The 43,589-nt window shown below is 42.2% G+C and carries 39 protein-coding genes and 1 pseudogene; 27 read left to right on the top strand and 13 right to left on the bottom strand.

Annotation, left to right across the window (positions count from 1 at the left end; genetic code table 11):
* The 3 genes and pseudogenes from CKO50_RS24255 to CKO50_RS11985 all read right to left on the bottom strand — a co-directional run.
* Nucleotides 1-182, bottom strand: a pseudogene (locus CKO50_RS24255) (hypothetical protein); the annotation flags it as partial.
* Nucleotides 183-1,141: 959 nt separating this feature from the next.
* On the bottom strand, nt 1,142-1,822 hold the full coding sequence (locus CKO50_RS11990) for a GAD-like domain-containing protein (protein ID WP_095728338.1): 681 nt from the start codon (nt 1,820-1,822) through the stop codon (nt 1,142-1,144).
* 239 nt (nt 1,823-2,061) lie between these two features.
* Nucleotides 2,062-2,523, bottom strand: a complete 462-nt coding sequence (locus CKO50_RS11985) for an SMI1/KNR4 family protein (protein ID WP_095728337.1) — start codon at nt 2,521-2,523, stop codon at nt 2,062-2,064.
* 365 nt (nt 2,524-2,888) lie between these two features.
* Here CKO50_RS11985 and CKO50_RS11975 point away from each other — a divergent pair, with 365 nt between their 5' ends.
* Nucleotides 2,889-3,689 carry a Rossmann-like fold-containing protein gene (locus tag CKO50_RS11975; protein ID WP_095728335.1) on the top strand — a complete coding sequence of 267 codons (801 nt, stop codon included), beginning with the start codon at nt 2,889-2,891 and terminating at the stop codon, nt 3,687-3,689.
* Nucleotides 3,690-3,856: 167 nt separating this feature from the next.
* Nucleotides 3,857-4,705, top strand: coding sequence for a DMT family transporter (locus CKO50_RS11970; protein ID WP_095728334.1), 849 nt, complete (start codon nt 3,857-3,859; stop codon nt 4,703-4,705).
* Nucleotides 4,706-4,784: 79 nt separating this feature from the next.
* Here CKO50_RS11970 and CKO50_RS11965 read toward each other — a convergent pair whose 3' ends face one another.
* A complete protein-coding gene (locus CKO50_RS11965; RefSeq protein WP_095728333.1) occupies nt 4,785-7,268 on the bottom strand; it encodes a prolyl oligopeptidase family serine peptidase in 2,484 nt (827 codons plus the stop codon).
* A gap of 137 nt (nt 7,269-7,405) precedes the next feature.
* Between CKO50_RS11965 and CKO50_RS11960 the strand changes: the two genes are divergently transcribed.
* The 4 genes from CKO50_RS11960 to CKO50_RS11940 all read left to right on the top strand — a co-directional run bounded on the left by CKO50_RS11960 (nt 7,406) and on the right by CKO50_RS11940 (nt 14,583).
* Entirely contained in the window at nt 7,406-8,416 is a 1,011-nt protein-coding gene (locus CKO50_RS11960) for a LacI family DNA-binding transcriptional regulator (RefSeq protein WP_095728332.1), read from the top strand.
* 332 nt (nt 8,417-8,748) lie between these two features.
* Complete coding sequence (locus tag CKO50_RS11955; protein ID WP_095728331.1) at nt 8,749-9,975, top strand: threonine/serine exporter ThrE family protein; 1,227 nt, start codon at nt 8,749-8,751, stop codon at nt 9,973-9,975.
* Between the two features lie 443 nt (nt 9,976-10,418).
* On the top strand, nt 10,419-12,995 hold the full coding sequence (locus CKO50_RS11945) for a TonB-dependent receptor (protein ID WP_095728330.1): 2,577 nt from the start codon (nt 10,419-10,421) through the stop codon (nt 12,993-12,995).
* Between the two features lie 259 nt (nt 12,996-13,254).
* Nucleotides 13,255-14,583, top strand: coding sequence for a TonB family protein (locus CKO50_RS11940; RefSeq protein WP_095728329.1), 1,329 nt, complete (start codon nt 13,255-13,257; stop codon nt 14,581-14,583).
* A gap of 37 nt (nt 14,584-14,620) precedes the next feature.
* On the opposite strand, the gene CKO50_RS11935 is transcribed toward CKO50_RS11940, so the two are convergent.
* Nucleotides 14,621-16,726 (bottom strand): winged helix-turn-helix domain-containing protein, encoded by a 2,106-nt coding sequence (locus CKO50_RS11935; protein ID WP_095728328.1) that lies wholly within the window; start codon nt 16,724-16,726, stop codon nt 14,621-14,623.
* Nucleotides 16,727-16,825: 99 nt separating this feature from the next.
* On the opposite strand from CKO50_RS11935, the gene CKO50_RS11930 reads away from it, so the two are divergent.
* Entirely contained in the window at nt 16,826-19,426 is a 2,601-nt protein-coding gene (locus tag CKO50_RS11930) for a TonB-dependent receptor (RefSeq protein WP_095728327.1), read from the top strand.
* Here the strand turns inward: CKO50_RS11930 and CKO50_RS11925 are convergent.
* On the bottom strand, nt 19,409-20,314 hold the full coding sequence (locus CKO50_RS11925; RefSeq protein WP_095728326.1) for a LysR family transcriptional regulator: 906 nt from the start codon (nt 20,312-20,314) through the stop codon (nt 19,409-19,411). The two genes, CKO50_RS11930 and CKO50_RS11925, sit on opposite strands and share 18 nt — an antisense overlap.
* A 96-nt stretch (nt 20,315-20,410) precedes the next feature.
* Here CKO50_RS11925 and CKO50_RS11920 point away from each other — a divergent pair, with 96 nt between their 5' ends.
* The 3 genes from CKO50_RS11920 to CKO50_RS11910 all read left to right on the top strand — a co-directional run bounded on the left by CKO50_RS11920 (nt 20,411) and on the right by CKO50_RS11910 (nt 23,513).
* Complete coding sequence (locus tag CKO50_RS11920) at nt 20,411-20,716, top strand: hypothetical protein (protein ID WP_095728325.1); 306 nt, start codon at nt 20,411-20,413, stop codon at nt 20,714-20,716.
* A 134-nt stretch (nt 20,717-20,850) separates the two neighbouring features.
* Nucleotides 20,851-22,905, top strand: coding sequence for a S9 family peptidase (locus CKO50_RS11915; RefSeq protein WP_095728324.1), 2,055 nt, complete (start codon nt 20,851-20,853; stop codon nt 22,903-22,905).
* Nucleotides 22,906-22,967: 62 nt separating this feature from the next.
* The gene (locus tag CKO50_RS11910) at nt 22,968-23,513 is read left to right on the top strand and encodes a GNAT family N-acetyltransferase (RefSeq protein WP_095728323.1); all 546 of its coding nucleotides are present in this window, start codon (nt 22,968-22,970) and stop codon (nt 23,511-23,513) included.
* 35 nt (nt 23,514-23,548) lie between these two features.
* Here the strand turns inward: CKO50_RS11910 and CKO50_RS11905 are convergent, their stop codons facing one another.
* Nucleotides 23,549-23,800 (bottom strand): TIGR03643 family protein, encoded by a 252-nt coding sequence (locus CKO50_RS11905; RefSeq protein ID WP_095728322.1) that lies wholly within the window; start codon nt 23,798-23,800, stop codon nt 23,549-23,551.
* A gap of 56 nt (nt 23,801-23,856) precedes the next feature.
* Nucleotides 23,857-24,759 (bottom strand): LysR family transcriptional regulator, encoded by a 903-nt coding sequence (locus tag CKO50_RS11900; RefSeq protein ID WP_141240138.1) that lies wholly within the window; start codon nt 24,757-24,759, stop codon nt 23,857-23,859.
* A gap of 124 nt (nt 24,760-24,883) precedes the next feature.
* Between CKO50_RS11900 and CKO50_RS11895 the strand changes: the two genes are divergently transcribed.
* The 4 genes from CKO50_RS11895 to CKO50_RS11880 all read left to right on the top strand — a co-directional run bounded on the left by CKO50_RS11895 (nt 24,884) and on the right by CKO50_RS11880 (nt 26,800).
* Nucleotides 24,884-25,498, top strand: coding sequence for a glutathione S-transferase family protein (locus tag CKO50_RS11895; RefSeq protein WP_095728321.1), 615 nt, complete (start codon nt 24,884-24,886; stop codon nt 25,496-25,498).
* A 7-nt stretch (nt 25,499-25,505) separates the two neighbouring features.
* Nucleotides 25,506-25,874, top strand: coding sequence for a nuclear transport factor 2 family protein (locus CKO50_RS11890; RefSeq protein ID WP_095728320.1), 369 nt, complete (start codon nt 25,506-25,508; stop codon nt 25,872-25,874).
* A 10-nt stretch (nt 25,875-25,884) separates the two neighbouring features.
* Complete coding sequence (locus CKO50_RS11885; protein WP_095728319.1) at nt 25,885-26,097, top strand: 4-oxalocrotonate tautomerase family protein; 213 nt, start codon at nt 25,885-25,887, stop codon at nt 26,095-26,097.
* A 256-nt stretch (nt 26,098-26,353) separates the two neighbouring features.
* Nucleotides 26,354-26,800, top strand: coding sequence for an Hsp20 family protein (locus tag CKO50_RS11880; protein WP_095728318.1), 447 nt, complete (start codon nt 26,354-26,356; stop codon nt 26,798-26,800).
* A gap of 1,070 nt (nt 26,801-27,870) precedes the next feature.
* On the opposite strand, the gene CKO50_RS11875 is transcribed toward CKO50_RS11880, so the two are convergent.
* The 4 genes from CKO50_RS11875 to CKO50_RS11860 form a co-directional block, all read right to left on the bottom strand.
* Nucleotides 27,871-28,092 (bottom strand): EF-hand domain-containing protein, encoded by a 222-nt coding sequence (locus CKO50_RS11875; RefSeq protein WP_095728317.1) that lies wholly within the window; start codon nt 28,090-28,092, stop codon nt 27,871-27,873.
* Nucleotides 28,093-28,150: 58 nt separating this feature from the next.
* Entirely contained in the window at nt 28,151-28,372 is a 222-nt protein-coding gene (locus CKO50_RS11870; protein ID WP_095728316.1) for a calmodulin, read from the bottom strand.
* A 65-nt stretch (nt 28,373-28,437) separates the two neighbouring features.
* Nucleotides 28,438-28,659, bottom strand: a complete 222-nt coding sequence (locus tag CKO50_RS11865; protein ID WP_095728315.1) for a calmodulin — start codon at nt 28,657-28,659, stop codon at nt 28,438-28,440.
* Between the two features lie 43 nt (nt 28,660-28,702).
* The gene (locus CKO50_RS11860) at nt 28,703-28,924 is read right to left on the bottom strand and encodes an EF-hand domain-containing protein (RefSeq protein WP_095728314.1); all 222 of its coding nucleotides are present in this window, start codon (nt 28,922-28,924) and stop codon (nt 28,703-28,705) included.
* 374 nt (nt 28,925-29,298) lie between these two features.
* Here CKO50_RS11860 and CKO50_RS11855 point away from each other — a divergent pair, with 374 nt between their 5' ends.
* The 7 genes from CKO50_RS11855 (at nt 29,299) to CKO50_RS11825 (ending at nt 39,727) form a co-directional block, all read left to right on the top strand.
* Entirely contained in the window at nt 29,299-30,669 is a 1,371-nt protein-coding gene (locus tag CKO50_RS11855; protein WP_095728313.1) for a sensor histidine kinase KdpD, read from the top strand.
* Complete coding sequence (locus CKO50_RS11850) at nt 30,666-31,202, top strand: hypothetical protein (protein ID WP_095728312.1); 537 nt, start codon at nt 30,666-30,668, stop codon at nt 31,200-31,202. The genes CKO50_RS11855 and CKO50_RS11850 overlap by 4 nt, the downstream gene beginning before the upstream one ends.
* Nucleotides 31,199-32,527: a sigma-54 dependent transcriptional regulator gene (locus tag CKO50_RS11845; RefSeq protein WP_017217572.1), complete on the top strand. Its 1,329-nt coding sequence runs from the start codon at nt 31,199-31,201 to the stop codon at nt 32,525-32,527. Before CKO50_RS11850 ends, CKO50_RS11845 begins: the two co-directional genes overlap by 4 nt.
* A 183-nt stretch (nt 32,528-32,710) precedes the next feature.
* On the top strand, nt 32,711-34,663 hold the full coding sequence (locus CKO50_RS11840; protein ID WP_095728311.1) for a methyl-accepting chemotaxis protein: 1,953 nt from the start codon (nt 32,711-32,713) through the stop codon (nt 34,661-34,663).
* Nucleotides 34,664-34,790: 127 nt separating this feature from the next.
* Nucleotides 34,791-36,959, top strand: a complete 2,169-nt coding sequence (locus CKO50_RS11835) for a S9 family peptidase (protein ID WP_095728310.1) — start codon at nt 34,791-34,793, stop codon at nt 36,957-36,959.
* 155 nt (nt 36,960-37,114) lie between these two features.
* Nucleotides 37,115-38,800, top strand: coding sequence for a DUF4153 domain-containing protein (locus CKO50_RS11830; RefSeq protein ID WP_095728309.1), 1,686 nt, complete (start codon nt 37,115-37,117; stop codon nt 38,798-38,800).
* A 132-nt stretch (nt 38,801-38,932) separates the two neighbouring features.
* Nucleotides 38,933-39,727 carry an ABC transporter substrate-binding protein gene (locus CKO50_RS11825; RefSeq protein WP_095728308.1) on the top strand — a complete coding sequence of 265 codons (795 nt, stop codon included), beginning with the start codon at nt 38,933-38,935 and terminating at the stop codon, nt 39,725-39,727.
* Nucleotides 39,728-40,037: 310 nt separating this feature from the next.
* Here CKO50_RS11825 and CKO50_RS11815 read toward each other — a convergent pair whose 3' ends face one another.
* Nucleotides 40,038-40,271 (bottom strand): hypothetical protein, encoded by a 234-nt coding sequence (locus tag CKO50_RS11815; RefSeq protein WP_010604282.1) that lies wholly within the window; start codon nt 40,269-40,271, stop codon nt 40,038-40,040.
* Nucleotides 40,272-40,555: 284 nt separating this feature from the next.
* Here CKO50_RS11815 and CKO50_RS11810 point away from each other — a divergent pair, with 284 nt between their 5' ends.
* From CKO50_RS11810 to CKO50_RS11785, 6 genes are all read left to right on the top strand, one after another.
* Nucleotides 40,556-40,864 carry a helix-turn-helix transcriptional regulator gene (locus CKO50_RS11810; protein ID WP_095728307.1) on the top strand — a complete coding sequence of 103 codons (309 nt, stop codon included), beginning with the start codon at nt 40,556-40,558 and terminating at the stop codon, nt 40,862-40,864.
* A gap of 141 nt (nt 40,865-41,005) precedes the next feature.
* Nucleotides 41,006-41,344 (top strand): hypothetical protein, encoded by a 339-nt coding sequence (locus tag CKO50_RS11805; RefSeq protein WP_095728306.1) that lies wholly within the window; start codon nt 41,006-41,008, stop codon nt 41,342-41,344.
* Between the two features lie 312 nt (nt 41,345-41,656).
* Nucleotides 41,657-42,139: a hypothetical protein gene (locus tag CKO50_RS11800; RefSeq protein ID WP_141240137.1), complete on the top strand. Its 483-nt coding sequence runs from the start codon at nt 41,657-41,659 to the stop codon at nt 42,137-42,139.
* A 128-nt stretch (nt 42,140-42,267) separates the two neighbouring features.
* Nucleotides 42,268-42,585, top strand: a complete 318-nt coding sequence (locus CKO50_RS11795; protein ID WP_095728304.1) for a hypothetical protein — start codon at nt 42,268-42,270, stop codon at nt 42,583-42,585.
* Nucleotides 42,586-42,587: 2 nt separating this feature from the next.
* Nucleotides 42,588-43,127 carry a hypothetical protein gene (locus CKO50_RS24620; protein ID WP_255229651.1) on the top strand — a complete coding sequence of 180 codons (540 nt, stop codon included), beginning with the start codon at nt 42,588-42,590 and terminating at the stop codon, nt 43,125-43,127.
* A gap of 59 nt (nt 43,128-43,186) precedes the next feature.
* Nucleotides 43,187-43,519, top strand: a complete 333-nt coding sequence (locus CKO50_RS11785) for a hypothetical protein (protein WP_255229649.1) — start codon at nt 43,187-43,189, stop codon at nt 43,517-43,519.
* The last annotated feature ends 70 nt before the right edge of the window (nt 43,520-43,589 follow it).

Below are 43,589 nucleotides of genomic sequence, written 5' to 3'. Positions count from 1 at the left end.
GGACGTTGCTCTGGACTTCCTTCAACTACTTTGTAAAGTTTACCGAAACGTTTTTTGAACAGAGTATCCGCTGCTATTTCACGATTAGTGTCACCTAGCGCAATCGCAATTTTATCAAATAGTGCATCTTGTCCTTGATTTCCAATAAGCTCTAATAATTGTAAGTAGTAATCTTTTCCCATGNTTTAAGCAGTAGGCGAAGCTAAATAACTTTAAATAGTTCCGTAAATCGCTTTGGTGCAACTCTTCTAAGTCAATGCGCTCAGCTTGTGCTTCTAGAGGTAGTTCATCGGCAAACTTCTTTTGAGCTCGGCGATAAGTTATCGCATCGTTCAAAAGGGGTTTGAACTCTATTACGCTGNTCACCACGAGAGTATTTTACATGCATCAAACTGATTATATTATTTATCAGGTCAAAGCATGTTCTCATCTTAATTTCTATCGTGAGATCACTGGAGTCGAGTTCGGCGACATCCTCGAATATAATTTCTTCATAGCACTCTACAGCTTCGTCGAAATAGGGTTTATCCCGAAAGGTATCACGGACCATTGCAACTCCTTTAAAGTCTTCCTCTAGAACATAGATGATGTGAGTTTCTTGACGTCCATGTCCAGTGATGACTTATCTATTTTTAGATGAATAATTACCTTACTCAACAGCGCTTTTATAACTAAAAGTAAAGGCTTGGCAAAGCGTTAATTGCGGTCCAATCATGAGACTATGGTTCTAACTTATTTAACCGCCATTTTTATTAGACTAATTTGGATTTATATCTCTCTTCAATTAAGCAATGTTTGAACTGCTCAAGTAGTCCATTTTAAAGTCTCTCGTCAGCCATTTGAAAAGACTGTTCTGAGTTACCTGAGATATAATCACGATGATAAAAGCTTTTAATATTAAAGTCTGCTTCTCCATACTCTCGCGCATTCATGCTGCGACTAACTATAAGATCTTCACCCTCTATTGTCTCTTTGACGACGTATTTGTCTTTGGCTAAACCACTTTTGTAAGGAGATCGCCAATACTGAATTGCATGAGGATAGAAAATTGACGCCGGTGAGTGCTATATCTCCGATGTTTCGATAGTACCAAATTTGTTTTAAATCACTATAGATAGCATAGTGATAGGACCTAAAAATATTATTGGTTATGGGGCAAGTTTTTAGCCAATGTGACTATATCCGTCATAACACGCTTCTCTCCAAGCTCAGCCAAAAAGGCCAAATGCTCTGTGGCTTTTACTTTTTGAAGATTTTCAAGCTGAGGCTCACCACCAAGCGCAATAGCTGGTACAAAGCCATAAATCTCACCATTTTCAAGTGGGCCTAACCTCTCTACCGCACGTTCGAAAAGAGGCTGTTCATTGACATCGTCCAAATCCAAGTTTTCTTTATTGAGCACTGCGTAATAAAGATCAATCATCCTTTCTTCTCCGCGCTCTGCTAACTTATCAGTATTATCTGAAGGAAAAATCATTCCGTAAACTGAGTTGATATCTATACTATTTCCTGACTCTTTACCCCATACAATAATTTCTCCAAAAGCGCTTAAGCCTATAACATTGTAGTTTTCATCCCTTTCTTTCTTATCAAAGTCTACACCTTCTAACCATGCTTTCAGTACATCACTATATTCAGACGGGTTTACCGTCCAAAAGATGCCGCTCCCCCAACCACAAAAACCATACTGCCGCCAATACTCCAGCAACCTTTCAGGTAACTGGTGTTTATATTCACATAATATTTCTTCTGTTGGTGTTATCGCTTTAATAGCTGGCCCAAAACCCTTGTAATTATAAAAATTATCAAAAAACTTGTTCATTATTTGCACCTATGCAGATCCATATATAAGTGGTCCCGTGACCAAAGCTCTTAGTACTTTCTCGGCTTCCTTACCTCTGTGTCAATAAGGCTTCATGTTTTATCTTTATCCAGATCACAATCTCCTTCATTCCAGTGCACACCTATATACCTGCAAACACGAGCCTCACCTTGCACTTCCAGCTATTACAATTCGTTGCTATATCAGCGATTGCTGATGTTTCTATTCAGTCTAAAGCGCTAGGTAACGCTAAAACCTGTTAAAAAGTCAGTAAATGATGACGCAATTAAGTCGACATTTTGATAATCTGGATTGGCACCTTCATCAACCTGTTTATCTTTCCACCATATAAATACGCCGCCTTTTTGCGCACCATCTACACCAATGCAAATAACATTACCTATGCCATCACCACCGATCGGCAGGAGTTCTTCGGGAATGCTATCGCAATAAATAGAGAACATAGTTAATAAGTCAAAGCGAGTATCATTTCTGCCAATTCCAAATAAAACATTAATGTCAAAGTCAAAAAGCAATTCACCGTCAGAATTTTGTTTAGTAAACTGATTTTTATTAGGCTGACCACCATTAAACTTTAGAAGAAAATCTATATATTCTTTGGGGAGTTGAAGTTCAAGTTCATTACTGAGCGCTTGGATCTCAAGTAAGCTTGTTTTTGGATAACTGTTTTCAAAGTCCATTCTAATTTCCTAAAATATTGCAAGTCTGTGCTGCTCAATTAAACCAGTATATTTTTCTCAAGGCATTTTGCTCTTTTGTCTTTAGACACCTTGATATTGAGATAAAATCCATACTCAAAGTATCCTGTATGGCGACAGCAGAACATTCAATACAACCAACCTGTAGTAAGAGAACAATTTCACAGCTCGCGCTATTCTTTTTTACGGCGCAATCACCAGCATTGCAATCGTTGTTGAAAGATTCTGACGTTTGGCTGGTTTGTTTAGTTGGCTTTAAACTAATAAATCCATCAGAAAAGAGCCAATTGCTACAAGATAACAGCCTAGTTTGATAAACTCCTCCTTTTACTGACTTAGACAGCTCCATGATACTCGATAAAAACTGGCGTATTCTTACCGTTGGCGATGGCGATTTAAGCTTTTCATATTCATTAGCAAAACATTTTGCTCCAGCCCACCTTACTGCCAGTGTGTACGATAGTGAAAATGAACTTAAGCATAAATATCAAGATAATGCATTTGATAAGCTGCATGATTTAGGGGTTAATGTTGTGACTCAATTTGATGTCACTGAGGCACATTGTTGGCAAAAAGTGCCGCCGCATGCCTTCGATGCAGTTATTTTTCAATTTCCTCTCATTCCTGCATTTGATTCGTTTGAAAGCTTCCAAAACCAGACCTTGAGCGTTAACAGCCTCAATCGGAAATTGCTGCGAGAATTCTTAATAAACGCAGCGGCTTATGCACTTGACCCAAATGGCGCTCAGCTCGGGATCATTACCTCAAAGGACGTAAAACCCTATATTGAGTGGGATCTAGAAGGCAGCCTTGTCAACGGACTTGAGCAATATTACCTCGGCCAATCTCGATTTGATATTTCACAATTCCCAGAGTATCAAATTCGTAATGTCGACCGTGATAAACACGTAAAAGACACCAGCGGTATTAGCTATTACTGGTCTGTTAACCCTGCTCACGTCATCAAAGAAAAGCTCAAAGTACCTGATTATTTGGGTGATAATTACTGCACTATCTGTAGGGCTGGCCCTTTTATCAATGACAGCGATAAGCTCGCACACTTGAACTCGAAAAAGCATAAAAATATGCAAAGGCATGAAAGTGCTTGGTTTAACTACCTGAGTACGCAAGAAAAATTGGAACGATAATAAAAAGAAAACATTGAAAATTAAAAGTAACCAAATCAACAAATAACCATTTCAGAAACCAAGAAAGGCATAAAATATACAAAAGTAATTGAGCCATTATTTAGACACGATTAGACTAGCCTTATATCGCCATTTTTAAGCTTGTTATTTATCTTATTGGGGTCTCAATGCCACTACTTAGCCGCGACTTTGTCATTGCGATTTTATGCCTACTTTGCGCTATGGTCACCATTCAATCCGGTGCCTCTATTGCCAAGCAGTTATTTCCGTTTGTGGGGCCCGAGGGAACCACAGCATATCGCCTTGGATTTTCAGCTCTTATTTTATGCTTAGTGTTCAAACCTTGGCGTCATTTACCAACAAACTGGCGACCACTCATCGTTTATGGCCTATGCCTGGGCGGCATGAATATCACCTTTTACTATGCCATTGAACGTATCCCTATTGGCATTGGTGTGGCATTAGAGTTTACTGGGCCGCTCGCCGTAGCGCTGTTTTCATCTAAACGGAAACGTGATTATTTGTGGGTTGCATTTGCTATTTTGGGGATCTTGCTATTGTTACCAGATCTTGGCGATGTCAATGGTTTAGACCCAGTCGGTGTTGCTTTAGCCTTGGTTGCTGGCGCTTGTTGGGCTGGATATATTCTCTACGGTAAGCGCTCAGGCAATGAAAGCTCCGGCGGGGTGACTGTGGCAATCGGCATGACGGTTGCTGCCCTTGCTATCGTGCCGTTTGGCGTGGTGTCACAAGGTGCAGCCCTCCTAGATTGGTCACTGATCCCATTAGGTATCGCGATTGGTTTATTATCAAGCGCCCTACCTTATAGCCTAGAAATGGTAGCGCTTCGAAAAATGCCCGCACAAGGGTTTAGTATTTTAATGAGCGTTGAACCTGCGGTTGCGGCGTTGGCTGGCTTTTTAATTCTTGGAGAGTTGCTGACTGTTTGGCAATGGCTTGCCATTTTTATGGTAATTATCGCTTCCGTCGGCAGTTCAGTATCCAGTAAAGAGTAGGTAGCTTAATTTTCGTATAACTGAGTCAAGTAAATAGAGGGAGTAGATCTACTACCCCCTCCATTGTATCGATTTACTGTTAGTTAACTGTCGCTTCCGTTGCGACCGAAATCATTTCATCTGTTGACGTGTCTTCAGGGGTTGCTTCTTCCTTCTCAGGGAACAGATACTTTTCAAGCCACTGCTCTTGCTCCCAAAGTACATGTAAAATACTCTCTCGTGCTTTATAGCCATGGCCTTCTTCTGGCAACATCACCAGCCTAGCATTACCACCCAAGCCATTCATTGCAGCAAACATACGTTTAGATTGCATAGGAAAAGTTCCTGAGTTTGGATCTTCCTCTCCATGGATCATCAACATAGGTTCGTTGATTTTTTCCGCGTGGAAGAAAGGAGACATAGAGGCATAGACGTTTTGTGCTTCCCAGAAGTTACGCGGCTCTCCCTGAAAACCAAATGGCGTCAAGGTGCGATTATAAGCCCCGCTTCGTGCAATACCAGTGGCAAACAAGTCACTATGGGCGAGTAAGTTCGCCACCATAAATGCTCCATAAGAATGCCCTGCAATCGCAATGCGCTTAGGATCTGCTATACCTTTTTCTACTAAGGTATCAACAGCAGCTTTCGCACTCGCAACCAATTGCTGCCTAAATGTATCATTTGGTTGTGTGTCGCCAGACCCAACTATCGGCATCGTCGGATCATCAAAAACAGCAATACCTTTTGCTAAATACGGCATTGGCCCCCAATAGCCAATATATGGGAATTGATAAGGCGATTCACGTACCTGCGAGGCAACGGCTTTATCTTTAAACTCGAGCGGATAAGCCCACATCAACACAGGTATACGGCCTTTTGATGGGTCATAATCTGTAGGAAGATACAGATTGCCGGATAACTCAACGCCATCATCACGTTTGTACTTGATTTGCTCTTTTACAACGCCTTTAAATGCAGGATATGGATGCGCAAACTTAGTTAGCTGCTCCAACGTATCAAACTGTAAGTCACGGACAAAAAAGTTAGGTTGCTCTTGGCGCGATTCTCGCACAGTAATAAAGCGCATACCTTCGTCATCTAACATTGCACGCACTCTTTCGTAATAAGGTTCGCTCGACTGCCAAATACGAGTTGAAGTGTTGGTTTTTACGTCAAAACGATCTAAAAAAGGAATGTTGCCTTTCGCCGATGCACCGTCGCCCGTTAAAAACAAATACCTGCCTCCAACTAGCTTCAATACTCTTGAACCTAAATCACTATTTTCATATACAAAATTGCCAGGATCTTTGTATGCATCATTATAACTGCGCTCTGAAAACACCACGCGGTTTTGCTCTGGATTGCGCGGAGAAAATACAGAAGAACGAACACTGCGATCGGCAAAGCGCCACTCATTCAAAATCGCGACATTGTTATCAGCCCATTCAATACTCGAAAAACGACGCTCTACTTTTGCGAAAAGTTCAGGCTCTTTTTTGAATGGCGAACTAATCGTGTAAAGGTGATCATGATAGTCAACCTTCGCACTCATGTCCCCACCATCTTGCGCTTCGGCCCATATTAGCGTCGCGCCATGGTCGTCACGCCATTGGATCTCGCGGGGCCCTTCTCTCACGCTATCAAAGCCCGCAGGCAGTGCGTCGGCTAGTGGCTGCCTTGTAACTTCAAATAATGGATAGCCGCGCATTCCCCACACCTGCCATACCGCAGGAAAACGGCTGTAAGGCACTTGGAATGAGAAAGGATCGGCCATCATACCGACCACTAGATTGGTAGAGTCTGGCGAAACAGAGAAATGTTTAAGATAGGTTGGGTTACCAATTTGCTGCGCACTGGCATTAAGATTTAGCTTAATTAGCTGCCCCTCAGAATAGAACTTAAATAGCTGAATATCATAGGGACTAGACAATAAGTTCTGATAAGTGCGTGTCGATGCTTTTTTGCCAGATGTGGTTTGTACTATTGGCGTTAGGCTGGATTTATCTTTTGCGCTTGGCTGTTTGCCATGATTAGTAGCAATATTCGCGATAATCGCAGTACTGTCTGGCAACCACTGGTATGGAGTTGAAGTAACCACGCCATTTAAAGTTGATTGAGTGAGCTGTTTAAGGTTGCGCTGCTCAATATCGTAAGCCCAAAGCGTAGCACTATTTTCTTGTTCAAGAATAAAGGCAAGATAGCGGCTATCTGCACTCCAGCTTGGAGACTTAATCTTGCCTTTAGGTAGACCTGTCACCTTAATTAAGGCACCGGTTGCGACATGTTTAAACTCAATAGAGCTATATTGGCGGCTGGAGGTCCGCATAAAGGTTTGTGGGTTGAACTTTATCCCCGCAAGCGCTTGCTCTGGCTGCCCAAGCTCTTCGAGCGTGAGCACCCTATTGCGCTGTAACAATGCCAACCAATTACCATTTGCACTCAATTTAGAGGTTGGGATCAATGGTGCATCAACAAGCTTTGCTAGCTCTGGAGAAGGTGTCATGTAGCCTTGCTCTTGTGCACATACCGTATATGATACGGTAGTCATTAATATGATAAATGTGATTTGTTTTAATAATTTCACTGTATTTACCTATCTTCGGCGTTTAGCAGGTGATCATATAACGATTATCGGGAAATGTGCAGAGATTTGCGATTTAATGCGATGAAAACTTGATGTACACTTAGTCACTTAACCAGCCATAATTGATACGAATTAGCATGAACAACGATAAAAAACTCGCTAAGGTTACCATTTTTGATGTTGCCGAAGAGGCACAAGTTTCTAAATCAACAGTATCCCTTGTCCTAACCCATAGTGATAAAGTCAGTGATAAAAGCAAAGAGAAAGTATTAAAAGCCATCGAAAAGCTGGGGTATGTTTATAATCGCGACGCAGCAGCGCTACGTAGTAAAAAGTCTAATCTCGTTGCGGTTGTTATCAACGACTTAACTAACCCGTACTCTGCTCAGCTTGCTGTCGGATTAGAAAAGCATATTTACGCATTAGGTATGGTGCCTATGCTGGTAAATACAGGTGAAGATTTTAATCGCCAGCGCCAAGTCGTTAATACTCTTAAAGAATACAACGTTTGTGCCTTTGTTATGGTGCCAGCACCAAGTACCCCTCGAGAGTGGCTGGACCAATTGGCTGACTCTGGATTTCCAGTTATTACCATTATGCGTGAAGTGGCCTTCGCGAAAGCCCCCTGTATTCTACCTGACAATAAAAAAGGGACTCACCTAGCAACAACTCACCTCATTGAGCAAGGCATAAAAGACATTGCTTTTCTTGGTGGCACCCCTGAAATCTCTGATTACCATGAACGACTGTCTGGTTTCCAAAGCGCTCTAAAGCTTAATGGATTAAATGAAGCGCAACCTGCGATCGCAGCTCCAACAAATCGTCAAGGGGGCCGAGAAGCGTTTAATACTCTCATCGCTAACCATAAAGAGATAAAAGCTATCGTTTGCTTTAGTGACGTCATTGCATATGGTGCAATTGAAGCCATGCGCGAACACGGACTAGTACCTGGTGAAGACATCAAGGTTGTCGGTTTTGATGACTTGCAAGACTCCCAGCTGATGAAGCCCGCATTAACGAGTATCAGAATTGATGCCGACGACATCGGTAAGCGGACATGCCATACGTTATCCGAAATTTTAAACAAATCACAACCTGCCGTTAGAACCTTGGTAGATGTTTCATTGCAGATCAGAGAATCATCGTAACTCCTAGCGCTTAGTAATAAATGTAGTGCTGAGACCTGTTTATAAAAAATGCAAATATTTGCGGCCAAAACTATAGACATTACTGAGAATCTGGATAGAATTCGCAGCAATCTTGGCCGCCAAATTTACCTATGCAAATAGTCTGTTGCGAATATCAAATTCGTGAGCAAAAACATCACTAAAATCTAGAATGATATGTATCTTACTAGCAGCGCGTACCCATGATGAGCTCAGTTTGATTTTTTTAATTTCAAACACCATACTTTTTTAACATTTTCGCCAATTCGCTTCATTCAGTAGAATTGGCATTACATATTTAAGGTTCTCTTTCGTTGAATAACGCAACCTTTACAGAGAAACGCCGCTTTATTGTGAAGTTAGGCAAAATGCTTCACAAATACGGTACCCCTGCCTATCGACTCGAAGCACACTTAATGGAAGTAGCCACACACTTAGGGTTAAAGTCTTCCTTTGTCATGTCTCCGACGTCTGTCACTTTTGTGATTTGGACCGAAGGTCATGAAGAAGAATATACCCATGTGGCACGTGTTGACCCTGGCGACCATGATTTAGGTTCATTGGCAGATACGGATGACGTTGCAACACGCGTGTTATCTGGTGAGCTTTCAATTCAAGAAGCCGAACAATGCCTTGAAGCCATTTTGCACGCTAAGCCTCCATATAATAAGTTAATGACGGGTCTTGCATTTGCAACTTCAGGCGGTGCGTTTGCAATGCTGATGGGGACTAGCTGGAATGACGTATGGTGGTCGGCGCTATTATCGCTTGTGGTTTACTTATTCGTGCTTTGGGCGAGTATTTCCAAGCGTGTAACACATATGCTTGAGCCTTTGGTCGCCATCGTATCAGCGGTTGCTGCTTGTGCTGTGTCTGTGTACATTGACCCACAGATCAACATTCGTTTGGTGGTACTTTCGGCCATTATCGTGTTTATACCTGGTTTGGCGCTGGCGCTTGGGTTTGCTGAATTATCGGCTCGTCATCTAGTGTCAGGCACCGCAAGAGTCATGGACTCTATTATGTTGCTCTTTAAGCTCTACTTCGGTGCATTTTTGGGGATCAGTTTAGGGTTTGCGTTTTTTGGTCAAGTTGATTTTATACAACCATCACCATTACCACGCTGGACAGCTTGGCTTGCAGTACTATTACTTTGTAGCAGCCTAGTTATTATCTTTAGAACAAAGTTACGCCATGCAAGTTGGTCGCTCGCATCTGGCTTTATCGCCTACGCAGCCAGTATCAGCTCTGCGGTTTACTTTGATTATGCACTTGGTACATTTGTGGGGGCATTTGCAGTGGGTGTTTTTAGTAATGTCTTTAACCGTGTGGTAAATGCCCCTGCGTCCATTGTTGCAATGCAAGGTTTGATTGTGTTGGTCCCTGGTTCTAAAACCTATATTGGACTTAATTCTTTAATTGAAGGCCAAAGCTTTGTTCATGCGGACCATATTGGCCAACAAACCTTTTTAATATTTATGTCTCTTATCGCTGGCCTTATCTTCTCAAACGTTGTGCTGCCACCTAAAAAGAGCTTATAACGCTCAAGAAGAACTGGAAAGGCTACTCTCCAGTTCTTTTTAGTTATGAATGTTAACAAAAAACAAAGCAAAATCACTCTAGTAAACTTAACTTAAACAGCATAAAAGCCAGAAAAAATTATTTTATAACCATACATTTCAATAAAATAAGAAAAATCAAAGCAAAAAACCACCAAATTCATAACTATTCATTTCAATTCAAGATTTAACAAACCCCGCTGGTGTTTAATCTTTCTCGAGGTCAACCTCTCAATCACAAGTAATACCAATTATCTTAATTAAGTGTTCTATTTTGAGGCGAGAAAACCTTGTCGATAACAAGGCAAAAATTTTGCTATTTAGTTGCTCTAAATAAGAAATTTTTAACGCAGTTAGTGTCAGATTTACTCCTTCAAACTGAGCAAGTATTAAGGCTAATTGGTATATGCACTCAAGGGGAATTTATGTTTCGCAATAACAAGAAAAAACTGGCTGTATTAATCAGCCAATCTTTGCTCGGATCGGTACTTTTTGCACCGGGTCTAGCACTCGCTGAAGAAAACAACAATCAAGAAGCAGCTAAAAATGGTGAAGTTGAAGTTATTCAAGTCAGAGGGATCCGTGGCAGCGTTGTTCAATCACTCAATACAAAAAGATACTCTGACGCCATTGTTGATGCAGTAACCGCCGAAGACATTGGCAAATTTCCAGACCAAAACGTTGCCGAATCACTACAGCGAATTACAGGTGTTTCAATCACGCGTAGTTTTGGTGAAGGTGAACGTGTTAGCATTCGAGGCACAGGTGAAAGCCAAAACCGGACCTTATTAAATGGTCAAGCCGTTGGCTCAGCGGATTGGTGGACTAACTCAGCGGCAAGCCGTGGTTTTAACTACACAATGTTACCCTCTGAAATCATTTCTGGGCTTGAAGTTTACAAATCACCAGAAGCCGATATTGATGAAGGTTCTATTGGTGGAACCGTGATTGTTAGAACACGTAAGCCGCTTGATTTAGAAGCAAATAAAATTGCAGGTTCAATTATCGCACAGCACAGCGAAGTGTCAGGTGAAACCGACCCACAACTTTCCGCTATGTACAACTTTAAGACCGATGATGAATCTTTTGGCGCCTTAATTTCCGTCGTGCGCCAAGAACGTAACTTGCGCCGTGATGGTATTGAAGCATGGTCTTGGACCTATCGTGATATCACACTTGAAGATGGTACCGTCGTCGACAATGTCTACAGCCCTGGCGGTGGCGGCTCAGCAATGTTCTCACAGCAGCGCGTGCGCACGGGTATAAACCTAGCCCTGCAATATCGTCCAAGTGAAAACATGGACATTGTATTCAATGCGTTAGATTCTACACTTGAAGCCGATAATGAAAACCAAAACTTCCTGTGGTTACCCGGTTACGGCGGCTCACAATACACTGACATTACCGTTATCGACCACCCCGTAGTTGGAAAGATGGCCGTAGGCGGTACGCTTGGCTTATCGCCAGATGGTAATAACATTCTGGATGAGACCAAAGTACGTAACTCTGAGCTCAAAACCAAATCGTACGACTTAAAAGTTGAATATCAAGGGCAACTTTGGGAATCCTCTTACCACTTAGGTTACACAGAAGGTTCGGGTGGTTCACAAGCTGATCGCTCCGTTGGTTGGGAAGGCAACTATGTTCACAGCTTTGACGCCTCACAAGAGGAAGACATAAAGACCAGTTATGCCGCCGATCCAAACGATGGTGATAAATGGGATTTAGGTTTTTTACGCTATGACAGCAATGATGCGAAAGATGATGAAACCTACTTTCAAGCCGATTTTAAACGCCCAATTGATGTCGCTATTTTTAACCAGATCAAAGTGGGTTTTAAATATCGTGATCACAGTCGTTTTAATACCAAACACACAACGGACAATCGTACCGACTTAAACTGGAGTTTAGCTGATTACTCCAAAGCCATGCCATCTGATTATCTATCTGGCATAGGCTCAGCAGGCACAACGCGCAGCTATGCAATTACTGATCCAGACAAAATACGCCAAGAAGGTGATGCGCTGGGTTGGAATTACCGAGTGTTGAAGGCCAGTACTTTCGATATCAATGAAAAAATTACCGCAGGCTACATTAAAGCGAATCTGGATGCAGATGGTCTACGCGGTAATTTAGGTGTAAGACTTGTAAATACCAAACAAACCTCATCCGCGTTTGCAGGTGAGTCAGGTGCTGAGGTATGGACAACGGAAGAAAAGGACTACTTCGACATTCTTCCGAGCATTAACTTGGCGATTGACTTAGATGACGATTTATTAATGCGTTTTTCTGCCGCGCGAGTTATGTCTCGCCCAGATTACGCCGATATGACAGCATCAACCTCATATAACCTAGAAACACAAACTGGCACTGGTGGTAATCCTGACATCGACCCATATAGAGCGACGCAGTTTGATACCGGTATCGAGTGGTACTTTAGTGACGCTGGCCTGTTTTCTGCGGTATTTTTCTACAAAGATATACAGTCGTTTATCGAAAGCCAACCGGCACTTGAAACTCACGAAGGTAAAGAAGTGCTGATCAGTCGCCCTGTTAACGGTAAAGCAGGCCGCATTCAAGGTCTAGAAATCGGTTATCAACAAGAACTATACGAAGGTTTTGGCGTTGCAGCTAACTATACCTATGTAGATGGTGAAGCCAAAGACGATGAAGGTAACGATATCACTATCCCTGGCAACTCTGAGCACACTGTTAACCTGAGTTCTTATTATGAAAACGAATTCATTAGTGCTCGTATCTCATACAACTTCAGAACAGGGTATGATACAGGTCGAGACTGGCCAGGATACATTGACGATTACGGTCAAGTAGATGCCAACCTTACCTATAACTACAATGAAAATGTGGCATTTATTCTTGAGGCCATCAACTTGACAGATGAACATACATTTAGCTATCAGGAAAAGGGAGTTGAGCAAGCACTAACAGGTGTCTATGCCGATGGAAGGCGCTTTAGCGCAGGGGTTAGATTTAACTTCTAACGCCGAATAACGAATGAAACTTTTACCGCTAAATCTGGTCTTATTAGTCGTAAAGGAAATAGTTTCATGACTCGAATTAAGTCGCTTCCAAGCTAACACAGGTTCGACTTAGTAAACTCCCTGCCCGGAGTTCCAAAAAGCTGATAGCGTTTGCTATCAGCTTTTATTATTTAAATTTCCCATATATTGTGGTTATATAGCCTATTCAAAATGACCACAGCAACCCCAAAGAGCAGTCCGAGGATGAGTAATCAATAAAATGCGTAATAATCTCATTTCAGGGCTTATTTTTTCATTTTTTCTGAGCATGAGTTGGCTAACAAAAGCCGATCTTTACGATGCTACCCTCGCCTATCAAAATGAAGAATTCACGCTTGCATTTTCTGAATTCAATCGCCTAGCTCAATTAGGTAATGCAGATGCCATGTATAACCTTGGAGTGATGTATTTGTATGGTCAAGGAACCGAACAAAGTGCCGCAAATGCCTTTGCTTGGTTTTCATTGGCTAAAGAATTCGGTATCGCTGAAGCCTTTCAAACTGCACAGCTCGTTTTGCAGCAGTCCGACGACCAAAGTGGTCTAAAGGATTTCGTAACTCTTCAAAAAAACCGTTTGGCAAACACCTATTTATTTGATTCAACACTTGCCCGGCTCAAACAACCCAATATCGTTTCTACGCCAAGTAAAACTCATGATGTATTACCTGACTACCCTGATGAGGCCGTACGACAAGGGATTGAGGGCTGGGTTTGGTTAGAGTTTGATATCGACCAAAGCGGTAAGGCAACCAATATCGAGGTCGTAGATAGCTATCCCAAGCATATATTCACCGCTAGCCTGTTAAATGCTGTAGAGAAGTGGCGCTATAGTGGTCCAAAACAAGCACACACCTTGATTTACCATTTTGCGACATATAAAGGCGAGCAATATCGCGAAACCTTAGCCATTCAAAAGAAAGCCTACGAAAAACAGCTAAGGCAGAATATCGACGCGGCTGAGCGTGGTGTGGCGCAAGTACAATACTATATTGCTAACTGGTTGAGTATGAAAGATTACAACGCGTATCAGCTGCTGCGCTATCACTGGCGCTCTGAAGAGCCGGTAAATGAGCTGTATTTAGCCGCAGCCAAAAATGGCTTGGACTTGGCACAATATCGCTTAGCGACTCAGCTTATCAATGTGGGAGAGCATCGACTTAGTGTACTTTGGCTTGAACACGCAGCACAAACCATGGATATCGCAAAATATCGCTTAGCACGATCACTGCTTACAAACACTGAGCTGCAAGATACTCCACGTGCGCTACAAGTACTTACCGAAGCTTCGAACAACGGCCATTTGCGCTCCACACTTCTATTAGCAAACACTTATTTAACTCGTCTCAACGACAAAACTCAGGCAAAGGCTTGGCTGCGTCATGGTCTCACCATCGATCCCGAACACCCTGAACTGCTGCTACTGTCTGCCAAGCTTACGGATAATCAGGCAGAGGCCAAGAAGCTTGCCTCACAAGCATTGAAGTCGGCATCACAGCGCAATTGGAGTAGTAAAGCAATACGCTTATTCCAGCAAAAGCTAGCTAACTAACTCTTTATCTACACTGAGCTTCGTTACATTACTGTGTTCATCGGTCACCGTACTCCAGTAATACTATGTCACTTTCATAGTTGTTGATCCGATTGAATACTACCTGACTGCCATCAAAGCTTGATAATACCTGTAGCTCGGTAAACCCCGCGTAAAGGTGTAACCCAATTGGTTGAATTTCTTCGACCTTGTTTTCACTACTTAAATAACGATAAAGCACCAATTGGTGGCCTCTTTTCAGTACAAAGTAAACCCCGTCTCGGTATACTGCAGGCTGATAAAGAGATAAAGATCCACGTAACTGCTCTACATCAAATGTCTCAGTGAGCGCAGTAATTAGGTATTCCCTAACTTGTTCTTTGTATCCCACAAAGCTAGGGTTCTTTTGAGTAAGAGGTAAATCAGGTGAGTGCGTTACCAGAGGTTGTTGCTCACTGCGCCCTTGAGATACGGTAAATTGCCATGCCTGCCATTTTGCTTCCGCCGAGAGCTTCGCTCGATAATACAGGTTTCTACCATCCTGTGACCAATGCAAGTCGGCAATTTCGGCAAAGTTATCAACTACTTTTTTCACCTCTTTAGTAAAAGAGCTTATTAAATACACTTTGTGCGACTTTGATAATACGGCGAGATATTCGTTATTAGGCGACAGCAATAGCAAAATAGGCACTTCTCCCAGCGGCATCGTACCAAGCAAACTCGACGTTGGCCGAAAAGCATGTTTATGCCACAGCTCAAATTGTGGCGCATCGTTATTTTTGGTTGTCACCGAGGCATACACAAAATGTGCGCCATCATCAGACAATGCGGCAAGTAGGTCCATCCTTGCGGGCGACGTCAACTGCTTTTGCTGTGCTTCGCTTTGTGCGTCTACAGCAAGCTGATAAAAGTTAATTTCAGCCACGCCCTCAGTGTGCGCCGAAGCACGCAAGTTCGCATTGACATCAATCTCAGATATCGCACCAAATCCGGAGTATAATAACTGTTGCTCACGACCTTTAAGTACACTCAAGTTTTGTTTGGCGATAATAACCGTATCGTCCTCATAACCATGACTCAATGCCGAAAAAGACTGCTTGGAGAGTGTGGTGGTTTGGCTTTCAAGGTCCCCAAGTTGCCCCAGATTAAGCCGATAAACGCCCTGCTCTTTTACCTGATACAACAGCGTTTGTTGGTTAACTTGATAATGTGTTACGTCATGAATAGGCAAGGCCGTAGTGTTGAGCACTTTAGGTTGATTATCCGCAAAAGTGACCGCTACAGATTGCAAATAGGTCCCAGCTTTATCCCAAGACTTAGTGATAAAATGGCCCGCTCGATATTCAAGCCAAGGCGCTGAGTCTTGTGCGCTATTACAGCTGCCAAGCACACTATCGCGCGCTAGTCGCCACATTTCTATTGGACCTTTTACGTGTAACGCGCGTACTTCACAGGAAACCGGATCCGAGCGCGAATAAATCAGCCAGTTACCATCTAAAGACCAACTTGCTGACTCTTCACTATAACCGCTGCTTTTTATCGTATGGGTTGTTTTAGTCTCAAGATCATAGACCGCCAAATCAAATTGATCGGCTCCCTCAGCTAAATAACTGTAGGCTAAATAGTTACCATTTGGAGAAAAGCGCACAAAGACTTCAGCACCCGGTGAGGACGTGATCCGAGTTGCTGTGACGGGCTGCTGTTGCAAGTCACTTTGCCACTGCTTGGTAATAAAAACGCCAAGCAAAGATACCACAAGACCCATAAAAAACCCGAGCAGCGCAAATTGTGCGCCGCGCCCACGAGACAGCTCTTCTACTTGCTCAAGTAGCGTCGGGGCTTTTTTGATTTGTGCAATACATTGATAACCTAGGCGCGGTACCGTTTTAATTATTTTTGGCTCGTTTGAACTATCACCAAGCAGCTTACGTAGTTGTACCACCAGTTGACTAACAGAATTATCACTGACGATAGTACCGGGCCATACGATATCTAAGATCGCATCTCTAGTAACAACCTGTCCCTTGTTAGCAATCAATAGACGCAATAATGCTGCATGTTTCGCTTCGATGCTTCTCCAAGAACCGTCAACACACACAGATAAATTGCTCAGGTCGACAAGTATCTCATTGATTAAAAAACGTTTATCTAAGTTTTCAACCATCAACTACTAAAAATTTGTAAAACTATGGTTAGGCCCGTAATAAAAGCGTATTATGGGTATCAACTAAAGGTAACTTACTCGTATTATAAGTTGAGCACAATGTCAGAATTTCTCATCCGAACAGTTTCTTGTAGCGTATTCTTTATCACAGCTGCAAGTTATGCCGTTGAGCAAAATCAGACAGCTGAAAATACCATAGAACGCATTGAAATCCGTGCTTTTCATGACAGCGTTGTCAAGTCTCTCAGTAATAAACGTCACAATCAACAAGTTTCAGATACGATCAGTGCTGAAGACATAGGTAAGTTTCCAGATAAAAACGTCGCAGAAGCGCTGCAACGGATCACCGGTATCTCACTCTCTCGAGCACAAGGTGAAGGTGAACGGATTGGCGTGCGAGGCACAACCCCCGAGCAAAATAGAACCTATTTGAACGGTCAATACCTGGCCTCGGCTGATTGGTGGATCTCAAGTCAGCCAAGCCGAGGCTTTAATTTTACCTTATTACCCAGTGAAATCGTCTCTACCCTCGAGGTGTTCAAAACACCACAAGCCATGCAGGATGAAGGTTCATTAGGTGGTGCTATCAATATAAAAACCCGCGACCCTCTACTTACGCCTTCAGGCTATGGCGTTGTAACAGCCCAGTTCCAATACAGTGACTTGAGCGATAAACTCGACCCACAATTATCTGCAATTTATAACTACCATAGCGAAAGTGGCGACTATGCTGTACTTTTTACCGCAACACGACGAGATCGCAGCCTCAGACGCGACGGCCTAGAATCGTGGGGGTGGCACGATAGAACATTATACCAAGGTGATGATGATACTTGGTTTGCCACCCAGCAGACCCCGCAAGATAAAAGCCAAACGTTGTGGTTTCCAGGAGGTGGGGGGTCCGCGATTTTTCAGCAGCAAAGAGAGTTGCAGGCTTATACAGTCAATGCCGCATTCCAGCTTTCCCCGCGGCTTAGGTTAAATAGTCACTTACTTTATTCTCATCTAAACGCAGACAACAACAATCAAAACTTTCTCTGGCAAAGTGCAAAGTCTATTGACCTAGGCGGCGGGGTAACCGATTTACAAGTACAAGATGGTACTTTGGTGAGCGCCCACTATTTACCCACAGCAGCGCCGTTCAATACCAGCATGGAAGCCATTTGGCGAGACTCGCAGATCAGCACCAAAAGTGCCCATCTAGATTTGGTCTACGATGGCATTTATTGGTCGAGCCAGTTTCAAGTGGGTCTGAGCCACGGTTCAGGTGGCACCAAAGAAGACGTCACGTCACAGTTTTCCGCTAACACCCATTTTCATGTTGATACGTCAATGCGAAAAAACATCGTCGCAAGTTATGGGACTTCTCCGTTAGATGCGGCGAGTTGGTTTATCACCGAAGCGCGAAATGACAGCCAAGACGGCAAAGATAAATCATACTTCGTGCAAGCCGATTTTGCGTACGATATCGACTTTAAGCAGGTCGACGCGATTAAATTTGGCATTAAACTCAAGGACCATCAACGAGACTTTTTGCGCTATCGCTCCAAAAATGGAGGGCTTGACGGCCTAGCTGGGGTGCTTGACACTACACTGGCCGCCTATCCAGGCACTTTTGTGGATGATTATTTGCGCGGTGTAGGTAATGCTAACACCTTAAAAAACTACAGTTATGCCGATATTGCGCTGCTCGCCAAAGACTTCGATACACTCAACTTTGAACAAGAGATAGAAAAAGCCAGTCGTTTTCATATTACAGAAAAAACCGCCGCCGCTTACGGTCAAGTGCAACTCGCAGGTGAATCCTACGCTGCCAACATCGGGGTCCGGGTGGTCAAAACCTTTCAAGACTCCGCCGCATTTAAACGTGTCGCCTCCCCCATCGAAGCGCCCGACAGCTATATTTGGCACGAAGAGTCTCGGGATTACACCGATGTTCTCCCCAGCGCCAATATCAAGTTTGATTTAAGCGAAAATCTAGTTGGCCGTTTTTCCGTTGCACGCGTCATGTCACGAGCGCAATTTCACCACCTTATGCCTTCAACCAATTACAACGTGACCCAAGCTCAAGGACAAGGTGGTAACGCCAACCTAGATCCATATAGAGCGGCGCAGTTTGATGCCAGCCTTGAGTGGTACTTTGACGATGCAGGACTCGCCTCAATCGCCTTATTTAACAAGGATGTGGAGTCTTTTATTGAGTTTGAGCGAAAACTTGAGCGTCACGAAGGCATTTTGATGTCTATCGATAGGCCTAGTAATGGCGCTGGCGGCAGTATCCGTGGCGTAGAACTAAGTTACCAGCAGACACTTGCGTACGGATTTGGGTTAATCGCCAATTACACCTATGTTGATGGAGAGCGCGATAACACTGATGTTGGCTTACAGAACAAAGTACCAGGTACCTCAAAACACAGCGCTAACCTCACCGCTTACTACGAGAACCACCAATTTAGCGCACGACTTAGCTATAATTATCGAACCCAGTTTGCCACGGGTGTAGGCGAGACCATGATGGATAATTACGGTCAATTAGATGGCAGCCTCACGGTTAAATTAAGTGATAACCTCGATGCGCAGTTTGAGTTTATTAATTTAACCGACGAACAAATCTATACCTATGATCGCAATGAGTACGCACCAACGGGGATATATGTGAATGGTCGACGCTATTACGCGGGGCTAAGGTACCAATTCTGATTTGCATGATAATTGCGCCTGTACAAACCCTAAGAATAAATCTAGCTTTGCAGAGTGCTCTCGTTTCACTTTATATATGGCATGCAAAGTAACTTCGGGCCTATTTTGCTCGGGAAACAGCTCAACCAAAGCGCCCGAATCAATATCCCGTTGGCAGAAATAAGACGGTAGCATGGCAATCCCCAATCCTGCCAACACCGCCTCTCGAATGTGAAAGCGACTATTCGCTATCAAATTGCCTTGCAAAGCATAACTCCGAGTTCCGTCATGCCAACTATCTTCAACATGATTAAGTTTAGATAACAACATGTTATGCCGACTCAGCTCATCCAACTGCTCGGGTTTCCCGTGGGCTGCCAAATAACTGGGAGCGGCAACAAAAGTCGAGTTTATATTGATTAATTTCAAGACGTAAAATTGACTGTCTTTAAGTGCAGCAGAGAGCCTAAAAGCGACATCAATCTCATCTTCGATTAAATCCTGATTTGCTGCGGTAAACATCAGCTCTAACTTTATTTGCGGATAGCGCTTTTGAAAATCGATACAAATTTGGCTCAGTAGCATACGCCCTATCGTATTTGGAAAGGTTATTTTTAGATGCCCGGATTGATGCACACCAACTTGTTCAACTTCCTCTTCCAAATCGCGTAGCGCGCGAAGGATCTTTTTCCCTTTTTCATAAACCAACTTACCGGCGTCAGACAAGGCGAGTTTACGGGTTGTTCTATTTAAAAGTACTTGTCCATAAGACGACTCTAGCTGCGCTATCGATTTACTCACCGCTGAAGTCGTAGTACCGAGCTGCTCTGCAGCTCGACTGAAGGAGTGTTGCTCAGCGACACAACATAATATTTTAAGTAAGTGAAGTTTATCGTATTCCTTTCTCATTATTTCCTCTTAGGAAAAAGTCTTTACACCAAATGAATATATATTAACTAAAAATAAAAAGTAAACTTAACTCAAAAGAAAACAAAGGACATCAACATGATCACCACGTCGTGCCACTGCGGCCAGATCCACTATCGTATTTTCACCACGACAACAGCCAACGAAATATGCACTGGTGTGCAGTTTATTCAGGCTCACGGTCTGATCGAAAACCCTTGTAAATCTCTCGAACGATTTGTGGTGCCGCATTCGAAAGCTCAAACCATCCAAGAGCATGGTTTTTGCAAACACTGTGGTGCTTCTATCTACATCATGGATGACAAAGGCAACATTTCGTATGCTCTTAATCACCTTATGCCATTTCAGGCTGATTATTCAGGCGTGCTGAATTTTGGCCTATAAAAGATAGCTGCTTCGCTTTATCAGGCTTAACCGACAATTAATCGCAAACATTGGTTTTTATTCTGGTGACAAGTAGAATGCCTAAAAACTTCATCTTGAAGTTACAACAAGTGAATGAAAATTTAGGATAAATAATGAAACTACTTAAGTCTGCTTTGGCTTTAGCAATGGGCTTCACCAGTGCTGCAAGCCTCGCAAGCGATACCATCACTATTGAAGACATCCCAAAGATCCAATCGGTAAGCTCAACGTCGGTGAGTCCTGACGGCGAACTCGTTGCTTTTACTCGCTCGGTACCACGTGAGCTTTACGTTGACCAAAATGGTTCTAATTACAGTGAACTTTATGTGGTTGACGACGAAGGGGTAGAGCGCCCATTTATCACCGGTAAAGTGAGCATCTCAAGCATCTCTTGGTCGGCCGACGGTCAGTTCATTTATTTCCTAACCAAGAAAAAAGAAGACAAGCAACGCGCCCTTTATCGCATCGCGGTAAACGGTGGGGAAGCACAGAAAGTGCTTTCACTAAAAGGAACAGGGATCTCGGCTTATAGCCTAAGCCCTGATAGCAAACAGGTTGCAATCCTTGCAATGCCAGCTGCCGACAAGTCAGAAAAAGAGCTGAAAAAGCTTGGTTTTATGGCTGAAGTGTATGAACTGGGTTTAAAAAACAAACAGCTTCATATCATTGATCTTGCGACATCAGAAAAACCGCTGACCCCAGCGGCACTGAATATCGAAGGCTATGTAAGTGAAATTAACTGGGCTGACGATGCCTCTAAATTACTGGTAAAAACGCAGCCAACAGCGCTTATTGATGACAAATATATGAAGTCACAATGGCATGTACTTGATGCAAAAACACAACAAATTACCACGTCATTCAAAACAGAAGGCAAACTTGGTACCGCAGAGTTTTCTCACGATGGTAAATACATCGCGATTTTAGGCGCTGAAGATAAGCACGACCCGGCAACTGGTCGCTTATACCTTGCCGATGCTCAAAGCGGCAAAGTAGAAGAATGGATCCCGAACTTTATGGGTCACATCGGTGATTTTGAGTGGTCAAACCGTAAGAACCAGCTAACTTTTGTCGCAAACGTCGGCGCTGAAAGTTTTGTCGGCCAAATTAAAGTTGGCTCTAAAAAATACAAGAAGCTTATCAAAGAAGGTAAATTCATCGCATCGAATCTATCAATCTCTGATTCGGACAAGACCATTGCCCTACGTGCAAACACCGCTAAGCACCCAAATGAGGTGTTTATGATCCGCTCGAGCAAAGCGACTCGTCTATCGAATTCTAACCCATGGTTAGATAACAAACGTTTTGCAAAACAAGAGGCAATTAACTTCAAAGCCCGTGATGGCGTTGAGATTGGTGGCGTATTAATTTATCCACTTGATTATCAAGAAGGTACACGTTACCCACTCATTATGTCGGTGCACGGTGGCCCTGAAAGCCACGATAAAAATGGCTGGCTCACAAGCTATTCAGATCCAGGTCAAATGGGTGCGGCACGCGGCTATGCGGTATTCTATCCAAACTACCGTGGTTCGACTGGTAAAGGCGTTGATTACTCAAAACTGGGCCAAGGCGACTACGCAGGTAAAGAGTTTGACGACTTAGTAGATATGAAAGAATACCTAGTCAATACCGGTTTAGTAGACACTAAGCGTGTTGGTATTACTGGTGGCTCTTACGGCGGTTATGCTTCTGCTTGGGGTGCTACAAAACTAACCGAACACTTTGCAGCAAGCGTGATGTTTGTTGGGGTAACGAACCAACTATCTAAGTTTGGTACTACCGATATCTCAAACGAAATGTACTTAGTGCACGCTCGCTCTTACCCTTGGGATAAGTGGCAGTGGTACTTAGAGCGCAGTCCGATTTACTGGGCTGGTCAATCAAAGACGCCATTACTCATTATGCATGGTAAAGATGACCCGCGAGTACACCCAGCACAGTCTATGGAGCTATATCGCTATATGAAAGTGCAAGGTAAAGACGTACGTCTAGTTTACTATCCAGGCGAAGGTCACGGTAACCGCAAAGCAGCGGCTCAATATGACTACAGCTTGCGCTTAATGCGCTGGATGGACAACTACCTAATCGAAGGCAAAAAAGACATGCCAGATTACGAAATTGACCACGCTGCGAAGCTAAAAGCCGTTAAAGACGCAAATAAATAAGTAAGTTAGCTTAATGTTTGAGGGCGCTAATTTGCGCCCTTTTTTATCAAGGATAAAAGATATTGCAATTAACTACAATCAAACTCGACACCGAGCGATTCACCCTTAGACCCTTAACCTCACAAGATGCCGAAGCGCTATTTGCCATATTCTCAGACGCAGACGTCATGCGCTATTGGAACACGCCACCTTGGGATAGCCGTGAGGATGCAACGCAATTTATCAAGCAATCACATGAAGATTTGACTACGCAACAAGCGATCACACTGGCCATTGTTTCGAAAAGTGATGAAACATTAATTGGTAAGTGTTTACTGTTTAGCTGGGATAAAGAGTCACGTCGCGCCGAAATTGGCTTTGGCATTGCCAAATCTCACTGGGGCCAAGGTGTCATTCAAGAAGTGGGCTCAGCACTCATTGACTATGCCTTTTCAACACTAAAGTTGCGGCGAATTGAAGCAGAGATTGATCCTGCTAATATTGGCTCAGCCAAGGTACTCACAAAACTTGGTTTTACTAAAGAAGGCCACTTACGCGCTCGCTGGGAAATTGCTGGCGAAATTTCAGACTCTGCACTATACGGCATACTTGCAAGCGACCTTCAATAAAGCAAAGACTAATACCCAAAGGTTTAAATAACGCGTTACCTTTGTTTGTATTGGGTTTTACAATACCCGCGATTGACCGCTTTGCTTCTAAGCTTAATATGCTTTGTGTTGCGGCCTTTTACTCGTTGCCGCCACAGCCTAAAACTGCTGGGTTTTAGGCTATGGCGCATCAACTTGATCACTTCAGGCTCACTAAGCTCAAACTGTCGCTTGATAGCTTCAAATGGCGTCCTATCTTCCCACGCCATTTCAATTATCCTGGAAGTTTCTGAGTCACTAAATTGCACTTGCTTTGCCTTTACACTAGTTAAAAGTAAAGATACGTAGCAAGCAGTTCATTCGATTAAAAATACTTACGGCCATAATTAAGACCCATCACGCTCAAACCAAGCCTGTAAAACTCGATACACTGAAGTACCGCGGCTGGCACAAATTGGCGTGCGGGATACAGTGCATATAAGGCCAGAGTGGGCTTGTCAGCATACTGTAAAATACTAACGACCTCGCCCTTTTCAAGCGCTTCTCTACAGGCAAATTCAGGTAAAACCCCTATTCCCAAATGGCTTTTAATTGCCTGCAACATAAAAAGGACATTATTCACTTTAAGGGAGCCTTTTATTCGTACACCTTCGTCTAATGGCCATAAGTTTTTGCGTTTTGAATAGCTGTATTCAAAACAATTATGATGAATTAAATCTTGTGCTGATTCGATAGCAGGGTGACTACCTAAATATTGTGGTGAGGCGCATACATGATAGCTAAATTGAGTAATTTCTTTTCCTATATAACTTGAGTCAAACGGGCGACTGGAAGCCCGAAAACCTAAATCGAACCCCTGTTCAACTAAGTCGATATCCTCATCCCCTAAATGTATTTCAAGGTCGACATCGGGATACGCTTGCATAAAATCGGCAAACATTGCAGCCAAGTCAGTGATCCCAAGCACCATTGGCACATTCACCTTTAGCTTACCTTTTGGTGCTTGCTGCGACTCTTGTATGAAGGTGTCTGCATCCTCTAACTTATTGAGGATATCCTTAGCACGTTGCAAATAGCCTTCTCCCACATGCGTGAGCTGCAAATTACGTGTGGTGCGATGTATAAGCCGTGCACCAAGCTCAGCTTCTAGTCGGCTGATCTCCTTACTGATCATGGATTTGGACGTATTATATTGCTCTGCAACACGAGTAAAACTGCGTACCTTAGCCAGTTTTACAAACATTTCTATCGCTCGTAGCTTGTTCATACTTTCCTTGATTATTGTTTCCACCACGTGAACTCTTGGTTCTCATTGTAGCTATATATCAAACAGAATCTAGTTTATACACTGGGCTTGTCTTTTAGCCAAGAAGCAAATGAGGAAAACCATTATGTATACGTTATATTACCTACCAGGTGCTTGTGCGCTAGCAACGCAAGTCATATTAAGAGAATTAAAACAACCCTTCGAATTGGTTGACAAACGCGGTATTGATAACTTTTTAGCCATTAACCCAACAGGTAAAATCCCGGTTCTTAACGATGGCGAAAACAGCTTGGTAGAAGGAGCTGCAATCCTACTTTATCTACTCAATAAACACCAAAATAACCTTCTTCCTCAAGCTGATGTTTTTCAAAAGCAACAAGCGATAGAAAACATTCTGTTTGCCAATGCTACGATGCATCCGGCTTACAATCGTCTGTTTTTTGCCACAGGTGCGATTGCTGACGAGCATGCACGCCAGCCATTTTTAGAAGCGGCAGCGGTTGCCATCAACGAATTATGGGTGTTAGTCGAGAAAAAGTTAGCGCAGCAATCATTTTTAGGCGGCGATCAGGTTTCCACTGCGGATATCATGCTGGCTGTATATGCGCGTTGGGGCGCCTATTTTCCAGTCGACATTGTCATTCCAGAAAAAGTCAGCAAGATGTTAGCTGCAGTTGAGGCAAGACCCAGCTTTATCGCCTCGATAGCAGCTGAACAAGCACACAGTACAGGCGCATGAGCCTAATATGACTAAGCCTATTTTCAAACTACGGGATTTAGACAAAGTAACTGCGGTTATTCAACAATATTTTGAAGGGCTACACCAAGGAGATATTAAAAAGTTGGATGCAGTTTTCCACGTTGACGCGGTGCTCAAAGCTCCTGGAATGAGGCGCACCAAATCACAGTGGCTAGATTTGGTCTCATCTCGACAAACGCCCGCAAGCCAAAGCGCTGCTTTTAATTACCGTATTTTGTCGGTGGATGTTGTAAACCATCAAGCAATGGTCAAGCTGTATTGTCCACTGTTTGAACATCACTATATCGACTTTATTGGTTTACTCAAAGAAGATGGACAATGGCGTATCGTCAACAAAATGTATGATGATCTGTAGGAGATAACCAATGCCAATCATCAATATTAAAATCACGAAGGAAGGCGTTACACCTGCTCAAAAGCAAGCCTTAATAAAAGGTGCAACTCAGCTTATGGTGGATGTCCTTGATAAAGCGCCACATGTTACTTTTGTCGTTATAGAAGAAGTTGAAACTGACGACTGGGGAATAGGGTTTGATCAAGTCTCTATGTTGAGACAGCAAAACTTAAGTCCTAAATGACGCACTAAGAAAGAGGCATCAGATGGTGCTTCTTTACCTGCAAAGACAATTTTCTTGAAAAAGAATCTTATAAAATTCAGGTAAATAAAAACTTTTTTAAAAAAGTTTCTTGAAAAATATTTGCCTCGTCCATAGATAGTATTGTGAGGACGCCGACAGGGTCCCAACCCAAACTAAGTAAATGTTTTATATGCTATTTATTGGCTTTAATCAAAGCAATAAATAGCTTAATTATCGCTTTATGAGGATACAAATTATGCGTACAGTAGACCTATCTCCACTTTATCGTTCATTCATCGGTTTTGACCATTTAGCACAGTTAATGGATGCAGCATCACGCAACGAAAAGCAACCAAGCTTTCCACCATATAACATTGAAGCCACCGGTGAAGACAAATACCAAATTACCATGGCTGTTGCCGGATTTACCGAGCAAGAGCTTAGCCTTGAGTCAGAAAACAATACCCTGACAGTCAAAGGCGAAAAGCAAAACAAAGAAGACAAAGCTGAGCGTAAATTTATCCATCAAGGTATCGCAGAGCGTAACTTTGAGCGTAAATTTCAACTTGGCGATCACGTCAAAGTAATTGGCGCAGGACTTGAAAACGGCCTGTTAGTCATCGACCTTGAGCGCGAAATTCCAGAAGCACTCAAGCCAAGAAAGATTGAAATAGGCAAAAGCAACCTCATCGAAAATAAATAATCGATTGAGGTCTCTTCTCCCTGTTTTTACATGATGTCACGTTTCCAAGTCGCCCTCAGGCGACTTTTTTGTTTTGAGTTGTTAGTTTACCCATTTTATAGCGTTGAATACGTTTTGAGTTAGCAGCGTATATATCTATACCACCTAATTGGCGACTAGGACTAACCATCAAACATAAAAACACAAAGATCGCTGCGTAAAGCATCTCCTATTTCGCAGTGCTAGATTTTTAAAGGTGGCACTTTAACTGACATGGAGTTTCGATTAGTAAAAGCGACTTGCTGGGTAGATTGAGCTGTGATTTTTAGGTAGAACACCATTTATACTGACAGCAACCGGAAGAGGGGTGTTGCCTCGCTTTTTCTCTACGTTGAGCTTCACGAGCAGCTTGATTACTAGCTCTGTCGATTGCTTTAACCACCTTTATTGCAGTTCTTAAATCGCTTCCTCGTCTAGCCAATGTTACTCTTCTTTGCGTAATAAAGTTACGCTTATGATGCTAGTACAACTGAATTGGAGTTGTTGTTTAGATCGACTGTAACGTTAAATAAAGCTAGAAGCTAACTTTTACATGGCTAAAGCAGGTTTATCAGACTTTCGATTAGGGGAAAAAGAATATCTAAGCGTGACTTAATGTTTATCTATTCAATCAAGTTTCACTCTATATTAATACTCGCCGTCTTAATGGGCGTTTGCGGATCGCTGAGCATAAAAAATAACGAAAACCGAAAAACAAAAAAAAAGCTTGGCTATTAAGCCAAGCTTTGGGTGCGGTGCGAATAACCGCCTTACTCTTACCGACTATGATCCTTCACTTTACTTCCCTAATGACATCCAAACTCTCAATTTGGAGCTCAAAGATTCTAATAGCGATGCCTCGCTGTACGTATTCCTTTATACCAGTTTGTTTAAACTTGCCCGAAAAAAGGCGCTTAGTTGAACAAATCAGTAATGTTGCCAAATAACTCAACAATAATCATAATCTTTGAACTCTATTCCCTGCTCCCTGACATCAGTTCCTTTTCCTCTGTCACTCCCTTGCGCAGGTAAATTTACTGATATAGCCCTAATCAGCCTTTAAAGTTTGCGAATTCTGCTTCGCTTAGCTCGCCGTTTGCATCAACGTCTAGCGCTTTAAATTGCTCTGCAAGTGTAGTATGCGCTTGTGCTTCACTCATGCTGATTGTGCCGCTTTGATCTGTATCTAGCGCAGCGAAGTCTTCACTCGCCATAGCATTAACAGACGCGAAAGATAAACCTGTGATTGAAAGTGCAATTAGTACGTTTTTCATCATTTATTCCTCAAAAAATGTAAATACTGTTCGTTTCATGAAATTGGAGGGCTATTACTTAGCCTTTGAAATTTGCGAATTCTGATTCATTTAACTCGCCGTCAGCGTTACCGTCTAGCTGAGTGAATTGCTCAACAAGATTTGGATTTACTTTCGCTTCACTCAAGCTAATTGCGCCACTACCATCGGCATCGTATTTGGCAAAGTCGTCACCAGCCATCGCATTAACCGATGCCATTGACAGGCCAGCAAGGGATACCGCTACTAGTAGATTTTTCATCATCTTCTCCTTAAAGTTCAGTCTTGACGGAGAGTCCGAAGACTCACCAGTATCGAGCTTTTAAATTAGCCTTCAAAATGCGCGTACTCTGACTCGCTTAGCTCGTCGTTACCGTCAACATCAAGTGTCTTGAATTGCTCAGCTAACTTAGGGTTAACCTGCGCCTCACTCATGCTGATTGTGCCGCTACCATCAGTGTCGTACTTTTCGAAGTCGTCCATCGCCATTGCCGATGCTGAAACTAATGTCATACCTGCGATTGAAAGTGCTGCTAGTAAATTTTTCATGATCTTCTCCTAAACGATTAAAATGATGTGATAACTGGGCAAATTACCCTTCGTAGTTATCAAATTCTGCTTGGCTTAGTTGACCATCTTGGTCAGCATCTAGCTCGTTGAATTGAGCAAGAAGGCCTTCATCCGCTTTTGCTTCTTCAATAGAGATATAACCATCACCATTCATGTCTAGTTTGTCGAAACCAGTGTTTGCATGTGCACCTACTGATGCCAAAGTCATTACTGCTGCTGATACTGCGATTGCTAGATTTTTCATCGTGCTTTCCTCATAAGATTAAAAATTAAATTTTGTGTGAACCGTTTTGCTATTAAAGCTAAAAACTGACTTTGCATTTGTTTTTGCGTTTCGTTTTTCGCTTTCGAGATAATTATTCCAACTTTGATGCCAAAATTGAAAAATCACGGTTTATCAACAAGTTAAGAAAAACTGTTTAAAAAGATTAAGGTTGGATTAAGGCTGGCTGTTGCTAAATGGCAACAGTTAAAAAAGCGAAAAATAAAAAGTCTTTATTTTTCTTGATGTTAGATTGTCGCAGCTTTGCAACAGGAAAATTTTTGGGTAGAAAATTTTGCAAATCTCGCAACACCATTTGATTGAAACTTGTGCAACCTTTTAAAGGATTTAGCATCGTGAAAAAAATTTTTTCTCAGTCATTACAAAAACAAGCACTTATTGCCATGTTTATTGGTGTGCTGCCAATACTCACACTGACTTTGTGGTACGCCCAAGCACTATCCAAAAACCAACAAAAAACACAGGATATTTATAATAAAAATCAAAAACTTATCCTTGAATACAATTTTGTAAAAGCAGATATCAGTGCGCTTGAAAAAGCACTGCAAAATAATCAGCTGCTGCAAAGTGAAACACTGCAAGAAAGCATCGAGCAGAAGTGGCAAAACACCAAAAAACGCATTCAATTATTAAAAATAAACCTACCCGATTCGCTGTTTGTTGCTAAATGGCGACAATTCGCTCCCGATGAGATCAATGCCACTTCAAAAGCTGAAGAGTTCCAACAATTGGTTAAGGTGCTTAATCAATTCGAGGAAAGCTTTCAACAAACACTTAATAAGCGCTTATCTGATCAAGAAGCTCATTTCGTGCAGCTGCAAACGTGGTTTATGTTCGGTCTCGTTATCTTGCTACCCACCCTAATCGTGATCAGCATCTTTTTGATCAACCGGATTTGTCAGCAGCTTAATCAGGTAGAATCTGCGGTATCTGAGGTAGGTAAAGGTAATTTAGATAAGTCGGTAGAACTCTCTGGCAGTCATGAATTGCAGCAATTGGGTGACAAGTTGAATTGGTTAAGGCTCGAACTTAAACGTATTCAACAACAAAAAGAAACCTTCTTGCGCCATGTTACTCATGAGCTTAAAACCCCTTTAGCATCATTAAATGAAGGAAGCAGCTTATTAAATAGCGGACTACTTGGAGATGTTAACCCAAAACAGCAACGTATTCTCACCATTATGGAAAACTCCGTTGCAAAGCTTGGATCATTGATAGATGATTTGCTCAGCTATAGCGCGGCCAGTCACCCTGATAGCCTACATCACGACGCCGAAATGAATCTTATCCAAGAAGAAGTCTCTAAGCATCTTAGCGATAAGCTAGGCAAGACTGATGTGATAGTGAACTGGCAAAATCATGATGAGCTAAAAGTGCCTTATCTTCCATGTAAATTAGTGTTAACTCAGTTAGTGAGCAATGCCATCGATCATGCTAAAAGCAATGTCACTATTTCAATTGAAGAACAAAATGGCGAAGTATTATTGATAGTCCGTGACGACGGTGATGGCATCGACATCAATGAAGCCGATTCATTATTCCAGCCATTTGTTCGTGGTGAGAAAAATAAAAATAGCAATGGCAGTGGCTTAGGTTTAGCCATTGTCTCTGAGTGTGTGAAGCAATTAAAAGGCGATGTGAAATGGCAATCAGTAGAATCTGGTGCCAGTATTCAAGTCGCCTTTCCAAAAAGGGATCCAAAATGAAATACATCGCATTAAGTATCACGCTATTTTTGCTCGGTGGTTGTGCCGCAATGGAGCAAAACGTCGAACAAACAAAGCAGTTTATTGGCCCTGTAAAAACAGAAACTAGCGCTAAGTTTGTGCCTTTAGCTAAGGTGATCAAAGCCTTAATTAGCCAATGCGCCAAAAAACATAACGTGACATTTAACGATTACTATAAAGGCGCGCTGCACTTACAAGGCTTTATTCACACCTATTGCGGCACAGACTCAACCACCAAGCAACTCAAAGCCATTGAGGAAGTAAAACTACAAGATTATTGGCCAGACGATTACAACATTTGGTTTGAGTCGTTAGCTTGGCATACCCAAAGCCTTCGTGAGCAAAAAATCAGTAGTTATTACTCTGACAATAAGGCGCAACAGCACCAAGAGCAATTATTACAAACACAAAAGCAACTTGCAGAGCTAAAACAAAAGCTTGCCGACATAGAGAAACAACGTTTAGAAACCGATCTTTCTGAAAACCCATCACTCGAGGAGAATTCACTATGAGTCAAACACAACAGGGCGCAAAGTTACTTTTAGTGGATGACGATACGTCTTTAACCGAGCTATTAGCAATGCGTTTAGAAAGCCACGGCTACGAAGTTGAAGTTGCGCACCGCGGTACGCAAGCGTTAAATATTCTCAAGCAAATGCCTATCGACTTGGTCATCACCGATTTAAAGATGGCACACATGAATGGCTTTGAACTTAATGAGCAAATAAAGAAGTATTATACCGGCATGCCCGTTGTCATGATGACCGCTCACGGCTCAATTCCTGACGCTGTTGACGCCATGCAACAAGGCTTTGTGAGCTTTTTAACCAAACCCATTGACTCTCAGCAAATGCTCGATGTCATCAATGAGGCGCTTGCAGGAAAAGTAAGAACCGCACAAACTTCAGATCCAAATAATTTCCATGGGTTGTTATTCCAAAGTGCCGCAATGCGTCAATTGGTACAACAAATTCAAGCGCTTGCCAGCAGTAACGCAAACATTCTTATCCAAGGCGAGAGTGGTACCGGTAAAGAAGTAACGGCAAAAGCAATCCATTTAGCCAGTAATCAAGCGCAAGGCCCATTTATTGCGATTAACTGTGGCGCAATGCCCGCTCACCTGTTGGAGTCTGAGCTATTCGGCCATAAAAAAGGGGCGTTTACCGGCGCGGTGAGCGACAAAGAAGGTTTAGTACAAGCGGCAGATGGCGGCACCCTATTCCTCGACGAAATTGGCGATATGCCGCTTGATTTGCAAGTTAAACTACTGCGTGTTTTACAAGAACGAACCGTTCGTCCTGTGGGCGGCCAAACCGAGCATAAGGTCAATGTTCGTTTTGTCTCTGCAAGCCATAAGAACATTCAAAGCGCCGTTGCGGAAAAACAATTTCGTGAAGATTTATACTATCGCTTAAACGTGGTGTCTGTTGAAATCCCGAGCTTAAGAGAGCGATTGGAAGATATTCCACTACTTGCATCACGCTTCTTAAGTGCACTCAGCGATGGCGAAAAGCAATTTAACCAACAAAGTATTACCCACTTGTTGAATTATCATTGGCCGGGCAACATCCGTCAGCTCCATAATATTGTGGAGCACTGTGTTGCTATTACGCCAGGTAAAATGATCACTGAAGATATCGTACAAAAAGCCCTGCCTAAGGATAAAGAGCAAAACGCGTTTACAGGGTTAAATGAAGCGAAACGCCAGTTTGAGTATGATTACATCCAAAAAGTACTAGCACTTTGCGAAGGGAATGTATCTGAAGCTGCAAAACTTGCGCAACGTAATCGCTCTGATTTTTACAAATTACTTAAAAAACATGAGATCCAATGCTAAACCTAATAGAGGGGTAACATTAGTTTTAATTTCTGATGCGCGTTGCTTGACCAAACCTACCACTGCACAGTGCTTGTAATACGGACTTTAACGAGCCACACCCGTGGCTCAGATTTTGCCCTGAGAATATGCGCTCCCTCTAGGAGCATAATAAAAACACTCGAATAGTTAAGGGTTGTCTGTATGAAAATGCGCAAAAAGCTCATTATTAGCTTTGTTCTCACTGTGATCATTCCTATTTTAGCGATTTCTGTGGTTAGCATTTCTCAAACTAAAAGCGACTCTCTCGATAAATTCCTTGATGCTTCTGGCAACGAGATAAGACAAGCCGAGCAGTCTTTTGTACTGTTTTTTGAGCAGATGAAGAAAAATGCGCGCTTCCTCGCCGAGTCCAAGGCCGTGCAACAAGTGGGTCAAGACACCACCACTTATTTTGGTGCAGAGAAACCGATGACTCCGCTACAAAATGGTCAAACCGAAGCCAGTATCTTTGAGCTTTACCGCGCATTTGGGCAAACCCACGAAGAATTATTGTTTGTATATCTTGGCACTGGATCCGGTGGTTTTATTCAGTATCCTGCGGAGCCCCTTGGCGATTACGATCCAAGAAAACGCCCTTGGTATCAAAATGCTTCAAAAGATCCCAACAAAGTTATCCTCACCGAGCCTTATCAAGGGGTAACGGGGCAAGCCATGGTCTCAGTTGCCACAGGTATAAAACGTGACGGCAAAGTGATCGGCGTACAATCATTAGATGTAACACTCGCAACGCTGACCGACATCGTTAGCAATATTCGTCTCGGGGAGTCTGGGTATCTAATCCTCCTTGATGCCGACGGCACTGTGCTTGCCGATCCTAAAAATAAAAATAACAACTTTAAACACATTAAAGATCTCACCAGCCCACTCTACGAGGCTATACGAAACGCCACAAACGAACCCTACCTCACTATTGAAACCGATAACAAAACCTATGACGCTAAGATTTATCGCTCCGACACTCTTGGCTGGCAATTTATCGCGGTGATTGATGAAGATGAAATCTTGGCTTCAGCTTACGATATGACGATTAGTATCACGATTATCGCGGTCATCATGGTGATTTTGTTTATTATCATTGCAATAACGCTTGCCAATAAGATAGTTGAGCCCATTGAAATGGTGTCTGAAGGCTTAAAAGAAATAGCGCAAGGTGAAGGTAATCTTTCTAAACGTTTAAAAGTCGTCACCCATGATGAAATTGGGGAGCTGGCCGCGTGGTTCAATAAATTTTTGGACTCAATTAATTCGCTCGTAAAAGATATTCAAAGCAATGCCTCGACATTGAATGATGCCGCATTAGGGTCGCAAAAGAGTATCAACGATATCCGTAATCAATGCCATGCGCAGGCTGAAGACTCCGCCAGCGCGACTACGACTACTGAAACCGTAGAGCACCTTGCCGCACAGATCGCTGAGAGCTGCGATCATACTTTGGAGGATGTTGTCACCGCAGACGATCATGCTCAGCGTGGTAACAGCACGATAGAAAGCACGGTATCGCAGGTCGCGAGGCTTAACCATTCGTTGGCTGAATCCGCCAACGCCATGAATCAACTCGAAAGCGAAAGCCAAGATATCACGAACATTTTAGGCGTGATCCGTGCTATCGCAGAGCAAACTAATCTTTTGGCATTAAATGCAGCGATTGAAGCTGCTCGTGCTGGTGAACAGGGCCGAGGCTTTGCAGTGGTTGCTGATGAAGTAAGAACGCTTGCGCAGCGCTCACATGACGCCACACAGGAAATAGAGCAAGTGTTAACCAACCTCATCGCTCAAACAAGGACAGTATCAGCCCAAATGACGTCAAGCGTAAGCGAATCTGAGACGACCATCACACAATCGCAAAGTGCTCAACAAGCCTTTGCCGACATCGCTCAGGCTGTATCAAGGATTAAAACATCGGTTTCAAATATAGCGTCACAAGCTTCGTTACAGGGAGAAAATGCAGGTCATACTCGACGTTTAATTGATTCGGTGGATATTTCTGTACGACAAGTCGGAGAAGAAACGGCAGCATTAAATGCTGGTGCTGACCAATTGGTTAGTTTAGCCAAAGACTTAGAGCGTTTGGTTGGCCGCTTTGATATTAATTAAGTCGCTTACGTTTCAAATGGAAGAACCCAGTCTCTACAATTGTTACAAAATATCGTCTCAATTAGTTGTCCTTATAATGAGAACTGGTTTAGACTGGGCGGATTGATTTATTTTACAAAAACAACAAATGAAGAAATTTAAATTTACAGTAGTGGCTGCATCTTTGGTTGCAGTACTCGGTTGTCAAGAAGCGCCGTCACAACACACAAAGCCTGAAGTTACCGCAGAGCAAACCACAGCGGTAACGGCACCTGTAGCAGAAAAGATCCCACATAAAACAACCATTCACGGTCAAGAACTTATCGATAATTATCATTGGCTACGTGACGATACCAGAAGCGATGAAAAGGTGCTGTCACACTTAACTAAAGAAAATGCCTATACCGACAGCAAGCTCGTAAACACAGAGCAACTACAACAAACCTTGTTTGAAGAAATCAAAAACAAAGTGGTCAAAGATGACCGCAGCGTGCCAGTACTAAACGGCAGTTATTATTATTTTAGTGCCACTGAGGGTGACAAAGAATACTTCACTTATTACCGCAGTGAACACCAAGATGGCAAAAATGCAGAAGCTATCTTTGATGCGAATGTCCGCGCTGAAGGTCAAAACTATTACGGTGTCGGTGGTATTTCCGTTTCAACCAACGAAAATCTATTAGCTTTTGCTGAAGATACCGTGAGTCGTCGAATTTATACTATCCGAATCAAAGATTTAACAACAGGTAAGTTACTGGACGATACAATCGAGGGTGCGTCAGGCCCTATCGTTTGGGCAAACGATAACAAGACCATCTATTACATCAAAAAAGATCCGGTTACTTTGCTTGGCTATCAAGTATTCCGCCATACTCTAGGCACAGCGCAAAGCACAGATGAACTGATTTACGAAGAAAAAGATAACAGCTATTACACCTATATCTCAAAGAGTAAAGACAAGAGCAAAATATACATTCACCACTCCAGCACCGAGGCATCAGGTGTTTCTTTACTCGACGCTGATAATGTAAAAGCAACTCCTGAGCGCTTTATTCCAAGAGAAAGTGGTCATGAATATAGCATTGCGAAACTGGGCGACTGGTACTATATCCACACCAACAAAGATGCCGTAAACTTTAAGCTGATGCGCGTTAAAGCCAGTGATGCAAGTGATATTTCAAAATGGCAAACCGTTGTACCGCACAATGCCGATGCAAAACTAGATAGCTTTGAGCTATTTAATCAGCATCTTGTTTACGAAACACGTGAAAATGGCCTTAGCCAAATCACCGTATTAAATTTAAATAATAACGAAAGCAAGCGTTTAACCTTTAATGACCCGGCTTATGCCGTTTATTTAACCAGTAACGAAAACCTAGATGCAGACGCGGTAAGAATTGGTTATCAGAGTATGACGACCCCGGCTTCTGTGTATGATGTCAACCTTGCTAGTTTAGACAAAACACTATTAAAGCAAGACAAAGTATTGGGCGATTTTGCACCTGAAAACTACCAATCTGAACGTATTTTTGTCACCGCACGTGACGGCATAAAAGTACCAGTTTCAATTGTTTATCGTAAAGATAAGTTTAAGCAAGATGGTTCTAACCCGCTACTACAATACGGTTATGGTTCATACGGTTCTAATGTTGAGCCAACTTTCTCTATAAGCCGTTTAAGCCTTTTAGATCGTGGTTTTGTCTATGCTATTGCGCATATTCGTGGTTCAGAAACGCTTGGCCGTCCTTGGTACGATAACGGCAAAAAATTAAATAAAAAGAACACCTTTAACGACTTTGTTGATGTCACAAAAGCACTCGTTGAGCAAAAATATGGTGATGCTTCACGTATTTATGCCAGAGGTGGCAGCGCAGGAGGCCTATTAATGGGCGCTGTAATTAACCAAGCGCCCGAACTATACGATGGTGTACATGCAGCAGTTCCATTTGTAGACGTGATCAATACCATGCTTGACGAAACCCTACCGCTGACCACAAATGAGTACGACGAATGGGGCAACCCAAATGAGAAGACGTATTTTGATTACATGCTGTCTTACTCACCTTACGATCAAGTTAAAGCCCAAGCATATCCAAACCTGCTTGTAACCACGGGTTTACATGATTCTCAGGTGCAGTACTTCGAGCCTGCGAAGTGGGTCGCTAAGCTACGCGAATACAAAACAGATGATAATCTACTGCTGCTAAAAACTGATATGGAAGCCGGCCACGGTGGTGCATCTGGTCGCTTTAAGCGTATCCACGATGTCGCATTAAGTTATAGTTTCTTTATCGCACTCGCTGAAAATAAACTTTAACTTTAGCGCCTAATCTACAAGTATAAAAACCCTGTGAAACTGAGTAACTTAGGTTAAGTAGTCACGCAGGGTTTATTTTTAGTTGACTACCATTGGGGGACTTACTGATCACAAACTTTCTGCAATGCCCTGCACTGCGGATAAAAAGGATAGACATGGATATTACTCAGCAATCAAAACGGCTGTTATTACTCGCGCTTGTTCAAGGAATTGTACTAGTTTTACTGCATCAGTCGCTCGCGATTGAACACTGGCCCAAGCTTGCAAATGAGTGGCTATTTTCCCTTTATGCTTTCACTATCACATTTCCAGCATTAATTTTATATGCCAGCTTTCAATCAATAACTAAAAAGCAAATACTCAGGTTTATCGCCTGTGGGATCCTCTTTCTCTTGCTCGGGTTTTATACCGGCCTGCAATTACACTCCCCACTCTCCGACACCTTTTTTCAATGTTGGCCTTTCCCGTTAGTGCTATTTCTATGTACTTTCCTAGTGATCCCTTTGGTCGTAACGAAGCGTAGTCACGCATCTTTACCACAATATTCAGCGCTTGCAGAGTGCTTCGCCAGTGTTATCACTGTGTTTTTAACGGCACAACTCTTTACGCTAGCAACAGGCGCAATTTTGGGACTTTGGGCTGGCTTGTTTTCTGTTATCAATATCGAGCTTTTTGCCGATCTTTTCTCTGAGCCTTGGTTCTTTTATCCAGTATTAACGCTAGCTCAAGCAATAGGAGTGATAAATGCGCGAGATAAAGCTAGCACTCTGACCCAACTCTTCAAAGTGTGCCAGGGCTTTGCACGGCTTTTATTGCCAGTGCTTGCATTTATCTCCTCACTATTTTTAATCAGTTTGCTTGGCACTGGCCTTACACCTCTTTGGCAAAACGGTGGCAGCGCACTAGTATTTTTCCTATTAGGTGCGTTACTCGTTACACTCAATACTGCAAACTATGGCAAAGGCTCTAGTACATGGGTGCAAATTCTCGCTTTGGTCGTGTTAATTTGTTTCCCTATTTACGTTGCCATTAGCGCCTACGGATTATGGTTAAGGGTTGATCAGTACGGCTTCAATATCGCCAGACTCTGGGCAATTACTATTTGTGTCTTTTTAGGGCTCTTCGCTATTAGTTATCTCGTTAATTTTGCTCGATTTAAGTCAAGCTGGGTAAACAACCTCGGACTAGCTAACCGCCCCATAATACTGCTAATCACTAGCATCTTGTTGATGTCACAAAGTCCTCTTTTAGACTTTAGAAAGATAACTGTAACAAGTCAGGTTTCACGCTTTTTGCAAAGTAACCAGCAAGTTGACCAGCTCGACGCATACTATTTTGCTAACCAGCTCGGTAAACCTGGTATTGAAGCGATTGAAGCAATAAAACACAACAGCTCAGATGTGGCACTTATCAAAACAATTGAGCGCGCATTAACAGATCAATCTGCGCAACCCGAAGAAGTCGATATTTGGACCAATATTGAATTGCTCAATATGACGAGCGATGCGCTCCCAACAGAAATGCAGCAAGCTGTTTCAGAACATGTAAAACAGAACCCTTACGCATTTCAATACGCAGTAAAAACCGCTCTATTCGCTATTCAGCTTGATAAAACAAAGGAGGCAGAATACCTACTGTTGATAGAAGAGTCTCACGGTACCGAAATCAAGCTAATTTATCTGGATGACAAAAAATGGCAGATTGCATACTTTCCTTTATCCAAATGGAAAGAAAGTGACGATAAGATCATTGAGTTGTTGCAGCAAGGACAATATCAAAGAATCTCACCGCGCTTTGACAGACTTCAAATTGGAGAGAGAATATACAAATCTGAGCATTAGCCACTCAACCATATGGGCTTATCATTTTTCAAATCGATAAGCCTTTTTCACAATGGTGCAATTTCAAGTCATTAGATTTTTTGTAAAAAACCACTATATTTTAATGACCACTACTACATACATAAGTGAAAAATGAATTTATTTCGCTTGGTTTTTATTTGCTGCTGTATATTTCTGCCGCTCTCATCTAACGCCGCTCCTCATAAACCTGAATACTCAGCACCTATCAAAGTCACCATTTTGGTCGACGATGCTTACCCACCTTATAGTTATCAAGTTAACGGCGAGCTTTATGGCATCTATGTCGATATAGTGAAGCAAGCAGCGCGTTTGCTGAGTCATGAATATCAAGTTACCTTGCAAGCCGTACCTTGGAAGCGAGGCGTTTCCTCGATGGCATCCGGTGAAGCAATAGCTTTAATGCCACCTTATATACATATCAAAAAACGCCCCTATATCTGGCCATATTCAATTCCCCTTCAAGAAGAGGTGGTGGTTGCCTTTTGCAATCAAGGAACCACGTTAAAAAACCTACCTCATGCAAAACCAGACAGAGTACTTAATATTGGCATTAATGCAGGTTATATCATCCTAGATGAAAGCCTAATGGAAGCGCAAAAACAGGGATTTATTCAACTTTGGGAAAACAAAAGCACACGTTCAAATATCGAAAAGCTCGCACGTGGGCGCATCGATTGTTACATCAATGACCGGCTTTCCACTTTACTTGGTATCAATAAAATGTCGCAGATAACACCCAGTGTAAACACCAGTAATATTGTTGAAGATAAAATAGTAATGCGTCGCACTGCCCACATTGGGTACTTAAAAGGGTTTGATGAGAAATATCCATTTAAACAAGACTTTATCCTAAGGATGGATGCGGCATTGAGGCAGGTAATAGACAACGCAGCGACGCCTCCTTAGCAGGAGTAATTGCAGCAATACAAGATGTGATAAACAAAATTTACAAGACTATCTAGCACTATTACAAAAAGGAAAAACAATTATGCTAGACGCAATGAAAAATAATACAAGCTTAGAATAAATTGTAGCCGCACGTCCGCGACCAGTGCTTAATCATAACTATGCTAAATTGGCTACCAGCAGAGCGCATTACCACTTTATTTTATCGTAGTTTGAAATCACCAGAGTAAAATAAACGACTAACCTATTTTAAAAAAGGGGATGCCAGTAAAGCACATCCCCTCCACCGAAAATACTTAGCTTAAAAACACTACTCCATCGTTGGTGCACTGGCATAAACAAGGTCGACTAAGTTACTCATTGTTTTAGACTTTTGCATATATGCTTTCTCCATATAAGCGAGCTCTTGTAGCTCAAATAATGTGGTCTCTACTAACGCTAACCATTTAGCCGTGGACTCGGGCACATCTGAGCCTTGCTTACTTGCTTTTTTTAACGCCTCATAATAAATATTAAGATCGTTATACTGACGTAAGTAATCCATATAATAATCCTTTGTCACCAACCGATATTCTATAAAGCTGAGCTTATCAAAAACTTCGCCTGAAAATTCTGTCGAACAAAAAAAATTTACAACAAAAATTAAAACAAGCAATACAATTCAATAAGTTACATAAAAATAAAATCATTTTAGCAACATAAAGACAAAACAAGCTTGCAAATTTTGTACATACAGTTACAATCCAAATTTTACAAAATAGAAACAGTAGCGGCGTTAAAATTTAACCTTTCGCGTTTTCGCGAGCCCGAATAAAAAGGATTAAGTGAGTGGGCAGAACCCGATTTAAGTGTACAGGTGATGATCTTCGAAGACTGCGCATATCGGCTGATAAAACCACCCAGCAGATGGCTGACTTAGTAGGGATCCGGCGACAAACCTATGAAGAGTATGAAAAAGGTATTCGGAAATTTTCATTCGAGTACTTTTTAGAATGGAGTACATACTGTGGTATGGATGTTAATCCAATTACAGACTACTTTATGGACCTACGCACAAAGATGCAAGACGTAAAGCTCTGGCGAGAAAGCCCTTCTCCTGCAAAAAAGCGCAAAAAACCAAAAGGTCAGGAAGATTAGTGTGTTAACATCTACCTTTTAATACAACACCTTTAGTTTCACTTGTTTACAAAACAAGCAACAAGTTATTCTCATTTTTGATGTTTCGCGATAAAGTAGTGCTAACCAAAACACCGAAAATAATCCTGAAGGGAAATCAACATGCAGCTATTCAAAAATGTGACAGCAGGCATACTAACCTTTTGCTTTATCACGATAAAACAATTTGTAAGTAAAACAAAACAAGATACTAACGTGCGCTTACTTAATAGCGCTAATCGTAACAAACATTGCACTATAGCAACTCAGTGCTATCGCAACGGTAATACCATGGCGGAGTCACAACTGTACCGAATGGTGGGTGGTTCAGGTTTAGACCATTATAACGATCCACGAGGTGAACAGATTAACAATATGACTCCCTTGATACTTAATGCACAAGAGCTGCATAAGGTTAATGGTGGCTCAGGTATGGACCAATACGATGATCCTCGGGGATAGAGACTTACAGATGATCAAACTAACAAGTAAGATCTCTGGGTGCAATATAACCTTAAGCCATATTCGAACCTTGTGATGATTTAAGGAATGAAGGAATTTTAGTACATGAAAACTTCGTGGTTCTTTTACTGCATAGCTGTAGCTTTTACAGGGCTGCTGTCATATTTATACTTTTATACCAATTTTAATTATGGCTTAGTTATTTTAGGAACACTTATTCTTACAGCTGTGTGCTTTCGTGCTCAGGTTAACATTGTACATATCATCTTAGTTTTATTCTCGATTACAGCTATTGAGTTTGGGTTACTCAGAATGATCGAAGTTTTTATGCAAGAAGATCCATCGTATAAAAAGAACTTTATGGTTTATTTAATGCACTTCTGTGTTGATGTATCTATTCTTTTAATACTAAGAAAACGAGTGATGTACTCTTTATTGTTTATGCGCCGCTTCCAACCAAATAACTGGCGCGCCATTTACATTACCCATGCCGACATTTTATTGTACGGTATCTACATGTTATTTATCATTGTAGACTCAGCCGCGTTTGTAGAAAACTTGTTCCGAAATATGGATTATATCTTTGGCGTCTCAGAAGCAACGGCTAAGCCCTTCTGGAGCTGGAATTGGGTTTACAAAAGTTACCCCTACATAAAAAGTATTCTGCTTTCTTGTGTTGTAACTACCTTACTCGCCACCATTTTTGTAGAAAATCAGCGCCCCGAACAGGAAGATGATGAAGAAGATGACAGCGATGAGGTAATACATAAAACAGACCAACAACAAAAGCCGTAATGGCTTTTGTTGTTAGGTATCTATTTGCCATTTTTTCCCGCGTCAAGCCCAAATCTCTCATTCAGCATTAGTTCACTTACCTCCTGTTTTCATCTAAGAATGTGTATGGTTCACAAAGGAAATGACCAATGAACGAAGAAAAATCAGTCAAGGATGCCATTAACGCCTTTTATAATGGTGCAGACGTTGACCTAAAATTTTCAGGTGAAATAAACCCTAGGGTCGCTGAAATATTTGGCAAAATGATTGAAGAAACGCGACAGTGCACAACCGCTTTAAAATGGGTGCCTAAACCAACAGGTGCTAAAGCGACAACAGGTTGGATCGCTAAAAACTTTACACAAAGTATTATTAGTCAATTAAGTGAAGAACAATCGCTTTCGTGTGCGAAAAAGGTGATATTAAATTATAAATCTCCAATGAAGCTAGCTTCTCTTGGAGTGTAACAATGAAGTTATTATTATCAATTGTACTTTTTGCGCTATTACCCACCTCTAGCTATGCAGAAAGCTGGCCTAAACCACAATGCCAAGGCGAGCCATACTGGCTAGAATTTAGTACTGTGAAGCTCTGTATCCCCAAGCAAAACGTTACTCATCTCAATATTCTTCATTCAGAGTTACCCTCGTTCACCGTTACAACGGAGCATGGTGAACTCATTTTTCAGGTACAACCGGCTGAGAATATTACCGGTGGTCTACATAGCAAGTATGAACTTGATCTTGCGTCTTATTTTATCGCATTGAAAAACAAAGATAAGCCAGCCATTGATTACAATATTGCCTATCAAGTCCATGAGCTTACATCACCTAACGACATTGGCATATTTAACACTGGAGACTGGCTGGCCGTATCGCTGACCAACAACACTCGTAGTTTTGATGAGCTTTTTATCTTTAACAAATCTAGCCAACACATACTGCATATTGGTGGGCAATTTGATAGTTTTGAAGCTAAAACACTCTTAGCTCAGTTCCGTTTACCATGACTGAATGATATAAAAGACTGTTAAAAATATAATAATTATAAAATAAATAAAGATTTAATATGCGATACCTTACTGCAATAGGGACTTTTTTATTAGCGGCTTACTCCGCCTATCTGAACACGGTAATCTCAGAATTAGAGTTTGAGCGAGATAATTTGGGGGAGCGTATCACAGCTCTCTCCAGCAACATTAAGGCTTCCGACAATGTAAAGCCACACTTCGAAGAAGTAACTATCAGCAAACCAAAGCTTAATGGCAAGTTCACGAATGAGAATAGAACTAATCAATATGCTGAAATTAAAACACCTAAAAAAGTGACGAAAGAACAAATGACGCCCTCGAGTGATAAAGGGTTTAACGAGCAATCGATAGACAAAACTTGGACGTTCTAATTGTAACTCCCCCAAAAAATGAAACAGTTTATAAGTAGAATTTTCCATTAACTAAAATAGGAAAATTTAC

It is taken from the genome of Pseudoalteromonas sp. HM-SA03, from assembly GCF_002289345.1.
GTDB lineage: Bacteria > Pseudomonadota > Gammaproteobacteria > Enterobacterales > Alteromonadaceae > Pseudoalteromonas.
Note: the sequence above shows the minus strand (reverse complement) of the source record. Positions and strands in the feature narration are given on the sequence as shown.

What these genes read in the sequence shown, in the direction of transcription:
- CKO50_RS11920 (WP_095728325.1), top strand. Translation starts at nt 20,411, where the DNA reads ATGATCACCACGTCGTGCCACTGCGGCCAGATCCACTATCGTATTTTC.
- CKO50_RS11990 (WP_095728338.1), bottom strand. Translation starts at nt 1,822, where the DNA reads ATGAACAAGTTTTTTGATAATTTTTATAATTACAAGGGTTTTGGGCCA.
- CKO50_RS11925 (WP_095728326.1), bottom strand. Translation starts at nt 20,314, where the DNA reads ATGAGAAAGGAATACGATAAACTTCACTTACTTAAAATATTATGTTGT.
- CKO50_RS11940 (WP_095728329.1), top strand. Translation starts at nt 13,255, where the DNA reads ATGCGTAATAATCTCATTTCAGGGCTTATTTTTTCATTTTTTCTGAGC.
- CKO50_RS11795 (WP_095728304.1), top strand. Translation starts at nt 42,268, where the DNA reads ATGAACGAAGAAAAATCAGTCAAGGATGCCATTAACGCCTTTTATAAT.
- CKO50_RS11890 (WP_095728320.1), top strand. Translation starts at nt 25,506, where the DNA reads ATGACTAAGCCTATTTTCAAACTACGGGATTTAGACAAAGTAACTGCG.
- CKO50_RS11960 (WP_095728332.1), top strand. Translation starts at nt 7,406, where the DNA reads ATGAACAACGATAAAAAACTCGCTAAGGTTACCATTTTTGATGTTGCC.
- CKO50_RS11945 (WP_095728330.1), top strand. Translation starts at nt 10,419, where the DNA reads ATGTTTCGCAATAACAAGAAAAAACTGGCTGTATTAATCAGCCAATCT.
- CKO50_RS11985 (WP_095728337.1), bottom strand. Translation starts at nt 2,523, where the DNA reads ATGGACTTTGAAAACAGTTATCCAAAAACAAGCTTACTTGAGATCCAA.
- CKO50_RS11825 (WP_095728308.1), top strand. Translation starts at nt 38,933, where the DNA reads ATGAATTTATTTCGCTTGGTTTTTATTTGCTGCTGTATATTTCTGCCG.
- CKO50_RS11830 (WP_095728309.1), top strand. Translation starts at nt 37,115, where the DNA reads ATGGATATTACTCAGCAATCAAAACGGCTGTTATTACTCGCGCTTGTT.
- CKO50_RS11805 (WP_095728306.1), top strand. Translation starts at nt 41,006, where the DNA reads ATGCAGCTATTCAAAAATGTGACAGCAGGCATACTAACCTTTTGCTTT.
- CKO50_RS11800 (WP_141240137.1), top strand. Translation starts at nt 41,657, where the DNA reads ATGATCGAAGTTTTTATGCAAGAAGATCCATCGTATAAAAAGAACTTT.
- CKO50_RS11870 (WP_095728316.1), bottom strand. Translation starts at nt 28,372, where the DNA reads ATGAAAAATCTACTAGTAGCGGTATCCCTTGCTGGCCTGTCAATGGCA.
- CKO50_RS11840 (WP_095728311.1), top strand. Translation starts at nt 32,711, where the DNA reads ATGAAAATGCGCAAAAAGCTCATTATTAGCTTTGTTCTCACTGTGATC.
- CKO50_RS11815 (WP_010604282.1), bottom strand. Translation starts at nt 40,271, where the DNA reads ATGGATTACTTACGTCAGTATAACGATCTTAATATTTATTATGAGGCG.
- CKO50_RS11935 (WP_095728328.1), bottom strand. Translation starts at nt 16,726, where the DNA reads ATGGTTGAAAACTTAGATAAACGTTTTTTAATCAATGAGATACTTGTC.
- CKO50_RS11875 (WP_095728317.1), bottom strand. Translation starts at nt 28,092, where the DNA reads ATGAAAAACGTACTAATTGCACTTTCAATCACAGGTTTATCTTTCGCG.
- CKO50_RS11835 (WP_095728310.1), top strand. Translation starts at nt 34,791, where the DNA reads ATGAAGAAATTTAAATTTACAGTAGTGGCTGCATCTTTGGTTGCAGTA.
- CKO50_RS11850 (WP_095728312.1), top strand. Translation starts at nt 30,666, where the DNA reads ATGAAATACATCGCATTAAGTATCACGCTATTTTTGCTCGGTGGTTGT.
- CKO50_RS11865 (WP_095728315.1), bottom strand. Translation starts at nt 28,659, where the DNA reads ATGAAAAATTTACTAGCAGCACTTTCAATCGCAGGTATGACATTAGTT.
- CKO50_RS11895 (WP_095728321.1), top strand. Translation starts at nt 24,884, where the DNA reads ATGTATACGTTATATTACCTACCAGGTGCTTGTGCGCTAGCAACGCAA.
- CKO50_RS11885 (WP_095728319.1), top strand. Translation starts at nt 25,885, where the DNA reads ATGCCAATCATCAATATTAAAATCACGAAGGAAGGCGTTACACCTGCT.
- CKO50_RS11880 (WP_095728318.1), top strand. Translation starts at nt 26,354, where the DNA reads ATGCGTACAGTAGACCTATCTCCACTTTATCGTTCATTCATCGGTTTT.
- CKO50_RS11970 (WP_095728334.1), top strand. Translation starts at nt 3,857, where the DNA reads ATGCCACTACTTAGCCGCGACTTTGTCATTGCGATTTTATGCCTACTT.
- CKO50_RS11845 (WP_017217572.1), top strand. Translation starts at nt 31,199, where the DNA reads ATGAGTCAAACACAACAGGGCGCAAAGTTACTTTTAGTGGATGACGAT.
- CKO50_RS11860 (WP_095728314.1), bottom strand. Translation starts at nt 28,924, where the DNA reads ATGAAAAATCTAGCAATCGCAGTATCAGCAGCAGTAATGACTTTGGCA.
- CKO50_RS11785 (WP_255229649.1), top strand. Translation starts at nt 43,187, where the DNA reads ATGCGATACCTTACTGCAATAGGGACTTTTTTATTAGCGGCTTACTCC.
- CKO50_RS11915 (WP_095728324.1), top strand. Translation starts at nt 20,851, where the DNA reads ATGAAACTACTTAAGTCTGCTTTGGCTTTAGCAATGGGCTTCACCAGT.
- CKO50_RS24620 (WP_255229651.1), top strand. Translation starts at nt 42,588, where the DNA reads ATGAAGTTATTATTATCAATTGTACTTTTTGCGCTATTACCCACCTCT.
- CKO50_RS11975 (WP_095728335.1), top strand. Translation starts at nt 2,889, where the DNA reads ATGATACTCGATAAAAACTGGCGTATTCTTACCGTTGGCGATGGCGAT.
- CKO50_RS11930 (WP_095728327.1), top strand. Translation starts at nt 16,826, where the DNA reads ATGTCAGAATTTCTCATCCGAACAGTTTCTTGTAGCGTATTCTTTATC.
- CKO50_RS11900 (WP_141240138.1), bottom strand. Translation starts at nt 24,759, where the DNA reads ATGAACAAGCTACGAGCGATAGAAATGTTTGTAAAACTGGCTAAGGTA.